The sequence below is a fragment of the uncultured Gordonia sp. genome (genome assembly GCF_937858515.1).
GTDB lineage: Bacteria > Actinomycetota > Actinomycetes > Mycobacteriales > Mycobacteriaceae > Gordonia.
The window spans coordinates 1-55757 of record NZ_CALLZT010000188.1; the positions used below are offsets into that span (position 1 = coordinate 1).

Genomic DNA, 55757 nt, shown 5'->3' on the forward strand with positions numbered 1-55757 from the left:
CCAACGCAGCACGGTGGGAAAGGTATTCGGGGTCGAGCACCCCGGACTCGTCGATGACCAGCTCGTCGAGCACACCCTGCCGGGCGATCGAGGCCGCCAACTCGGTCAGCTCACCGAGGTGGCGACGCGGATTGTGCGGGTGCGGGTCGAGGTCTACGACCGGCACCAGGCGGAACTCGGCGAACGCCGGTGCCGCGGTCAGGGTTCCAACAACAGAGGAAGACATACTCCATACCTCTCGAATTCGGGGATGGTGGTCAGCGAGGAAAAGGGGAGCGGCGGACAGGGCCACGACCATTCGGCCATTCGATCTGGACGCCTTCAGGTTTCGGGTTCGGCTCTTTGAGTGCCGAACAGGTCTTGGAATGACGGGTGAACAACAACTCGCCATCAGCTTTGGCGGCCACGAGTTCGTGGCCGGCGAGTCTCGTCGCCCGCAGCAACTCACCCGCCGGCGGATGATTCCGGTGCACGATCACATCCCCGGAATCATCCGGCGACTGATCGAGCCGAAACGGCTTGCCCGAGGCCGTATTCAGCCGCCACACGATCGGCGCATCACACCGCGGGCACCGCCGAGGCCCCGAACCGGGACCTCGACGGGCCGTCACAGCACACCCCCGACCACCGTGACCGTGACAATCGGCCGACCACCGAGGGGCCGGGCGATCACCTTCCCGGCGGCATCGACAATCACCCACGGCCGGTCATGCCACAACGACTCACACGCACGCTCCAACGCAGCACGGTGGGAAAGGTATTCGGGGTCGAGCACCCCGGACTCGTCGATCAGCGTCACCAACGGATCAGTCATTTCTTGCACCCGCACTTGCGGCACCGACGACGCCCACTCGGATCGACATAGGTGTTCGCCGCGTCATACACATGCCCCTTCGAACACTTTGTCTTCACCCGGCTGGGCGAGGTCGGATCACTGGCGCTCTCCGGCACCTGCCCGGCCACCACATTCGTCAGCAACCACGCCCGAGTGATCTTCGGCGCCGACTCCACCCACGCCCGGCACGCCCCCAACTCGGGGCACCGCCGACACAACCCGACGGCCGCCGCATGCCGATAAGCGAGATCCGCTGCCCGCTCACGCGGCCGGGCACCGTCGAACAACGATCCCCGGCCCCGGCACAACGCCCCCGGCAACTCCGGCACCTCGCCGAGCGCCCGCACGAGCGAGGCCTGCCCGCCCTTCACAGCACGCCCCGCAGCAGATCGACGACGCTCATGACCACTCCTCGCGGGCGATGCGATCAGCGACGCTGTCGCAGTCATCGACGAGGGTGCGCACGATCGCATCGACATCACCAGGCGCGATCGCGGTGACCTCGGTATCGATCTGGTTGCACTGCAAAGCCCCCTGACGGACCTGGTCGATGCTGATCGACACCGCCCGGCGGCCGGCGTCGCGGCCGATCAACCACGACGCATCCGCCTTCTCCGCCTGCGCGATGAGCCCGATCAACGTGCGACCCAACCGCTCAGCGACGACGCTCTGCTGATCGGCGGTGAGAGCGAGGAATGCGGTGCTCATGACCGGCCCCCGCCCTCGATGAGCCGGAACCCGCACACGATGCTGCGCGGGGGAACCTCGATCCGAGCGGGCCACGCCGTGCGCACCGGCACCTGCACCGGCCGATACTGATGCGGAGTCGCCCGGCCGGCGGCATGCGCACCGCCGGCCCACACGATCCCGGCACCGACGAGTACCACAAGCGTGGCGGCGGCGATCAACAGCCGCACCACGACCACCGGCCTCACCGCCGGTCCTCGCGACCGCCGAGCACATCGAGCGGGGTCGACGGGCGAGCCGGAGGCAGATCACGGAACCGGCCGCGGCGGATCACGTAATACGGGATCTCGTCGTCGGGGCCCACCCGGTCCGGGTCGACCACACCCGTGCACGCGCACAGAATGAGACCGAACACCCCGGCCACGATCAACACGCCGATCGCGACGAGAATGAGAACGTCCAACAGGGTGATCATCACGCAGACTTCCTTCTCTGGAGAACCTGATTCGAATTGAGAGGCTGAAGCTTCTGGGGCAGAGGCCGTTTCATCCGGTGATAGATGGCACGAACGGCGGCGACATCGTCGGGCAGGCCCGGGATTCGAGTGGCCGCGGCGGCCGCCCACACCCCACCGGCGAGCAGATGCTCAAACTCGTTGAGCCGCTCGGCGATCGGCGGCAAACCATCCCAGTCGTCGACGCTCATGACCGACCATCCTCGGCGAAATTGATGTCCAAGCCGGTGTGCTCAGGGCCCTTGGCGAGGATCGCGTCCCCCGGCCGCGCAACCACATCCACCACCTCGAACACCTGGATCGGAGCACCACACCCACACCGGCCACGCTGACCGACATACCGCAACGACGCCGGCACCACCTCACCCGAAGCACGCCGCACCGCAACACCCTCCGGCCACACCAGACCGGGAGGCTCCACCACCGGCCGCCGATCCCGCCACCACCGCAGCAGCATCCGGATCGCGGGCCACACAACGAACTTCCACACGAGCACCGCGACAACCATCCCCGCAACGAAACTGACGACCTCGCTCACGCCGGCCTCCGATCCGGCGACGTGCGATGGGCGCGCATGAACGCATCCGCATCCACCCGAGCGATCCGATACGTGCCCCGCGGCACCGTCACCTGCGTGGCACGCAACACGCGCGCCGCACACCACCTCGACACGGTCTGCGGATGCGGCCCGGTACCGGTGCCCTCGCCCTCCCAACCCATGTAGCGGGCGCACTCACGCACACTCATCCACTGCGCGTCGGCCATCACAACACCTCCCGCCACGCCGCACCGGCGTCGAGAAGGAACTCGCTGGCCGCCGAACGAGGCTCGCTCCCCGGCAACACGTCGCCCGGCACCGGCCACGACGACGCGATCGACCCACCACACGCGGCGGCGAGCGCGAGCATCGCATGCACCTGCGCCTGCGCGACAAACATCTTCGCCATCTCCGGATCACCGATACCGCCGGAACGGCGCACCAGATCCTCGGCCTCGCGGTAGTGCCGCGGCCCGTTCACGCGACCACCATCAACTCGTCGACGCCGAACCAGAGGTCTTCGTCGAACCCGAACTTGGCACTGCCGACCCGGTACCGCACCTGCGCCATCAGCGTGGGGGAGTCGGCCTGGTACTCCAGGATCTCGTCGACGACGCGCCCCGTCGACGTACGCAGCCGTATCGGCGGCCTTCGATTGCTATCGTCACTCATTGGAACTGTTGACCTTTCAGTTTCACGGGCCGTCCGGTGTGCCAGCACCGGGCGGCCATCTCATTTCCGGGATTCGAGCCCGAGACCTACTTGATTCCGGCGATCACGCCAGTGCCGGGCCAACACCCGGCCGGAGACCCACCTCGCGCCTTCACGATGTCCAGGCACTTGGACACCAGGACGTTCGGGTCATTGCTCACCGACGCCGACAGCACACGGTTCGCTTCGGCTTCCTTCTCCGCGGTCAGCTTGCGCTGCTCAGCGATACGCGTGTTCGCGACCTCGGAATTGAACGCATTCACCTTGTTCTGGGTGTCCTCGTCGAACCGGATCAGCGGCAACAACACGCGCACCACCTCGATCTGCCCACCGATCCGGTCCCGCAGCACCTCGGACACCCGACGAGCCAGGTCGTCGTTCTGCGACGCATTCAGCCCATCGCGCAAACCAGCCAGCGGGTTGTACTCGGCGAGCACATCATTCAGAGCGGACTGGAACTGCTTGAGCACCAGATGATCCCGGGTCTTCTCGAACGACCGATAGTCCAGATACAGCTTGGTCGCCGCGGCCTGACGAATCCGCCACTGCACCGAGTTCTCCACCACAGCCATCGAGTTGTTCCCCAACCGCACCCGAGCACCCGACGAATCCTTCACGGTGATCGAATCGGTCTGAATCGCACCATCCATCTCACGCACCCGCGCCAGCGGCGACTTCCAGTGAAACCCATTCGACAACGCCCCAGTCGGCTTACCGAACTGAGTCGTCACACCCACATTCCGAGGCGACACAATCGTCGACGACGCCCACCCCAACACCACCAACGGAACCAGCCACACCGACACCAACGCAGCACATTTCACACGCCACGGACTTGCAACGGCAGGTGAGGCGGCGAACACCACCAACGACACCAACACAGCGAGCACCGTCAACACGATGAACGCGATAAACACACCAGGCACAACCACTGTCCTTTCCTCAGTCAATTTCTTCGGGCCGCCGAGAATCGACGGGCCCGAACACGATCGATGTTTTCGGCGGCAACACCGCCACATGGACCTGATCACCAGGCACCACAGACACATCCGCGATCTCGAACTGCTGCATGCCGTCGGCATCTGTTCCGGTGAACCGCAACTGCGCCGGAATCCGCTGACCCGAGGCCTTGACCACGGCCACGCCTTCCGGCCACCGAACCTTCACCTCGGCGATCACCGCGACACCTCGCGGCGAGTCAGGTCGCCGGGGAGACACGCGTCATCCCCGACGACCGACGTCTCTTCTTCGGCCGGCACCCCACCGAGCGCGCCGATTAACTGCCGGCGCTGGTCGTCGTCGAGGACGAACGGCGCCCACACACCGGCGGTGTTGATGACGGTGAGCTGGGTGGCTTGCTCGCGGCGCACGACGACGAGCTCGGCGCCATCGGTGCGATGGCAATGCGACACCAACTCCAGATCCCCAGCCAAGCGCTCGTCGACCTCGTCCCGCGGCATCACGACCGACTCCCTTGCGACGGGAGGACGTAGCAACCGACCGCCGTCGGCCGCTCGTCCCACACCATCCGCAGATCGCCGCGCCACACCTCACACTTGAGCGGCACACCCACCCGGCGAGACGCCAACCGCATGTAACCGGTGAAAGATGTTGTGTACGTGCGACACTGCCAACCGGTACCGCCGAGAGGTCCGTCGATCCGGGACGCACCACCGGTCGGCGAGCCGAAGTTCTGCGACACGACCTCGCCACCAGGGGCACAAGCGATCTGCCGATACACCGCAGCCGCATCCGAGGCCGGCGCAGGCACGACCAGCACCCCGGCGGCCACCAACAGGGCAGCGGCACCAACTGCCGCCCGCCCCCGACGGTCCGACAGCCCCGCATCAGCAGACGGGGACTGTCGGACCCGGCCCTTACGCTGCAACCACCGACGCGACAAGGAGTGGATCGCGTCGGCCACATAACGGGCGCCAACCCGTGCAACGTAAGGAGTCTCTTCATGAACGATGCCGTCGACCCGACCCGACAGATCTCGGCCGTCGTCTACACCGGTGTCCGATACCCGATCACCCACGACGTCGCCGAGTCCATCCTCGCCGTCATGGACGGGCTGCACCTGCCCACGTCGACGAAGCTGTTCGAGGTACCGACCACTGATGGACGCCAGGTCATCCTGAACCTGAGTCACAGCTTCCCGATTGCTTTTGAGATTGACCACCAACAGAATTCGGGCGACCAGTAGCTGCGACTCGATCAACAGATCAAGCTGATCGGATCGGGTCAGGTCGCTGGTCATATGGAACTCGGTCATCACGCACCCACCTTCGGCACAACCCCACCGAGCGCGACGATCAGCTCGGCCACCTGATCGGCCGTCAACACGATCTGCGCGGACACCGACCCACGCCCCGGCGACGAATGCACCTCGATGAACGTCCGGTCAACGCGAAGCACCTCCAGACGCGCACCCGCGGTCGGAGGCACGGTGCCGACGAGATCGATGGCCGTCACGACGACACCGCCTTCGCGCCGCGCGGACGGCCCGACAGCCCCGACGTGTCTTCGCAGTCACGATGCCCGTCGTTGGAGTAGTGGATGAGGGCTCCCGAGCATCCCCGAGGACACCCCGCGGCCATGAGGCCATGGCCGGACTGCGAACACACCTCAGCGACATCGTCGCGGTAATGGATCGGGAGTGCATCCGGCCTGAAGTAATCGGTATGGTTGGTCACGAAACCTTGCTCCTTACTTGGTTTCTGGCCCACCCGACGCGCACCGTCGAGGCGGGCAACTTCGTATTCGGCGACCTCGTCGCCATGACGGCCCGACAGCCCCGCAGGAGAAGGCGGGGACTGTCGGACCCGGCCCCTACGCTGTGACTGCCGGCGAGGAAGGGAGACACCCCGCCGACCACATGACGGGTATCCAGCCCGCACAACGTAGGGAGTTCTTGGATGGACGCTGCGCTCGCCATCGCACTGACCGCGCTGGTAGTCGCCTCAGCGACACTCTTCATCGCCTGGCAGCAGTTGCGCACAGCCCGCGAATCACGAGGCCGGTCACTGGATGTCGGATGCTGGCCACGCGGGCAGCACTTCGCCGATGGCGAGGTCACCCGCAGATTCGGGTACTCGGTCAGCGTGTCCGGGCCAGGGCAATTCGCCGACGTCACCGGACACATTGCCGACAACACCGGCAAGGTCCGGGAACGACTGTGGGAAAAGCTCCCTCGCCTGGACAACACCGACGAACCGCTAAGCGGTGAAGTCCGGTACACCGACGACGAAGCCCGCGACTTGTACTTCCTGGCCACCTGGATACTCCCGGAAGGCAACTCGGTGAGGTCCGGCGCCATCAGAATCCGCCTTCTTCCCGAGAAATGCGGATGCTGGTGTAGCCGTTTGCGGGGCCGAACCGCGGGCGGGGAGTACTTCCGGTGGCACCGTTGGACGGGGCGTTTTCGGAACTGGACGTACCAGTGCTGGCTGCGGTGGGGTCCAGACCGGACTCCCGAGAACGGTCTTGCCCTGCGCTGGTTCGCCCAGGGGAAGTGGAAGCCTCAGCGTCGCGATACGGCGAACGAGGTGACGATGCAGGGTTTCCCGCGGCGATAATCGTCTTGAATGCCACCAACGCGATCACCAACGCAATGACGCCGACTACGAGTTCGATACTCACGCCGGTCACCCTGCGATCTCTTCGACGGCGAGGGAGGTGGTGATGGCAGCGAGAGGGACGCCTAACGTGTCAGCGATGCGGCGGGCCATGGTGGGAGTGCACCGCTTCCGGCCAGCCTCGATATTCGACATGTGAGGGTGCGTGGTGCCCACGGCGACAGCGAACTTTCCGAGGGCCCAGCCGTCCTTCTCGCGAAGCGCTCGGATCGTCGCTCCAACCCGCACCGGATCGTCGTGCCGATTTGGTTCCGAAGTCATGCCTAGAGAGTAGGAAACGATTCGGAACATGCCAACCTAGAAACCGGAAACGGTGCCTATTTCATGCATAGTGCCTGGTAGGTCGGTCTTCCAGCGATGTGATTACGCGTTTGTGTTCCCGGGAATTAGGCCCAAAACCGGAACGCGGCGAGATGGATGTTTCTCCTCGTTTCAGGCAAGGTAACGGCATGAAATCGGAAGGTTTGGTGCGTCTTGGGCGTGCCGTGGTTGCTCAGCGGAAGCGCCTCGGATGGGCGACACGCGAGGCATTCGAAGACAACATCGACCTGACGTACCGGGTTCTTACCGACCTTGAGAACGGCAATCGCAAGCTCGGTGCCAAGGCGTATGGCCAGGTCGAACGTGCACTCCGGTGGGAGCCCGGGAGTATCGACGACATCCTCGCCGGCGGCGAACCGACCGTCAGCGCGGCCCGCCACCCACAGCTCGGCGGTATGACGATCGAGGAAGCGACCAATGCCGCTCGTGCTGCTGCTGTCGGTGCGGAAGTGATGGCCTCGCTCAGTCCGCAGCAACGTCAGCAGGTCGCGACCGAGGCCGAGACATGGAGCCTCGGGCGCGACAAGGAACCGCTCACCGGGCCGATCGTGTTCCTGGGCAGCGGCATGATGCAGTTCGACCCGATCATTGAGCTGGCAGTGCGCCTCGACCGTGTGCGTTCGGACATGCCCACGGGGTTGCCGCTTGAGGCCGCCGACAATATCGATGTCGCATCAGACCTCGCCGACCGAGCTGCTGCCGCCATGATCGGTAGCCGAACCTTGATCATGCAGATGAAACGCAAGTATCACGAGGTTCTCCAGGAACGCGATGCTGTTCGTGTCAAGGAGCTTCGGCGACAGCTTGTCGCCACTCGCACCGACCAAGGCCAACAACAGTCCCAGGACGGCCAGCAGCAGGAAAAAGTCACCGGCGAGGACGACGAGCAGGGGAGCGAGAACGAGTGACCATCCTGACTGTCGATGACGACGGATATCTGCCGGCCACCCCGCTACCGACCGTCGTGCAACTCGCAGATGTCTACGACTCGTTCGTCGACGGCGCCCCGAACAGACAGGCCCGCGACCGCATCTACCGAGCGCTGGCCATGCACCTGGACATGCTCACCGCGGAGTTCGGTCCGGCAAGGACCTGGATCGGGGGCGACTTCATCAGCAGATCGATGACCCCACCCGAACACGTCGAGGTCGTCTACATCTGCCGCACAGTCGCCGACTTCCTCCGCAACCTCAAGAAGGCCCGATTCGACCGCGTCCTGTCCTTGCGGTCAGTGATCGTCGGCCACCCGCGGCTGATCGGGGTCGAAGACCTCCACCCTGTCAGTGGTCTGGTCCATACTGACCAGATTCGGCCCGAGAAGCTCCCCTTCGAATACGAGAGGCTCGGTCACATACCCAACCTGGGCCGCGCAGTCGGATTCGTGGAGGTGCACCTATGAGCGTCGACCCTGACCGCTACCACCACCTGGCCCAGCTCCGCGACGAACTACTCACGAACCCCATCGATGACCCCGACCTCACGCCCGAGGACCGCGAACTCATCCAGGCATACGAACGATCCACGATCGTGGCCGGCTGGAAACAGATGACCGGCGAAGACCTCGGGTTCGCTGACACCCTGAGTGTCCACCTTCGCGGCAACATCAACGGCATCGACAGCTACACCTCCGGCACATTGCAACGCGCCGTCCACCAGGCCGCCGCCGGCATTGCCAAGTGGCAACGCAAACCAGCACGGGTGCTCTCGGATATCACCTCCGTCGACCGCGCCATGGCACCTCTACCACAGCCGACAGTGGTCGGGAACATGATCGTATTCCGGGTCCCGGCGGAACCGTCAATGCTCCCCGGATTCCAGGTGAGCACTGCCGCCGCACCGGCATTGCGTGAACTCGTCGACACACTGCCACGCGAAGCCACCGACCACGACTCACTCCAAGGCATCTTCGGTGCGCACCCACTGATCCGCCAGGCAGTACAAGCCATCAGCAAGGCTGCAGCAGTCGTGCCCGACGGCATAGCGCTGGAACTATCAGTCCCCGGTGAGGGCAACAACGTCCGGCGATCCGTGCTGACAAAGGCGACGGCCACCGAAATTGACGACTACCTCGCCACTCCCGAGATGTCGGCGAGAACCGAGACCGTGCACGGCTACCTCGACGGCTTCCGCGCGACGCGACGCGTCTTCTACCTCATCATCAACAAGGGCCAACCCGACGAACGAGAAATCGCCGGCGCCGTTTCCGGCGACCTGATCAACGAGGTACGAGACCTGACAGGCCACAACGTGACCGCTCGCGTCGTTGTCACAGTCCGCAAGCGTCGGAACGAGAAGAGGACGCGACCCTCATACGAGCTCAACTCGGTCGTTGCATCGAGCGCCAGAGGGGATCAGCCAACGCTGACCGACTAATCCGGGCTCGCGTGTACGAGATGAATCCGGTCGATGCACTCGTGCAGACCGAGTACGTCACCGCCGACGAGGCCTCATCCGCCGGCGTCCCGCACCTGCTGGAGAGTGCGACGAACCGGCAGATCCTCGACGAGATCATGCGCCGATCCGATCCCGAGGCGACCAAGCTGTTCCGGCCCGCCGGAGGCATCAGTCCGCAATGGGGCCAGTCTCAGGCGCAGTCCTCGGACGAGGGGTAGTTCTTGTCCGCCTGTGCATCACCCGGTTGCATACTGTCAATCAGATTGATAGAATGGAGTCAGAAAGGAGGTGCGCATGGACCCACCGAGTTGGACCGAGATCATCGGACTGCTCACCATCTCACTGGGATGGGCAGAGTTCTTCCGAAGAATCTCGGAGGACCGCAAGCGCCGGAAGCGGAAACGCAAGAAGCGCAAGTAGTCCGACAAGGGAGGACCCCGGTAGCTGATACCAACCGGGGGCCTCCCGCCCAGACTAGACCCCAACTCGGAAGGTCCACCGTCATGACCAGATCTGACATCACCAGCGTGACCGTGTTCGCCCTCGGCGCCGCGGCGCTGGCGCTCACCGATCAGCCGCCGCTCGCATGGGCGCTGCTGGGCGCCGCGGCGCTCGGCACGGCGATCGTGGCAGCCAGGGCTCATCGTGGCGCCTAGCCGCTACCTATCGGCGTCGGAGGTCGCCGAGCGGCTCGGAATCGACCGCTCGGCGATCAGCCGCTACAAGATGCCCGAACCCGACGCCCTGATCGGCAAGACCCGCGGCTGGCTCCCCGAGACCATCGACGAGTGGAACGCCAACCGGCCCGGCCCGGGCAACCGGTCCAACCACCCACGCACCACGAAAGGTGCACCATGACCAGGAACGACCTCATCGGCGTGATCGGCGCCGTGCTCGTACTCATCGCCGCCGTGCTGGCCGCCACCAACGGCGACCACATCATGGCCGCCCTATTCGCCGTCATCGGCGTCGTGCTGGCCGCGGTCTCGGTGGTCACGATCCGCCGGCACCGGGAGGACGACGAGCAGGCGAGCGAGGACGAGCAGGCGAGCGAGGACGAGTAGGCGAGCGAGGACGAGTAACCGGATCGAGGAACTCGAGCAGGTTGCTTGCATAAAAGCTTGCTCAAGGTCCGTTCGCACCTCGCATTGCCGATGGTAGTTCGTTCGGGTGACAAGGTTGTCACAGGTGAGAGAATCGGTGAACCAGTGAGAGGGAGGAAGATCGATGTCTGAAACACACACCACGTTCGTCGACGCCTGCCTCGCCGGCCGAGCCGACCGCGAGGACATCGATGACTGGGTCGACCGCTGGCACGACGGAGAAGGCCCTGACCTCTCGCTGTACGAGTTCCTCGGATTCACACCACACGAAACTCGCCTGTGGCTGAAGGACTCACGCACTCTGGGCGCGATCATCTCCGGCAGGCGGAGCCTGCACCTGGTCTACACCGACTACGGCCCCGACTACGCCATGTCCCTCAGGTCGCCTCAGATCCCCGGCCTCGTAGGCGGCCGCCGGACCGCGACCGAACTCCTGCGTGACACCGACGCGATCCTCGGATTCGCCGGAGCCACCCGCCGCATGCACGACCCGGGTGTGCACGTGCACGAGCAACACGCCATGACCGACCCCAACGGCAACGAGTACCTCATCCGGTGGGCGGTGTTCCGCGACGACAGCGACAGCCGCGAAGCGACTGCATCGCGAGTAGCGGGATCGGTCGCGGACGGCTACCCCGAAGACATCCGCCTACGGCAACCCCAGCTCATCACCGGCGAACGACTCCTGATCGCCGTGGAACCATCCGACACGGTGGAATGGATCGCTGACCAATTTGGCCCGGGTGGCTGCGCGGTGCTGTGCCACGCCGAAGGCGACATGGTGTGGTCGATACCGTTAGCCGACGGCGCACTCGTCGGAGGCAACACACTCGACCGCCTCGGACTCAGCCGCGGATCGACGTTCACACAGATGAAGGATGCGGTCCTGTCCGCCGAAGTCGCCGACCTTCATGACATCGAGCAGCGAGCTGGAACCGAACTCCGATTCGAGCGGGGGATGGCCCGCGCCTGACCTGGCCGAGCCGCAGTGAGGTAGACACCGACGAGGACCCCCGGCGAATAAGGCGCTGGGGGTCCTCGCTTGACGTCCGGCCTACACCGGTCAGGTGACCGGTTCAGTCGGCGACCGCCAGTATTCCACCGATCAGTCCGACCTGACGGCGCCAGCTGGCGCGTGCAGCACCCTCGTTGAAAGTAGCTTGCACTTTTCAATAAAGCGGCTACACTTATTTGGGTGCGGATCACGATCAGGCCAAGTGCACTCGCGCACGGCATCACCGAAACCGAAATCCGCGCCATCATCGAATACCCCGAGCATCGCGCACGCGTCGCCGCCCGCAGACCTGACGCAAACCTCACCGTCACCGTCGGCGCATACGACATCAACGAGCCCTACATCGAGATCATCTACGACACCCAGCCTGGTGAATACGTCGTATTCCACGCCATGATGCTGCGCTCCAGCACCATCGCAGCCACCCAACTCGACGGACATATCAACCCCGGACGAATCACCAAACGGCAGCGCCCACAACAGGGAGGACCCAAGAAATGACCACACACCGTCCCACCGACGCCGACTACGACGCTATGGCCGCCGACTACGCTGCCAACCCGCTACGCGCCGACGAAGTCATCGGCCCCATCGAACACACCGGCGCCATCCTGCGCATGGGGCGACCAGCCAAGGACTCCGGAGCCGGGAAGACCCCCAGCACGACCGTCCGACTGCCCGCCGATATCAAAGTCGGCGTCGATGCGCGTGCCGCTGCGGAGAACGTCAAGTCCGCCGAGATCATTCGACGTGCTGTCGTCGAATACCTCGAACGACCCCCGGCCCAACGCCCGGGCAGTCGCCGCCGGGCCGACCCGCCCACCCGGCGCCGCGGTGGTGCGCATGAAGCAGGACGAGTTGCTCCGTTCCACCGCCGCCCCCCGCCCCGACCAATCCCCGCAGCCCGACGACGACGGCCAACAACACTCTCGGGCGCAGTCGTCGGACGAGGGGTAGTGCTCGGGTGTGACATTCCCTTGAAACTGTTTCACTCATATGTCACACTCTGGTCATGGAGCAGCTACATCAACTGGCCGATGACCTCCGCGAGACCTTCGACGAGCGCGGATACCGCATTGGTGTCGCCACTGGTCAGGATCCGTCGTTTCGGAACAGCAGACGGTCCCAAGCCAGTCTGACACGGGATCTTGCGCTCGACGCGATCCGGGAAGGCTGCGGCAGGCTGGGACTCCACTGTCGTTCGGGGTCGGGTGGATCACTAGAAGTCGTGACGCTCGTCGGTGACACCTATCGGCACCATCGCGTCCTGAAGGCGACCTTTGACAAGGCTTCGGAGGCGTACGTCATCGTGTGCCGTGGGGACAATGCACTACTTGCTGCCGACGACGCTTCGGTATATCCAGCCGAGTCATGGGTGTTTGCCTACACCATCGGCGACGACGGCATGCTCGACGAGATCTTCGTGGCCAAGGTGCAGGGCGTCACCGACGGCGCCATGCGCCAGTTGATCCTCGGCCCGGTCACCTTGCTGGGTAGCGCCGGAACGATGCCGCCGAGCGGTTTCCGTCCCGCCGACGAGGCCGACCTCGGCCTTGATGACGACGAGGAGAATGAGGGTGGTGTTGGCGGTGCTGTCTGAGATCGACGCACCACGCATCCAACAGCTCCGCATCGCCCGCGGGCTCACGCAGAAGGAATTGGCGGACACGCTCAATCTGCCGCAGGCGGCCATGTCCCGGATGCTCAGCGGCCACTCGGCACCTTCCGCTGAACTCCTCGGTCCGTTGGCCACCATGCTCGGCTGCGACGAGAAGCTCCTAGGCCGACCGGTCACCGAGCACCTCTACACACGTCCCTGGCTGCGCGCGTACGCCGATGCGCCGAAGAAGACCGTCGACCAGATCGTCAACGACACGTTGTTGGCGGTCGAGGCGTTCGAGGCACTGAACCTGAGGCGAATCCCGGAACGAGTGCCGACCTTCGCCGGCGATCCCCTTGACGACGACGCGATCGACGAGTTCGCAGCAGATGTGCGCGCCGCAGCCGAAGTCAACGCACCGCACGTCCCCAACGTGACCCGAGCGGCTGAGCGCCTGGGCTGCATTGTCCTGCCTATGGCAGGCGAACTCGGCAAGCATCTGGGAATGTCGATGTACGTGGACGGCACACCGGTGGTACGCGTCGCACGGCCGGCCGCGCACCTACCGGGAGACCGTCAGCGGTTCACCACAGCCCACGAGCTGGGCCACCTGTCGATGCACGCGGCGAGCCCGCCACCGGATACCGCGGCCGAGGCGAAGGATATTGAGCGGCAGGCACATCGATTCGCCAGCGCATTCCTACTGCCGGCCGAACCGTTCCTCGGCGACCTCGAAGCGATGGGCGGCCGCGTCACGCTGACCACATTGTCCAAGCTCAAAGCCAAGTGGGGAGTGGCAATCAAGGCGATGGTCGTCCGCCTGCGGCAACTGCACCGCATCGACGCCGACCAGGCGCGCAGCCTGTACAAGCAGATCTCCGCGCGCGGCTGGAACAAGAACGAGCCGGTCGAGGTGGTAAGCGAGGAAGCGGTATGGCTCTCGCAGGCAATGGCACGACGCTTCCCAGATCAGGATCCGCCTGCGCGAGCTGCTGAGCAAACAGGTTTGCGCCGAACCTTTTTCGACGATTGGGTCGATTGGTCGCCCGCGACCGAGGCGACGGTGATCACCTTTCCTGGGCGTTGACCCAGCTTGCAACTACGCAGATCCACGTGCACCGGCTACGGCGGTCGAAACCCTCATGTACCGGTACCCGGACGGCGCGACGCTCGCGATCTTCTACCCCGAACTACACGAGTTCCGATTCATGGAATGGGGCTCGGATTCGAACTGGTCATCAGAGCCTGTCGAAGGCAACATCGCCACCTCGGTCGGCATGGTGTACGACACACTGCGCAAGCTGTCGGCCGGGCTCTCGGTCCCCACAGGTGCCCGCTACCCGACGGCCGACGTCGAGCGTGAACTCACCTCCGTCTGAGTCACGTCGATGAGGTAGACACCGACGAGGACCCCCGGCGAATAAGGCGCTGGGGGTCCTCGCTTGACGTCCGGCCTACACCGGTCAGGTGACCGGTTCAGTCGGCGACCGCCAGTATTCCACCGATCAGTCCGACCTGACGGCCATGTCGGGTGGCTATTTGGATGAATAAATGGACGAACTGGATACTGAGTAGTGTATCAATACTGTTCATGGCACTTGTTTGCAGGTGTATTATCGGCACATGACCACGCCTGACCAGCGACCCTACCTGTCGTTCAGTTTCGATATGCGACACCTCTCGCCGACGGTATGGCTATCCCTCGGCGAGGCCATGAGCAAGTGCCAGCACCTGGCCGGCGTACCGCTCAAACCTCACCGCGCCGAGGACATGGCTGCGATCTACCTCGCGCGAGGAGTCCAGGCCACCACCGCCATCGAAGGCAACACCCTGTCGACCGAAGAAGTCGAGCAGATCGTCAAGAAGGGCAGCGCCGAGGTCGGGAAGTCACGCGAGTACCTGGAGCGCGAAGTGCAGAACGTGCTCACCGCGATACGGGATATCGACCTCGCGCTGCGGGCCGGTGAAACCCTCCCCATCACACGAGCCCGCCTCGAAGCACTGAACCACCAGATCCTCGACGGCATCCCCGACGAGCCAGAGGTCGTCCCCGGCCGCGTGCGCACACACAACGTGCGGGCTGGTAGGTACCGAGCCCCGCAGTGGCAGGACGTGCCCGAGTTGCTCGACCGGTTCGTCGCGTGGATCGACGAGCTCCGATCTGTAGTGAGTAGCGATGCCGACGATCGCGAGAAGTTCGTCAACGCCATCATTGCCGCCATCCTCGCCCACCTATACATAGCGTGGATACACCCCTTCGGAAACGGCAACGGCCGCCTGGCGCGGCTCATCGAGGTCCAGATCCTGTCCGAGTCCGGAGTGATTCCGATCGTCGCGACCAACCTGCTGTCGGACTTTTACAACAAGACCCGTGACGGCTACTACCGGGCCCTCGACGCAGCCCAGCACGATGTCGGTGCGTTCATCCGGTACGCGCTTGAAGGGTTCCTCGACGAACTCCGCGCCCAGATCGACGAGGTCAAGCAGGAGAACATTCAGATCCATTGGGAAAGCTACGTCTACGAGACGTTCCGGGGGCAGCCGTCCACAGAGACCCGCACCCGGCAGCGTGAACTTGCGCTCTCTATGCGGGATGGGGTGTGGTTCGGTGCGCGGCAGATCACCGAACTCACACCGCGCCTCGCGCGGCTGTATGCGCGAGTCGGGGAGCGTACCCCCACTCGTGACCTCAACGACCTCGTCAAGATGGGGCTGGTCGCTCGTGACGGCCGAAAATATCGCGTACGGCGAGACGTCATCCGCGCATTCATTCCGCCAACATGGGAAGCGCCGCATAGTCAAACCCTCGACGAGGCACTCGCCGACATCGCGCCGCCCGACATTCCGACGCTCTTCGATGAGGACACGATCTGACCTTGGCGCGCACCGACCCAGCCCGGAAACCCGACGACGACGCTCGAGCATCATGCTTGCAACCGTCGTTGTTTAGGGGGGCTTGACATTGCATGTCTAGGGGGCCTAAACTAGGCTCATGGTCAAGCCGATGCGATACAAGGACCTCACCAAACTGCTCCGCGACGCGGGCTTCACCTCCCGTCAAGGCAAAGGCGACCACGAGGTCTGGTCACTCGGCCGGTATCACGTATCCATCACCCAAACGCGCGACATCTCGCCCGGCCTCGTCCGCAAGGCACTGAAGATGATCGACGAATCCCAGACCAAGACACCACAAGCCGAAGCACCCCAGGCCGACGACCAGACACCGGAACAGGAGGGCAACGAATGAACATCACCGCCACCGCCCACAAGTGGGAACACGGCTGGGAACTGTGGATCGACGACGAAGCCGCAACTCAGGTCGCCACACTCGACAAAGCCGCCCAGCAGGTCCGCGACTACCTCGACACCGAAGACCCCGACACCGACCACAGCGACTGGACCATCACCATCGTCCCCGACATCGGCGACATCGGCGACGAGGTCACCGACGCCCGCGCCGCCACCGAAGCGGCCACCCGCGCCACGGTCGCCGCAGCCGCGAAGGCTCGCGCCGCCGCCCGGCACCTGCGTGAGGCCGGCTACTCAGTCACCGATTCGGCTGCCATCCTCGGCGTCTCACGCGGGCGCGTCTCCCAACTCGTCCGGTCCTGATCGGTGGGCCCCATGCTCGCGGGCAAGATCATCACCGGCGCCGGCATGATCGCCGCGGTCGCCATCGTCTTCTACCTCACGGACATGCCCGGCTGGGCGTACGCCTTCCCCGCGGCCGACACCAAGGCACGCCTCGACGAGCTCGCCGCGGCGAAGGGTATGGGCACCTCGAAGTACGTGCGCGCCATCATCGACCGGCACCTGGCCGATCTCGACGGCCACTGACATGGCCACCGTCACCTCCTACGACACCGCCCACGGCAAACGGTGGCGGGTCCGGTACGCACGCCCCGACGGCCGGCACACCGACAAACGCGGGTTCCCCACCAAAAAGGCCGCCGAAGGGTGGGCTGCGGAGAACACCGTCTCCATCAACACCGGATCCTGGGTCGACCCGAAATACGCGAAGCTCACCGTCGGCGCGCTCGGCGACGAATGGATGGCCCGCCAAACCCACCTCAAACGGTCCTCGCGCAAACCCGTCGACACCGCGTGGCGGCTGCGGGTCAAACCCCGCTGGGGACAGGTCGCGATCGGCGACATCCGGCCATCACAGGTACAGGCGTGGCTATCCGGGCTGACGAAGATCGCGAAGAAGGCCGACGCCACACCCGAGCCGCTCGGCGCGACAGGCGTCATCTACGCCCACCAGGTGCTGTCGGCGATCCTCGGTGACGCCGTGCGTGACCGGATGCTCGCCGCCAACCCGTGCGACGGCATGGACCTGCCCCGCAAGGGGCAGAAGCGGAAGGTGTACCTGACGCACGAGCAGCTGCACCGGTTCGCCGCCGAGGTCGCCGCCGGCACCGTCGACCCGGTCGCGCGATCGGTGCTCGTACTCACCCTCGGCTACACCGGCCTGCGGTGGGGCGAAGCGACCGGGCTGCGGGTGCGTGGCGTCAACGCACTACGCCGGCGCCTGGTTGTGCGCGACAACGCCGTCGAGGTCGACGGCGACATCCAGGTCGGCACGACCAAGGGTCACCGGATGCGCACGGTCCCGGTGCCGGCGTTCCTGATGAACCAGATCAGCGACCTCGTCGACGGCCGCGGTCCCGACGACCTTGTCTGGGCGCACCCCGACGGCGGATACCTGCCGCTGCCGCCGTACGAGCGAGGGTGGTGGCAGCAGGCCGTGATCCGGGCCGAGCTGCCGAGGATCACCCCGCACGATCTGCGGCACACCGCAGCATCGCTGTCGGTGTCGGCCGGTGCGAACGTGAAGGCGCTACAGCGGATGCTCGGGCACGTCTCGGCCGCGATGACCCTGGACACCTACAGCGACCTGTTCGACGACGACCTCGACTCGGTGGCTGATGCGCTCGACGCAGCAGTGGTCAAACTCGGCATCGCCCCGACTGGCTGAAACTCGATTGGGCACTGATTGGGCAAACCGCCCAAAATATACTGTTGACCTGCGGTTTGGTGCGGGTTTAAGTCCCCCCTCGCGCACTATTCGAACACCAGGGTCAACCCTTATTTCCAGCCAACGGGTCAGCACTCGTGTAACACAAGGGAGTACTTGATGGCCAAACTGAGGGCCTACCTGAAGGGCTCGACTGAATCTATCGAGTGGAACCTGCCGGTCGGCATTGATCTTGAGACGATCCCGTCTAAACTGCCGCCCGGCGCGCTCGATACGTGGACGATGGTTCCGACGGCGACCGGCTGGGTCCTGATTGACCCTGGTCAGTACGCGGCACTGGAACTTATCAAGTAGAAAACGTCGAAGCTGACCCCTGCCCGCGGCTCCAATCGAGCTGCGGGCAGAGGTGCGCGCGAGGTGGTGGTCACCGGCGCCGCCCGTGGTCGCACCTGGTGCACCTTCCCGCGCCGCAGATTTCGTCCCGCTGATCGGATATCGCGCAGCTCGATTCGCGGGACGGAGTTCTCGACGCGGGAACGGCAGCGGACAGTGATGTCTGATTTCCGCCGGTGAGGTTCGCCGGCGACGTGTCAGAGTGGAGCGATGCCCCCCGCCTCGATCCGCTCCGACGAGCGGATGACCTTCGATGAGCGCTATGGCGCGGTGAGGGCCCGGGACCGCAGGTTCGACGGCCAGTTCATCCTCGCGGTGCGCACCACCGGGATCTACTGCCGGCCGTCGTGTCCGGCGCGCACACCCAAACCGTCGAATGTGGTGTTCTTTCCGACGAGTGCGGCCGCGCATGAGGCCGGTTACCGAGCCTGCAAGCGGTGTCTGCCGGAGGCGGCGCCCGGCTCGCCGGAATGGGATCTGCGGCGCGACACCGTCGGCCGGGCGATGCGGCTCATCGCCGACGGCGTCGTCGAACGGGATGGGGTGGGCGCGCTCGCGGCGCGGCTGGGGTACTCACCGCGCCATCTGACGCGGCTGCTCACAACGGAATTGGGGGCCGGTCCACTGGCGCTGGCACGTTCGCAGCGTGCACACACCGCACGAATGTTGTTGACCGGCACGGACCTTCCGGTTTCCGACGTCGCATTCTCTGCCGGCTTCGGGAGTATCCGGCAATGCAACGACACCATCCGCGAGGTCTTCGCGATGACGCCGACACAGCTGCGTGCGCAAAGCCGTACGGCAGCAACCGCTTCCGGTGCGATCGACCTGGTACTGCCGGTGCGTGAACCGTTCGACGTACAGGGGGTGCTCGGCTGGATGGCGCAGCGGTGTGTCCCGGGAATGGAATGCGCCACCGCCACGACCTTCGCACGCAACCTCCAATTGCCCGGCGGCGCGGCATGGTTCGAGGTCCGCCACGATGAGACGGGCCGGATCCGGTTGCGCGCACGTGTTTCCGGGCTGGCCGATCTCGGACGACTCATCGCGCGGGTGCGCCGATTGCTCGACCTCGACGCCGATCCGATCGCCGTCGATTCCGCACTGTCGGGCCACCGTGAGCTGGCACCTCTGGTGGCGAGGACCCCCGGAATGCGGGTGCCGGGCGCCGCGGACCCGCACGAGATGCTGATCCGGGCGATGGTCGGCCAGCAGATCACGGTGGCCGCCGCCCGCACCGCACTGACCCGGCTGGTCCATGAACTCGGCACCACCGTCGAGGCACCTGACGGCGAACCGCACCTGCTGTTCCCGACGATGCCGGCCATCGCCGAACACGGCCACGAGGTGCTGCGCGGACCGGCCGCACGACTACGCGCGATCACCGATGCCGCGGCCGCACTCGCCGACGGCACCCTGACACTCACCTGCGCCGACGACGGCGCCGAGCAGCGTGCCGCGCTGCTGGCCAGGCCCGGGATCGGGCCGTGGACGGCCGACTACGTGCGGATGCGGGTCCTCGGTGACCCCGACGTGCTGTTGCCCGGTGACAGCGCGGTCCGCGCCGGGGCTGCCATGGCAGGACTGCCCGCCGACCCTCGCGACCTCACCGCCTGGGCAGCGCGAGTCGCCCCGTGGCGCAGCTACCTCACCGCACATCTGTGGCGGGCGAACACCAGTGAGAAGGAGATCAATGACTGACAGCAGGCAAGGGACGGTACAGACCGTCGACACCCCGGACGGGCCGTTCACACTGGTCGTCGATGACCAGGGGCGGGTGCTGGGCTCGGGCTGGACCACCGACCGGCAGGCGGTACTCGACCGTATCCACCGGGACATTCGGCCGGTGGAGATCGCGGAGGGAACGACGCGGGCCGCCGACGATGTGGCTGCGTACTACGCAGGCGACCTGGCCGTGATCATGTCCACCCCGGTCGCGCAGCAAGGCACCGATATGCAGTTGCGCGGCTGGTCGGCGTTGCGGCGGATACCGCCGGGGCAGCCGTTGAGTTACACCGATTTCGCGGCGCTCGTCGGAAGCCCGGGAGCGGTGCGGCCGGCGGCGTCGATCTGCGCCCGGAACGCGCCCGCCCTGTTCGTTCCCTGCCATCGCGTGCTGCGTGGCGACGGCAGCCTGGGCGGATTCGCGTGGGGAACGCATGTGAAGGATTCTCTGCTGCGCCGTGAACGCAACACTCACTGATGATGTTGAATGTTCACAGCACCATGTGCAGAAACAGTGAACCGGGTCGGGGGGAGGGCGGGCAACAGTGGCACCGCGCAAACTCCGCCCCGGCCTTCGGCTCGACGAACTGACCCGCATCGACGATCCCGACGACCCGGATGCTCCCGAAACCTATTGGGGCAGGGCGTGGATGCATGTCAAGAAGCATGATTCCGACAATCCGTATCTGATCGCGAACGAGTTGATCTGTTGCCGGCTCGCCGCGGCGGTCGGGCTGCCGGTGCTTCCCGGGGAGGTGGCCCGCGACCAGGACGGTGCGACGTATTGGGCTGTTCCGGGTGTCGGCTCGGAAGGCGGAATCCCGGTACCACCGGTGAGCGCACACGATATCGCGCTGGCACAGATGCAGGTCGTGGCGGGGATGATCGTCTTCGACTCCTGGGTCAACAACACCCGCCGCCGCGCCGACAACGTCGTCTATGACGAACGCCTGGGTGTGTGGCTGGTCGACCACGAATACTCGCTCGCGCAGCCGCACGGCCGGGCGTTCACCGAGAAACCCGACGACGAGGCGCTGGCCCCGCTCGGATGGCACGAGTTCGCCGACGAGGCCATCGACAAGGATCTGCTCCGATTCTGGGAACAGCGTGTGCGAACCCTGTCGGCACACGTCATCGGCCGCCCGCTGCTTGAAGCCAATCAGCGCGGCCTGATCACGCAGAAACAACAGTCGTGGCTCGCCAAGTATCTGCTGGCCCGACGCGACCGGATCGTGAGCCTGGTGCCGTCGGTCAACGCGCCGCCCGAACCCGAGTTCACGCGCCCGGTCCTGCGGCTCGTACCTGACACCCTGTTCTAGGGCGCAGGCTCCTATCGATCCGGCGACAGTGCTAGCCTCCGGGGTTAGGGTTACCTAACTAATGGGAGGGGTGTGTGGTGATAGTTGAAGCAACGGGTCTGAGAAAGACGTTCGCATCACGCAAAGCGCCGGTGGAGGCGTTACGCGGTATCGACCTGAGCGTCGACGAAGGCGAGATCGTGGGTCTCCTGGGTCCCAACGGGGCAGGTAAGACCACAACGATCCACGTGCTGACGACGCTGCTGCGCCCGGATGCGGGACAGGTTCGCATCGCAGGGATCGACGTGCTGGCCGATCCGGCCGCGGTGCGTCCGCTGATCGGTCTCACCGGCCAGTTCGCCGCCCTCGACGAACAACTGACCGCGCGCGAGAACCTGGTGCTGTTCGGGCGGCTGTTCAAACTGGGCACGGCCCGCGCCAAAGAACGCGCGACACAGTTGCTCGACCAGTTCGACCTGGCCGACGCCGCCGACCGGCGTACTGTCACCTTCTCCGGCGGTATGCGCCGCAGGCTCGATCTGGCGGCGTCGATGATCGGTGATCCGAAGGTGCTCTTTCTCGACGAGCCGACCACAGGTCTTGACCCGCGCAGCCGAAACACGTTGTGGGAGATAGTGCAACGCCTGCGCGACGACGGCATGACAATCATCCTGACCACCCAGTACCTGGCCGAGGCCGACGAACTGGCCGACCGCATCGTGGTGATCGACCACGGTGCAGTGATCGCCGAAGGCACGCCGGGCAAACTCAAGGAACTGGTCGGCGGATCGGTGTGCGAGATCAGCGTCAGCGGCGCCGACCACGCACGGGTGGTGCGGGCGCTGGAATCCCGGTGGACGGTCACACACACGCCGGACACGGTGAGCGTGCCCGCGGACGGACCGGCAACTCTGTTCGACGTCGTACGGATCCTGGATGGGCATTCGGTCATCCCTGACGACGTCGGATTGCGTCACCCCACCCTCGACGACGTGTTCCTCGCCCTGACGGGAGATGTCGCCGGAGACGGAGAGCCGGATAGGGACGATGCGGAGTCTCGGCGATGACGGCGACCACCAGCGGCACACGCCGCGGCGATGAGCCGGCGACTCCGCGGCCCTCGCTGGTCATCGACTCCCTGGCACTGGGCGGACGACACCTGCGGATGATGTCGCGTCGACCTGCGTCGATCATCGGTGCACTCGTGCTGCCGGTGATCTTCGCGGTGCTATTCCTGACCGTATTCGGGCGCGTCATGGACCGCGCAGGAATCGACTACGCCCAGTTCATGGTTCCCGCGATCGTCCTGCAGGCGATATTCTTCTCCGGAATGTCCATCTCGATCTGGGCGGCCGAGGATGCGGCATCGGGAATGATCGGCAGACTACGGTCGATGCCGATCTCGCGGATGTCACCCGCGTTGGGGCTGCTGATCGGTGAGGCGATCCGCACAATCGCCGGTTCACTCGTGCTGATCGCCGTGGGCTATATCGCGGGATTCCGGTTCGAGACGGGAATCGTCGGGTTTCTCGGATTCCTCGGAATCGTAGTCTGTGCGTCGTTGTCGATCTGTCTGCCGTACCTCGTACTCGGCTTTGCCGTGGGCAAGATGGAGCCCGTTCAGGCGATCGGCAATCTTGTCTATTTTCCGCTACTGCTGGTGTCGACGCTTTTCGTTCCCGCACAGGCATATCCGGAGTGGATGCGGCCGATCGTCGAGAACCAGCCGATCTCCAGAATCGGTGAGGCGCTGCGGGCGGCGTCGACAGTTGGAATCGAGCACACCCCATCGACGGTGTTGATAGCGCTGGCCTGGTGCGCCGGCCTGATCGCGGTGTTCGCCGCACTCGTTCCCCGGGTATTCGGAAAGGCGGGCTGACGACATGACCACGGATGTACGGGTGATGACGCGACGCGGGCTCACCCTGATGGTGCGGTCGCCGATGACCGTGGCGATGGCCGCGATCATGCCGATCATTCTGCTGACGTTGATGTCGGTATCGTTCGGGAAAATGGTGCTGCCCGGTGCGGGCGTCGCCGAGTACGTGCAGTACGCGGCCCCGGTATTCACCGTCATGGGAGTGACCTTCGGGGCACTGTCCACGGCTATCGCCACCCAGCAGGACAGGACTTCGGGGTTCGACGACAGGCTCCGCGTTTCGCCGATCTCGCCGGTCGCCCCATTCGCCGGGCGGATCCTTGCCGACGCGGCCCGCAACGTCGGGGCGGTCGCGGTGGTCAGTGCCGTTGCGGTGGCGATGGGTCTTCGCTGGCACAACGGTGTCGGGGGAGCGGTGCTCTACTTCGTGTTGCCGGTGATCTTTGGCTTCGGTATCGCCTGGATGATGGTGGCGATCGCCACCTACGTCGATTCCGCGGAAACGGCGGTATCGGCCACCAACGCGTTGCTCTTGCTGTTGACATTTCTGTCGACGGGTTTCGTCAAGCTGCACGACCTGCCCGGCTGGGCCCAGCCGATCGCCGCTGCCAACCCGATATCGTATGTGGCGCAGGCGATGCGTGGCGCTGCGTCAGGCGGTGACTACTCGGGTGAGGTTGTCGCCACGATCGCCTGGGCCATTGGACTGACGCTCGTGTGCGGCCTTCTCGCCGTCCGCGGTTACAGTCGGCGAGTATAGCCGATTCCGAACGGAAGAAGCCCCGGAATACCTTTCGGTCATTCCGGGGCTTCTGATTCAGCTTTGGAAGATCAGGGGTGAACCCACGGCGGCAGGGCGTCGTCGGGGTCGGCCTTCTTCTCCGGTGCGGTGGTCTTCGGGGTGGCGGTTGCGGTGGGCGTGGACTCGCCCGCATCCGAAGCCGGGGCGAGCTTCTTGGTGGTGGTTGCGCTCGCCTTCCTGGTGGTTCCGGTGCGCTCGGCGGCGGCCTTCTCCTTGTTCTCGGCGATGTTCTCGGCGGCCTCGTCCTTGCGCTTGTGCGCCTCGGCGCCCAGGCCCGAACCGGTGGTGTCGTCGTCGGTGAAGCACATCGAACGGACCACATTGTGGTAGGTGGTGATGCCGTAGGTCAGCGGTAGCGTGAGGACCGTCGAGATCATTCGCACCGGGTTGAACTCGTTGACTCCCGGAATGAGCTGGACGGGTGCGAGCGCGGGGATTCCGGCGTACTGCCCGATGGTGCGGAACAGCCACACCGACAGTGCATAGGTGTAATAGACGCCGGTGATCGACTTGGTGACTGTCAGTTTCGACAGCGGGATCTGATGAAGCAGGTTCTTACCCTCACCGGCATTGCCGGCCAGACCCAGGATCACATCGAGGGGTGCGCCACCGAGGAACGGGATGAAGCCGCCGAGGCTGGATACGGCCCGCTGACCGCCGTCGAAGTCGTCCTTGTCCCTCGGGATCAGGTTGGCCGGAACGTATGTCGAACGCAGGACACCCATGATCTGGCGGCCCTGGGCGGCGACACGATTGCGTGCTGCGGCGTTGGGTGCGGCCTCCTTGGCCTGGCGGATGGTGCGTTCGGTGATCTCACCCAGTGTGTTGGCCCCGACAGGCTTGCAGGTGTTCTTGTCGGCGAGAGCTAGCTGGTTCGCTGTGCTCTTGATGATCGCGGGGATCGGGATGTTATACCGGATGTGTTCGTGGGCCTTGCCCGCATTCTCCTTCTGCTCCTCGGTGACGCGCGCGACGCACTGGTTGAGCAACGCGGTGGCGGTCTGGGAGTAGAGGATGGTCAGGGCTGACTGCCCGCCTGCGAAGAAGATGCCGACGAGGGTGTTGTAGTTCAGGAACGACCCCAGGATGCCGGTGATCTGGGCCGGCAGCGGCAGATATGCGGCAGGGCTCGAATTCTGGTTGATGTCCGTGAACTCGGGAGCCATGCCCAGCGCGAAATTGATCGGGGCAAGAATACCGGTGAAGAAGTACAGCCACGCCGTCTCCACGGCCTGGGACAGAGTGATGTTGGCGACCGGGATGGCTTCGTTCTGCTTGCCGTCCCGGATCTTGAGCAGCTGATTGACGATGTAGGTCGAATGCGGCGACTTGTACTTGTCCGCCGGGTCCTGCGTGTCGGCGCCGAGGGCGCGCGGATCATCGCTCAGCGACAGCGTCGAGACGGTGACGTTCCTGAGGCTGCGCTGCAGCCCCTTCTGGTGCTGCTTGACGGCAGCCTGGGCGGCCGGCGGGAGCGACGGGAGCAGCGACTCGTAGATGGAGTCGAAGACCACGCTGAGGGTGGTGAACTCGCTGCTGACGCAGGTGGTGTCCTCGTTCCGGGTCTCGGCGCTCTGACGCAGCATCGGCCGCTGCTGTTTGGCGATGCGTGCCTGCCGCTGTTCGTAGGTCTCCGTGCGTGGGTTGTAGCGCTGGGGCCTCTTCTTGGCGTACGGCGAGACCAGCGGCGCTGCAGAGGCCGACGGGGCGGGGGTGATACCCGCGTTGTTGGTGACAGTGTTGCTCGTGGCGGGTGAATCACTGATGGGTGCGGCGGCACCGTTGGCGGTCGCCGTTGCCGCTGCCAGGCTCGCGAGCGTGACGACGGCCGTCGTCCGCACCACGTTGCGCTTGGTTCTACCAGTGTTCACGACACGCGCTGACTGCACAGTTGCGCCCTACGCTTTCCATCGATTTGCCCTGACCCCGAGGACCCGGGGCGCCTATTTCAAATCGGACGTTAGCATACCCTGAGTAAATCCCAAGACTGCCCGATAAAGTGGCATAGGTAACACTTACATCAGGTGTTGCTCATGGTGAACGAAGTTGCCGATGATGTCTGTTACGTCCGAATCTGCACCCTGCGCGATCGGTACCCGTGACCGTTGGCCGCCGGCACCGCGTCCGATACTGATTGTCATGCACCCACTGCACGATATCGCCCTCATCGACGCCCTCGGCGCGGACCTGCGTTCGGCCGGCTACACCGGACCCGGGGTGGCCGCGTTCCTGGGTGAGGACGCCGAGGAAGCCCTGGGCCGGGGGATCTGGTGGCCCGCCCTCCACGCCACGAAGCAGGCCGGTCCGTCGCGATTGGGCACACTCGTCCGATTACTGCTGCTCGCGTGTGACGAATCCGTGCGCGAGGTCGCCGAGGCGCTGCCGGGCTGCCTCATCGATGACCTCGTCGCCAATGAGGTGATCACCGTCGACGGCCTGACCGCCCGCGCCGCGCTCGACATCCGCCCGCACGCCGACGACAACCGCGACTACCTCGTCGTCTCCGATCTCGACGCCGCCACCCGTACCGGGCCGGTGCTTCGCGACCACGTGCTCGGAATCGGCGGTGCGTCGATGTCGTTGGCCCGGGCGGTCATTCGTGAACCTGTCGCCAGCGCACTGGATCTGGGCACGGGCTGCGGAATCCAGGCACTGCACATGGACTCGCACTGTGAGCGCATCGTCGCCACCGACACCAATCCGCGGGCCCTCGCACTGGCCGCGGCCACCGCCCGGCTCTGCGGCATGTCGTGGGATCTGCGCGCCGGCAGCCTGTTCGAGCCGGTGGCGGGCGAGCGGTTCGACCTGATCGTCTCCAATCCGCCGTTCGTGGTGGGTTCGGGCGGACAGGACTACATCTACCGGGACTCCGGTATGGCAGGCGACCGCGTGTGCGAACGGCTCATCGGTGAGGTCGCCGACCACCTCAACCCCGGCGGCACCGCGCAGATCCTCGCCAATTGGATTGTCCGCGAAGGCGAACCGTGGGATACCCGGGTGCGGGGCTGGCTGGCCCGCACCGGCCTGGACGCCTGGGTGGTCCAACGTGAGCTCGCCGACCCCATCAGCTATGTCTCGCTGTGGCTTTCGGACGCCGGTGAGAACCCGGGCGACCTCATGCGCCGGGGTGCGGACTGGCTCGACTGGTTCCGCCGCGAACAGATCGCGGGAATCGGCATGGGGCTCATCACTCTTCGCGCGCACCGTGCGGGCGAGACACGTGAACCCGACCAGGTCGTCGAGGAGATCACCGCCGCCGGTGAGGAGGTCACCGGTTACGAGGCCAAAGCCTTTCTGGACCGCCGTGCCTATCTGCGTGACACCTCCGACGAACACCTGCTGGCCGCGCGGCTGTCGACCGCGCCGGTCATCTTCGAACAGCAGTCGTTGCCCGGGGACGACGGCTGGCAGCAGGTAGGGGCGTCGGTGCGGCGCCCCGGCGGACCGGCCGCGGTCCTGGGCGTCGACGAGGTGTCGGCGGCGCTGCTCGCAGGATGTCGCGGCGTGGTACCGCTCGGCACCCTCATCGAGTTGCTCGCGGGATTCCACGGTGTCGACACCGATGCGCTCGCCGAGGCCGCCCTGCCCGTCATCCGCGAGGCCATCGGCAGGGGCATCCTCTACGAGGCGAGGTAGCCGTTCAGGCGAATGTCTTGTCCAGCGCCTGGCGGAGGTCGGCGGCCAGGTCGTCGGCTTCCTCCAGGCCGACCGAGAAGCGTAGGTGGCCGTATTCGCGGAAGCCCTGGGGGTAGGCGGCGACCCGTGGGCCGTCCGTGCCGACGTGCACGATCAGCGACTCGTCGTGGCCGAGTGACACGGCCGAGGTGATCACCGTCAGATGGGAGACGAAGCGGTTCTGTGTCGCCGGATCGCCGCGCAACGCGAAGGCCATCATGGCGCCGAACCCTCGTCCGCCCAATTGCCTTGCGGCAAGACCGTGTTGGGGGTGGGACTCCAGTCCCGGATAGGCGACGAAGGCGATCCGCTCATCGGCGGCCAGCAGCCGCGCCAGCGTCATCGCGGTGGCCTGATGCTGAGCCAGGCGCAGCGGCAACGTGATCGACCCGCGGCAGATCAGCCATGCGTTGAACGGTGAGATCACCCCGCCCACATCGACCATCGCCTCGGCCTTGACCCTGCCGACCAACGCGGCCGCGCCGATCACCGCGCCGCCCATCGCATCGCCGTGCCCGTTGATGTACTTGGTCAGTGAATGGATCACCAGATCGGCACCGTCTGCCAGCGGCCGGTACAGCGGTGGCGGGGTGAACGTCGAGTCGATCACCAGCAGTGCGCCCGCGTCGTGGGCGATGCGGGCCAGCGCCGCCACATCGGCGACCTTGGTGGTGGGATTGGCGATGACCTCGGCGGTGATCATCCGGGTGGCCGGCCGGATCGCGGCCCGCACCGCGTCGAGATCGGTGACGTCGACGAACGTCGCCTCGATCCCGTACTTGCGGGGCAGCAGCTGTGTCCAGAGCTTCCACGTGGCCTCGTAGGTGGTGTCGGAGACCACTATGTGGTCGCCGGTCGCGAGAAAGGTGAAGTACACCGCGTGCAGCGCGGCGACGCCCGACGCCAGCGCCAGTGCGTCTTCACCGCGCTCCATCAGGGCCAGTTTGCGTTGCAGCGCAACCTGATTGGCGCCGGTGTTGCGCGTGTAGATGAGGTGATCGGGGTCGGACCAGTCGAGCTTCTCCGGCTCCGGCGGCAGATGGTACGAGTTGGCCATCGTGATCGGGGTCCGGATCGACGGCCCGGCGGTGTCGTTGCCGCCGTGGACACTGAGGGTCATATCGCCGAATCCGCTGTCCCCGTGCTGCGCGCTCATGGCGTCGACGCTACGACATCGGTAACAACCGGGACGGTTCAGGTAGGAACGCACCAAGCCCTCCGAACCTCGAGAGGTCCGGAGGGCTTGGTGGCTGTGGGATCTACGTGTACAGGTCGGCGATGGCCTTCTTATAGGAGTCGTGGATCACGTTGCGCTTGAGCTTGAGCGTGGGCGTCAGTTCACCGGTCTCGATGGTGAAGTCGGTGTCGAGCACCGCGAACTTCTTGATCGCCTCGGCCTTGGACACGGTCTTGTTGGCCGCGTCGACCGCCTCCTGGAGCTCGGCGAGGATGTCGGCATTGGTGGCCAGCGTGCTCAGCGGGGTGTCGGCCGGAAGGTCGTGGCGTTCGAGCCACCCGGGGACGACCTCCTGATCGAGGGTGATCAGAGCCGCGATGAACGGCTTCTTGTCGCCCACCACCAGGCACTGGCTCACCAGCGGATGCGCCCGGATGGTGTCCTCGAGCTGGGCGGGGGAGACGTTCTTGCCACCGGCGGTGACGATGATCTCCTTCTTGCGGCCGGTGATGTACAGGAAGCCGTCGTCGAGCTTGCCGATGTCACCGGTGTAGAACCAGCCGTCCTGGATCGAGTCGGCGGTGGCCTTCTCGTTCTGCCAGTAGCCACCGAACACCATCGGGCCCTTGAGCAGGATCTCGCCGTCGTCGGCGATGGCCACCTCAGAGCCCGGTACCGGCCGGCCCACCGAACCGATGCGCTGGTCGTCGGCACTGTTGGCCAGGATGCCGGCGCTGGTCTCGGTGAGGCCGTACGCCTCGTACACCGGGATGCCGACGCCGCGGAAGAAGTGGCCCAGGCGATCGCCGAGCGGTGCGCCGCCGGACACCGCGCCGATGCAGTTGCCGCCCAGTGCAGCGCGGAGTTTGCCGTAGACGAGCTTGTCGAACACGGCGTGCTTGCTCTTGAGCACGAATCCCGGGCCGCCGGCGTCAAGGGCCTTGCTGTACTCGACGGCCGTGGCCGACGCCTTCTCGAAGATGCCGCCCTTGCCGCCGTCGTAGGCCTTCTGCTTGGCCGAGTTGTAGACCTTCTCGAACACACGCGGCACCGACAGCACGTAGTGCGGCTTGTACTTGTCGAGATGGGCGACCAGGTTGGGGATATCGCTGGTGTGTCCGAGGACCACCTTGTTCTCGATGCAGCCGACCTCGATGGCGCGGGCGAAGACGTGCGCCAGCGGCAGGAACAGCAGCGTCGTGTTGCCCTCGACGAGACCCGGGCCCACCGCGCTCGTGCATGCGGCGCTCTCGGCCAGCAGGTTGGCGTGGGTGAGCGCGACACCCTTGGGCCGGCCGGTGGTGCCGGAGGTGTAGATCAGGGTTGCCGCGTCCGATGCCACGGTGTTGGCGTGGCGGGTGTCGAGTTCGGCGTTGTCGACGGCGGCGCCCCGCTCGGTGAGCGTCGCGATGGCACCCTCGTCGATGACCAGGGTTTCGGTGAGGGCCGGAGCGGCCGCGATCACTTCCTGATGCTGTGAGCGGTGCTTGGGTAGCTCGACGATCAGCAGCCGCGTCGCCGAATCCTCCAGGATCCACTGGACCTGATCGGGTGAGGAAGTGTCGTAGATGGCGACGGTGACGCCGCCCGCACGCCAGATGGCGTAGTCGATGACGGTCCACTCGTAACGGGTGGAGGACAGCAGCGCCACCCGGTCGCCCGGGTTGATGCCGGAGGCGACGATGCCCTTGGCCACGGCGTCCACCTCGTCGGCGAAGGTTTTGGCGCTCACGTCGACCCAGGTGTCGCCGGACAGTTTGCGCAGCAGCGTCGCATTCGGGGTTTTCGCGCGGTGGCGCAGCACCGCGTCCACGGTCGTGGCCTTCGCGTCGACCGTGAAGTTCGACGGGGTGGAGTACTGATCCATAATTCTCCTTGTTTGCGGCCGCGCAGATGCACGGCCAAACGGGGTACGGCCAAACGGGCATTTCAGGCACAGCTGGGCGCGCATGCCGCTCTGCATCCGCGTTGAATGGCACAGAGCCTAGCAGCAGGCCGGTGACACCCATCACATGAGTTCGGGCAATCGCGGCCCTTCGATTCTTCTGGACCGTCCGCGGCGCACTAGAGTAATAGCGATGAACGAGACTGGCCAGCGATGACACCCACATCCGAATCCGAATCGACGTCCGCAGAGACGTCCACCGAGCGATCGACCGACCACGCCGACGAGACCGGCTCCACCGGTTTCGGTGGTCTGGGTATCGATGATCGTGTGCTCGAGGCCATCTCCGATGTGGGCTACGAGTCGCCGTCGCCGATCCAGGCGGCAACCATCCCGATCCTCATGTCCGGCCGCGACGTGGTGGGTCTGGCGCAGACCGGTACCGGCAAGACCGCGGCCTTCGCCATTCCGATCCTGTCGCGTCTTGACGCCTCCGCCCGCAAGCCGCAGGCGTTGATCCTCGCGCCGACACGTGAGCTCGCCCTGCAGGTGGCCGAGGCGTTCGGCAAATATTCGGCGCATCTGCCCAAGGTGAAGGTGCTGCCGATCTACGGCGGGCAGAGTTACGTCGTTCAGCTCAACGGTCTCAAGCGCGGTGCGCAGGTCATCGTCGGCACCCCCGGACGTGTAATCGACCATCTCGATCGCGGCACCCTCGACATCTCCGAGCTCGAGTTCCTCGTGCTCGACGAGGCCGACGAGATGCTCACGATGGGCTTTGCCGAGGACGTCGAACGCATCCTCGCCGACACCCCGGACTCCAAGCAGGTCGCGCTGTTCTCGGCGACCATGCCGCGGGCCATCGCCAGGCTGGCGCAGCAGTATCTCAAGGATCCGAAGGAGATCACGGTCAAGGCCAAGACCGCGACCGCCTCGAACATTACGCAGCGCTATCTGCAGGTCTCACACCAGCGCAAACTCGACGCCCTGACCCGATTCCTCGAGGTCGAGCAATTCGACGCGATGATCGTGTTCGTACGGACGAAACAGGCCACCGAGGAATTGGCCGAGAAGCTACGCTCGCGCGGATTCTCGGCGGTCGCGATCAACGGCGACCTGGCGCAGGCACAGCGCGAGCGGACCATCAACCAGCTCAAGAACGGCACCATCGACATCCTGGTGGCCACCGACGTGGCGGCCCGCGGTCTCGACGTCGACCGGATATCGCACGTGGTCAACTTCGACATCCCGCACGACACCGAGTCGTATGTGCACCGGATCGGCCGTACCGGTCGTGCCGGGCGCTCGGGCAATGCGTTGCTGTTCGTCTCGCCGCGGGAACGGCACCTGCTGCGGGCCATCGAGAAGGCCACCCGGTCCACGCTCACCGAGATCGGGCTGCCCAGCGTCGAGGATGTCAATGCCCAGCGCGTGGCCAAGTTCGCCGAGTCGATCACCGAGAACCTCGGCTCCGACCATCTCGACATGTTCCGCAAGCTGATCGAGGACTACGCGCGCGACAACGATGTGACGATGGCCGACATCGCGGCCGCGCTGGCGCTCGAAACCCGTGACGGCGGTTTCCTCATGGCGCCGGATCCGCCGCAACGTGAGCGCGGCGAACGCGGGGAGCGGGGCGAGCGGCCCGAGCGCCGCGAACGCGCACCCCGGCGACCCGGGGCCAATTTCGCCACTTACCGGATCGCGGTCGGCCGTGTCCATCGTGTGTCTCCCGGCGCGATCGTCGGGGCCATCGCCAACGAGGGCGGCCTCACCCGGGGTGATTTTGGTAACATTTCCATCCGCGACGACTTCAGTCTCGTCGAGCTTCCCGACGATCTCGACGCGGAAACGCTGGCCGCTTTGCGGCACACCCGGATCGGTAAGAACCCCATCGATATTCGGCGCGACCAGGGTCCCCCGAGGGCCCGGGGCGGGGCCAAACGCGCAGGCCAAGGTGCCCGAGGGTACAGCCGCGAGGGTGGCAGGCGCGGCGACTCGTGGGGCAAGCGGGGCAACCCGAAGGTGGCCGGCCGCCCGCGGGGGTGATCCGGGCAGTGGGGGATCTCACATTCGACCATTGGTTCAGTGAGCGGAAACTTGCTTGTCACGCTTGGTAAATCGGCGCGTAGCATTTCTTCTCGGTAACGGTTTGCAACGGAGCGCCGAACTACCGGGAAGAGTCGGCAGCGGCGCCGGCGCCACGCGAGCAGACGAAACAAGAAGCGGGTGAGGTCACCAGTGTCAGTGGTGAATGCGATTTCAGCCAAAGAAGCAGTCGAACACAGTCAACACGGTGACGCGGTCATCGTTGACGCGCGTCCTCAGGTGATGCGGCATCAGGGCAGCGTGCCCGGCGCGGTCGTCGTCGAGCCGTCCGATGTCAAGGCAGTGTTCAACCACACACCGTCGGGCCGGTTTCCGGTGATCCCCGATCACGACCGCGAGATCGCGGTGGTGTCGGTGCGTTCACAGGCGCCGGTGATCGCCGAGCAGATCGCCGACATGGGTTACACCAACGTGCATTACATCGACGGCGGCTACCGGGCGCTGTCGAATGTGACCGGCGAAGGGCACTGACATAGCCGGACGCCACCGGCGTCCGAACGAGAAACGAGGCGTGAGCCGACATTCCTGTCGGCTCACGCCTCGTTTCGTATTCGACGCCGGGCGATCGTGGCGACTATTCTCCGAGCGCGTCGAGTAGGGCGGGCAGGCCCACTGCCGCCGAAGTGCGAACGGACCGGGTGACATACGGGCTCAATGCAGACTCATCGATGTTGAACTCGATCACAGGAGTTCCGGCCGCAAGTGCCCGCTCGGGCAATTCCGCTGCGGGATAGACGATTCCACTGGTTCCGATGACCAGGACGAGGTCGCTGCCGCTGATTGCGTGTTCGGCGCGCTGCCACGCGCCGCGCGGCAGCGCCTCGCCGAACCAGACGACTCCAGGGCGCACCGGCGACTGGCATTCGCGACACGACGGCGGGTCGATGCGGGGTGGCTCGGTGTACGAGGTGATGTCGAAGCCGTCGGGCAGCCGGGTACCCGTTCCGTGATAGGGCGCCGAGCATCCCGAGCAGCGTGGTTCGAACAGGCTGCCGTGCAGGTGGCTGATCACGTTGCTGCCCGCGCGTTCGTGGAGGTCATCGACGTTCTGCGTCACCACCATGACGGTGCGGTGATCGGCGAGTGCGGTGATCGCGCGATGGCCTGGGTTGGGTTGGGCATCACCGACGAGCTTCATCCGCCACAGGTACCAGCCCCACACGAGCGCGGGGTCGTTGTCCCAGGCGTCGACAGTTGCCAGCGCCGCGGGGTCGTAGCGTTCCCACAGTCCCGTCTGGGCGTCCCGGAAAGTAGGGACACCACTTTCGGCGGACATCCCTGCGCCGGAGAACACGGTGATCGAATGGGCTTGGCGGACAAGGTCGACGACGTCACCGGGCAGGGTGACGGGGGTGGTTGGCATGTCGAGAAGAGTACGGGGCGCCTACGACAGGAGCTAACCATTTCCGCCCGCCGAGCAGCTCAGTGAACAGGCTCACATAACGATTTCATAACGGTATTGGGCGCGACTGATGGGCAGGGTGTCGTTCGGGGTTTGTGCAGGTGGCGGGGCTGATTGCGGCCGGAGCCCGTTCCGTACATCGGCAGATGGAAAGTTACCCGTGGGGATACCCGTCGGTATACCCGCGGGTCGCCCCAAAACATGAGGAATCCCTCACTTTCGTGTGTCATGATGAGTGCCACGTTCCTCGGTGATGCATCGTGACCGATTCAGGGTCGGTTGTGAAAAGCGTTGCAGCACTGAAGTGTTCGTTGTTTCCGGCCGCGCGCAGGACGATCTCGCGCTGCCGTGTACAGCCACCCCGCGACGAAGCCACGAGGCGATGACGCGTGCCCGAACGTCCGATCACCCCGAATGTCCGATCACCCCGAACGTCTGATCACACAGCCCCGAATGAGGAGAACCCGTGACCGTCGATCACATCCGCACCGGCCAGCTGGGAACCGCCAGTGGTTCCCGACCCTCCGGCACACTGACGGACCGGATCGCCGCCGGTGAACCGTATGCGATCAGTTTCGGTGGACAGGGTGCGCCGTGGCTGCCCACGCTCGCCGAACTGGTCGTCGACGCCGACCTCGAGTACCGGATCGGCAAGTACGTCGACGCCGCCGAACGGTTGATCGCACCCGTGGCCGGCAAGTTGGCGATCGCCCGGCCCGACGGCTTCCACCCGCTCACCTGGGTCCGTGCACACGACGCCGGCGATGAGGTACCCACCGACATCGCGCTTGCGGATGCGACTCTGTCGGTTCCCGGTGTTCTGCTTGCGCAACTCGCCGCCATCGACGCGCTCGCCAAACAGGGTCTCGACACCACCGCCATCCCGCCGACATCGGTGGTCGGGCACTCTCAGGGGGTGCTGGCCACCGAGGCGATCGCCAACGACGGTGCCGGAGTGGGCGCGGGTGTGCTGCTGGCCCTGGCACAGTTGATCGGCGCGGCGGGGACCATCGTCGCCCGCCGGCGCGGACTGGCCGCCACCTCCGACGGCACTCCGATGATGGCGATCGGCAACGCCACCCCCGAACGTGTCGACGCGATCCTCGCCGACTATCGCGCGGGCCTCGGGGACCGTGATCTGGGAACCGAGCCGGTTGTCGCCATCCGTAACGGCCGCACCGCCGTCATCGTCGCCGGCGCACCGCGCCATCTCAAAGCCCTGCGGGCACGCTGCGAGCAGATCGCCGCCGCCGAGGCCGACCGGCGCAAGCGCAAGCTCACCGGCGGCGCGCCGTTCACGCCCAAGTTCGACGACCTCGCCGTCTCGCTGGCGTTCCATCACCCGTCGCTGGCCGAGGCCGTCGAGATGGTGGCGCAGTGGGCCGACGACTGCGGTATCGACCGCGCGATGGCCGGTCGCCTGGCCGCCGACGTTCTGGTCAACCACGTGGACTGGGTGTCGATCATCGACGAGGTGGTCGCGGGCGGCTCTCGCTGGATCCTGGATTTCGGTCCCTCGGACTTGGCGACGCGCCTGACGTCGGGTCTGGTCCGTGGCCGGGGCGTCGGCCTGGTCCCGGCCGCGCTGCGTGTGGGGCAGCGAAACCTGTTCAGCCCCGGTGGAATTCCCGAGGTGGCGGCGCCCTGGTCGCAGTTCGATCCGATCCTGGTGGAACTGCCCGACGGCCGTACCGTGGTGGAGACCGCATTCACCCGGCTGACCGGACGTTCACCGATGCTGCTCGCCGGTATGACACCCACGACCGTCGACCCCGCGATCGTCGCCGCAGCCGCCAACGCCGGACACTGGGCCGAGCTCGCCGGCGGTGGTCAGGTCACCGAGGAGATCTTCGCCCACAACATCGCCACCCTCACCGATCTGCTGGAGCCGGGTCGCGAGGCGCAGTTCAACGCCCTGTTCCTCGACCCGTACCTGTGGAAGCTGCAGCTCGGCGGCAAGCGCATCGTGCAGAAGGCACGCGCCCAGGGCGCACCGCTCGACGGTGTGATCGTGTCCGCCGGCATCCCCGAACTCGACGACGCCGTCGCGCTCGTCGACGAGTTCGTCGAGGCGGGTCTGCGGTATGTCGCGTTCAAGCCGGGCACCGTCGAGCAGATCCGCGCCGTCGTGCGGATCGCCGCCGAGGTCCCGAATCATCCGATCATTGTGCAGATCGAGGGTGGCCGCGCCGGCGGGCACCATTCGTGGGAGGACCTCGACGACCTGCTGCTGGCCACCTACGGCGAGTTGCGCGCCCGCCCGAACGTGGTGATCTGCGTCGGCGGTGGCATCGGCACACCCGAGCGGGCCGCCGAATACCTGACCGGCGTGTGGTCGGAGAACCTGGGCTATCCCAAGATGCCGCTCGACGGCATCCTCATCGGCACCGCCGCGATGGCCACCAAGGAGGCCACCACCGCCCCCGAGGTCAAGCAACTGCTCGTCGACACCGTCGGCTGCGACGAATGGATCGGCGCCGGACACGCCACCGCGGGCATGGCCTCCGGGCGCAGCCAGCTCGGCGCCGACATCCACGAGGTCGACAACGCCGCGTCCCGCTGCGGACGCCTGCTCGACGACGTCGCCGGCGATGCCGATGCCGTCGCCGACCGTCGCGAGGAGATCATCGAGGCTCTCTCGCACACGGCCAAGCCCTACTTCGGCGATGTCGCCGGGATGACCTACCGCGAGTGGCTCGAGCGCTACGCCACCCTCGCCGTGGGGGACGGCCGCTCCGACCAGCTGCCGTGGGCCGACATCACCTGGCAGACCCGGTTCGCCGACATGCTCCAGCGCACCGAGGCCCGGATGGCTCCCGCCGACCGCGGCGAGGTACCCACCATGTTCGGCGCGGTGTCGAGCACCGACGACCCACATGCCGCGCTCGATGTACTGATCAGCGTGTACCCGGCCGCCGAGGCCGACATCCTGCACCCGGCCGACGTCGCCTTCTTCTTCGAGCTGTGCCGCACCCCCGGCAAGCCCGTCAACTTCGTGCCCGTCATCGACAAGGACGTGCGCCGCTGGTGGCGTAGCGATTCGCTGTGGCAGGCCCACGACGCCCGCTACTCGGCCGACGAGGTGTGCATCATCCCCGGCCCCGTCGCCGTCGCGGGTATCACCCGCGTCGACGAGCCCGTCGGGGAACTGCTCGACCGATTTGAGGCTCAGGTGACCGCCGAGCTGGCCGCGGCCGGTGGCCAGCCGATCCCGGTCGACGGCCGCAAGCGTGCTGGGGTCATCTCCGGCGAGGGCGCCGTCGCCGCGATCCTGGAGGCCGACGACGTCGAGTGGGCCGGACGTATCGTGCCCAACCCGGCCACCGTGATCGGCGATCGTGGCCGCTGGGTGGTCGTCGACCCCGACCGTGCTGAACACGCACCTACCGGGGCCGTCCTGGAACGCGCGGGAAGTGGCCGCTTCGATCTCGTCGTGCCCGTCTCCGGCACCACCATCCGCATCCCGCTGCATGCCACCGAGGCGATCACCGACGGTGGCAACCCGCTGATCGGCGCCGACGACGCGTCGTCGGCGATGACCGCGATCCTGACCGTCGCCGCCGGTGGCAGCCTGGCCGATGTCGAGGCGGGCGTGAGCACCACGACTTTCGCCTGGAACCCGGACTCGGTCGCCGACCATGCCGCGGTCACCGGCTACACCCTGCCTGCGAATCTCACCCCCACCACCCCGATCCAGCCGTTCGGTTTCGCCGTGCCCGACACCCTCGTCGGCGCGTGCTGGCCGTCGGTGTTCAGTGTGATCGGTGCGGCCCGCACCGACGCCGGTGAGCCGGTGGTCGAAGGGCTGCTCGACCTGGTGCACCTCGACCATGCGATCGAGCTCACCGGCCAGATCCCCACCACCGCTGCCGATCTGGTGGTGACGGCGGCCCTCGGCGGCGTGTACGACGCCGAGGTCGGTCGCGTCATCGAGGTGAGCGTCGACATCACCGACGGCGGTGCGCCTGTCGCGCACCTGGCTGAACGCTTCGCGGTCCGTGGCCGTCTGGGCTCAGCCGAACTCGCCGATCCGGTCCGCGCCGGCGGTGCCGCCGACACCGAACAGCAGGCCACCCGCAAGCTGCTGCGTCAGGCCACCATCACCGCGCCCGGTCACATGGGCGGATTCGCTGCGGTCTCCGGCGACCGCAACCCCATCCACACCGACGCCATCGCGGCCCGGCTCGCCGGGCTCGGCGACCCGATCGTGCACGGCATGTGGCTCTCGGCCGCCGCGCAGCAGGTGGTCACCGCCACCGACGTCAAGAACCCGGTCCCGTCGCCGCGGCCGCTGCTCGGCTGGACTGCCCGCTACCTGGGCATGGTCCGCACCGGCGACAGCATCGCCATCCGCGTCGACCGCGTCGGCCTCGATGCCGGCCGGGAGGTCGTCGAGGTCAGTGCCAAGGTGGGCGACAACCTGGTGATGAGCGCGACCGGTCTGCTCGCCGCACCGCGCACCGTGTACGCCTTCCCCGGCCAGGGCATCCAGTCCAAGGGGATGGGTCTGGACGCCCGATCCCGGTCCAAGGCCGCACGCGAGGTGTGGGACCGCGCCGACAAGCACACCCGCGCCGCGCTGGGCTTCTCGATCCTGGCCGTCGTCCGCGACAACCCGACCACGCTCGTGGCCGGTGGCACCACCTACAACCATCCCGACGGCGTGCTGTACCTGACGCAGTTCACCCAGGTTGCGATGGCCACGCTCGGTGTCGCACAGATCGCCGAACTCAAGGAATCCGGCGGCTTCGTCGGCGGTGCCATCACCTGCGGCCATTCGGTCGGCGAGTACAATGCCCTCGCCGCCTGCGCCGGAGTGCTCCCGCTCGAAGCGGTACTGGAGGTGGTGTTCCAGCGTGGTGAGGCGATGCACCATTTGGTTCCGCGAGACGACAAGGGCCGTAGCGACTACCGCATGGCCGCCATCCGTCCCAGCCAATTCGGTCTCGCCGATGCCGAGGTGACCGCATTCGTGGACGATATGTCCGCGCAGACCGGTGAATTCCTTGAGGTGGTCAACCTCAACCTGCTCGGCTCGCAGTACGCGATCGCCGGCACCGTGCGGGGCCTGGAAAGTCTCGAAGCCGAAATCGACCGCCGTCGTGCGGAATTCGGTGGCAAGCGGTCGTTCATTCTGGTGCCCGGCATCGATGTGCCGTTCCATTCGACGGTGTTGCGTGCCGGCGTGCCGGAATTCCGTACCAAGCTCGACGATCTGCTGCCCGCCCACATCGATCCGGAAATCCTTGTCGGGCACTACATCCCGAATCTGGTGCCGCGGTTGTTCTCCCTCGAGCGAGTGTTCATCGAGGAGATCGCCGATCTGGTGCCGTCCGTACCCCTCGATGACGTCCTCGCCGACTGGGACAGCTGGGCCGACCGACCGGGTGAACTGGTGCGCGTCGTGCTCATCGAACTCCTCGCGTGGCAGTTCGCCAGTCCGGTCCGCTGGATCGAGACCCAGGAACTGCTCTTCGCCCCGCGTGAGCGTGACGGTCTAGGCACCCAGCGGTTCGTCGAGATCGGTGTGAAGAGTGCACCCACCCTCGCCGGCCTGGCCAATAACACGCTCAAGCTCGATGACTACGCGTCGGCGACCGCCGAGGTGCTCAACCTCGAACGTGACACCTCCGTTATCCTGGCGCAGGACGCCGGCGTCGAACCCGAAGAGGACGAGCCCGTCGAGGCGGTTGCCGAAAGTGCGCCGCAGGCAACCGAATCCGCTGCCGTCCCCGTGGCTGCCCCGGCCCCGGCCGCGGTGTCGAGCGGCCCACGGCCCGAAGACATCTCGTTCGGTCCCGCCGACGCGGTCAAGGCCGTCATCGCGATGTGGACCAAGATGGGCGTCGACCAGATCGGCGCCGCCGACACCATCGAGGCGCTGTGCGACGGCGTGTCCTCACGACGCAATCAGCTGCTCCTGGACATCGGCGGCGAACTGGGCCTGGGCGCCATCGACGGTGCCGCTGAAGCCGACATGGTGGCGCTGTCGTCGACGGTGCAGACCCTTGCCCGCGGTTACCGGCCGCTCGGTCCCGTGCTCACCGACGCCGTTGCCGAACAGATCCGCAAGGTGATGGGGCCGCTGGGTAAGCGTCAGTCCTACATCACAGACCGGGTGGAGAAGGTGTGGCAGCTCGGCCCCGGCTGGGGACTGCACACCGTCGTCGCCCTGGCGATGGGCACCCGCGAAGGTGCCAGCGTCCGCGGCGGTGACCTCGGTGCCCTGCTCGACGGCGCACTGGCCAACGCCGACGCGCTCGACGCGCTGATCGACCGTGCCGTCACCGCCGTCGGAGCCGACAAGGGCATCGCCGTGAGCAAACCCGCCTCCGAATCCGGTGGCGGCGGCACGGTCGACGCCGCGGCGCTCGGCGAGTTCGCCGAACAGATCACCGGCCGCTCCGGTGTGCTGGCGGCCGCCGCACAGACGGTGCTGGTCAAGCTGGGCCTGACGGACACCGAGGGCACGCCGGCGGTCGAGGAGAACCCGGACGCGGCCATCGCCGCGCTGGTGAGCGCCGAACTCGGCTCCGACTGGGCGCGCACCGTCGCACCGGCCTTCGATGAGCAGAAGGTGGTCCTGGTCGACGACCGCTGGGCCACCAGCCGCGAGGACCTGGTGCGGTTGTGGCTCACCGACGCCGCCGACCTCGACACCGACATCGCCGGCCGGTTCGCCGGCGCCGGTGAGGTCGTCGCCGAACACGCCGCCTGGTGGCAGCAGAAGGCGCAGGCGGCCGGCAACGAGCCGCTCGCGCAGGTGTACGCACAGATCGCCGAGGCCGCCCGCGAGCAGGCCGACGGTGAGTACGCCGACCAGATCGCCGTCGTCACCGGCGCCAGCAAGGGTTCGATCGCTGCGGCCGTCGTCGGCGGGCTGCTGGCCGGTGGTGCCACGGTCGTGGCCACCACGTCCCGGCTGGACTCCGACCGGCTCGGCTTCTACAAGGAGCTGTACCGCACCCACGCCCGCTGCGGCGCGGCCCTGTGGGTGGCACCGGCCAACATGGCCTCCTACACCGACGTCGACCACCTGGTGTCGTGGATCGGTTCGGAGCAGACCGAAAACCTCGGCAGCACAACCGCTGTCGTCAAACCGACACTCAAGCCGACGATGCTGTTCCCGTTCGCCGCGCCGCGCGTGGCCGGTGACCTCACCGACGCAGGCGCCCGCGCCGAGCTGGAGATGAAGGTGCTGCTGTGGTCGGTTGAGCGGCTGATCGCCGGCCTGTCCGACATCCACGCCGACCACGATCTCGCGGCCCGGCTGCACGTGGTGCTGCCCGGCTCTCCCAACCGCGGCATGTTCGGCGGTGACGGCGCCTACGGCGAGGCCAAGGCCGCGCTCGACGCGGTGGTGGCGCGCTGGAACGTCGAGGACTCCTGGAAGCGCCGGACCACCCTGGCCCACGCCCTCATCGGGTGGGTCCGCGGCACCGGTCTGATGGGTCACAACGATCCGCTGGTGGATGCCGTCGAAGAGGCCGGTGTGCGTACCTGGAGCACCGCAGAGATGGCCGCCAACCTGCTCAGTGTGTGCACCCCGGAACAGCGGGCGCAGGCCGCCGAGGCCCCTGTGGTCGCCGACTTCACCGGCGGTCTCGACCCGGACGCCATCGACCTCAAGGCGCTGGCCGCCGCGGCACAGGAAGAGGCCGCCGCCGAGCCTGTCGCCGAAGTGGCCGAAGCCGAGACCGACACCGTCGCGGCCCTGCCCGCCCCGGCCCGGGCCCGTGCGTCGATGCGTCCGGAGTGGGCGCCGATCGACGCCACGCCCGAGGACCTCGTGGTGATCGTCGGTGCCGGCGAAGTCGGCCCATACGGATCGGCGCGCACCCGCTTCGAGATGGAGGTCGACGAAAAGCTCTCGGCCGCAGGTGTTCTCGAACTGGCCTGGAACACCGGACTGATCCACTGGGACACCGCACCCAAACCCGGCTGGTATGACACCGCTTCCGGTGATCCGGTGCCGGAGTCGGAGATCGCCGACCGCTATCACGACGAGGTCGTCGAACGCTGTGGCATCCGCCGCTACGCCGACGACGGCGCGATGGTGGACAACACCTCGCCGCTGCTCACCTCTGTGTTCCTCGACGAGGACCTCACCTTCTCGGTCGGTTCGGAGGCCGAGGCACGCGCCTTCGCCGCCACCGCCCCCGACAAGACCCGCGTCACCTTCGACGCCGAGTCCGGCGAATGGCAGGTCACCCGCCTGGCCGGCACCGAGATCCGGGTGCCGCGACAGTTCGAGCTCAGCCGCAGCGTCGGTGGCCAGATCCCGACGGGTTTCGACCCGACCCGCTGGGGCGTGACCCCCGACATGGTCGAATCCATCGACCGGGTCGCGCTGTGGAACCTCGTCGCCACCGTCGACGCATTCCTGTCGTCGGGCTTCACGCCCGCCGAACTGATGCGGTGGGTGCACCCGGGCCTGGTGGCCAACACCCAGGGCACCGGCATGGGCGGTATGACCTCGATGCGGGAGTTGTACATCAACACCCTGCTCGGTGAGGCCAAGGCCAACGACATCCTGCAAGAGGCACTGCCGAATATCGTTGCCGCACATGTGGTGCAGTCCTACATCGGCAGCTACGGCGCGATGATCCACCCGGTCGCCGCGTGTGCCACCGCCGCAGTGTCGGTGGAGGAAGGTGTCGACAAGATCCGGCTCGGCAAGGCACTGTTCGCCGTCGCCGGCGGTTTCGACGACCTCGGCATCGAGGGGATCGTCGGGTTCGGTGACATGTCGGCCACCGCCGAATCGGCCAAGATGGCCGCACGCGGCATCGACGAACGTCGCTACTCCCGCGCCAACGACCGGCGCCGCGGCGGGTTCGTCGAATCGCAGGGCGGCGGAACGATTCTGCTGGCCCGCGGCGACGTGGCCGCGCAGATGGGACTGCCGGTCCTCGGTGTGGTGGCGTGGGCGCAGAGCTTCGGCGACGGCGTGCACACCTCCATCCCGGCACCAGGACTCGGCGCGCTCGGCGCGGCCCGCGGCGGGCTCACCTCGCCGCTGGCCGGTGCGCTGGCCACCCTCGGGGTAAGCGCCGACGAGGTGGCGGTGATCTCCAAACACGACACCTCCACCCGCGCAAACGATCCCAACGAGTCCGAACTGCACGAACGGCTCGCCTCGGCGATCGGCCGCAGCGAGGGCGCACCGCTGTTCGTGGTGTCGCAGAAGTCGTTGACCGGTCACGCCAAGGGCGGCGCGGCGGCCTTCCAGCTGATCGGGCTGTGCCAGGTGCTGCGTGACGGGGTGATCCCGCCCAACCGCAGCCTCGACTGCGTCGACGAGAAGATGGCCGACTACCCGCACCTGGTGTGGGCGCGCGACACCCTGCACCTCGGTGAGCGTTTCCCGCTCAAGGCAGGTCTGCTCACCAGCCTCGGCTTCGGTCACGTGTCCGGGCTCGTCGCGGTGGTCCATCCGGAAGCCTTTGTGGCGACACTGGATCCGGCCGTCGCCGACGACTACCGCGAGCGGGCCGCCGAGCGTGAGCGCCTGGGCAACCAGCGTCTGCTGGAAGCGATGTGCGGTGGCGAAGCCGCCTACACGCGCCCGTCGGGCCGTCGTTTCGACGCCGACCACGACGAGCACGACGCCGAATCCGCACTGCTGCTCGATGATTCGGCACGCCTGGGTGCATCGGGCGAGTACGGCGTAGGGTCGGTGCGATGAGCGTATTGGGCGTGGGGATCGACATCGTGTCGGTCCCCGGCTTCAAGGAGCAACTCGCGCAGGCCGGCACCACCTTCGGTGACCGCTTCACCACACGGGAGCGTCGTGATGCCGGCGTCGGAACCGGCGATGACGCATTGCATCTCGCCGCCCGGTGGGCCGCCAAGGAGGCGGTGATCAAGGCGTGGTCGGTGAGCCGCTACGGCCGCAAACCGCTGCTGCCGGTGATCCGGCACAGCGACATCGAGGTGGTCACCGACAACTGGGGCCGCCCCGCCATCCGGCTCGGCGGTGAGATCGCGGACCTGTTGCGCGACACCGTCGTCCACGTCTCACTCACCCACGACGGCGACACCGCCGCCGCCGTCGCCATCCTGGAGGATGCGCCGTCGCAAGGCTGACCGGTCAGCTACCTTCTGCGACGGACTCTTCCAGCAGCAGGTAGCCGGCCAGCATCCGTTTGAGTTCGGCGACGATCTCCTCGTGCTGCGTCACATCCTGCACCGACAGGCTCAGCAGCGAGTAGGTGGTGTGCACCAGCACCTGCGACATCATCTCGCGACGGCCCCGCTGCGACGGCGTGAGCGGTGCCAGTGCGCGGGCCACGAGCTCGGCGAGCAGACGTTCGTTCTGGGTGGCGGTCAGTCGCGTCGACGGCGTCGACTGCACCGCCAGCCACACCGCGCGGCGCGACGGATCGTTACGCCACAGTGCGGCGAGGTGATCTAGAAACTTCTCCAGCAGATGCGGCCATTCGAGCGAGGGCACCCCGCCGGCGAACGCGGCCAGCTCCTCACGGACGGCGACCGTGTCCTGCCGGTCGAGCTCGCAGACGATTACGTACTTGTTGGCGAAGTACTGATACAGCGTGCCGATCGGTACCTCGGCGCGGACGGCGATCTCCTCGCATGTCAGCGACTCGACGCCGACCTCGATCAGCAGTTCGCGGGCGGCGCCGAGCATCGCCTGAAACTTGCGTTTGCTGCGTTCCTGGGTGGGGCGTTTGCGGGGAACGAGCAGCTCGGTGTCCGGCATTCCGCTACGGGTCAGACCGACAGATCGCGCCGCAGTTTGGCGACGTGACCGGTGGCACGCACGTTGTACTGGGCGACCTCGACGGTGCCCTTCTCATCGATGAGGAATGTCGAGCGGATCACACCGTTGACTACCTTGCCGTACATCTTCTTCTCGCCGAATGCACCCCACTCGGTGAGGACCTTCTTCTCGGGGTCGCTGAGCAGCGGGAACGTCAGCTCGTCACGTTCAACGAACTTGGCGAGCTTGGCCGGTTTGTCGGGGGAGATGCCGATCACCGCGATACCGGCGTCGTTCAGCTCGGCGAGATTGTCGCGGAAGTCGCACGCCTGCTTCGTGCAGCCCGGGGTCATCGCGGCGGGGTAGAAGTAGATGATCACCTTGCGTCCGGCATAGTCGGACAACGAGACCGGGTTCTCCCCAGCGTCGAGAAGGGTGAAGGCGGGCGCCCTGTCACCGGGCGCCAACCGCGTCGTTTCAGCCATACAGGCAGGCTAGTGCATGCGCCGCGCGACACGTGCGAGCATACGATCGGGCCGTGTCCGGCGCGTAGCTCATCGCGAGGCGACCGATACCGTAGTCTGCAATGTGACCTGATCAGTGCACCGTGACCGGTGACCGTGACCAGTGACTATGACCGATGACTGCACTAGCGGCGCCTGGAGGATGACGTGGCCGATACCGAACGCATTGAGCAAGAGATCGCGGCGGCTCGCGAGGACCTGGCCAAGACCCTCGACGCCCTCGCGGTGCGCGCCAACCCGCAGCGCCTTGCCGACGACGCCAAGTCCCGGGTGATCGCCGCCCTCAACTCCCCGGCCGTCAAGTACACCCTCATCGGCGCCGGCGTCGTGGTCACCGTCGTGGTCGTGAAGAAGGTCGTCACCTAGCTTCAGAATGGGTGAAACCGCAGGTCAGCGATACGATTTCACTTTTTCGCAAGCCTCCATGTAAGGTTTCATCTCGCAAGGCCGAGCGCCATTAGCTCAATTGGCAGAGCAGCTGACTCTTAATCAGCGGGTTCGGGGTTCGAGTCCCTGATGGCGCACCGAGGATAGCCCCTCACCTGGACAAACAGGTGAGGGGCTATCTCGTTGGCGGGGTCGACCCACGGCTTACCCACTGAAAACGATTCGCCGCACCCTACGGAAAACGATCTCGTGACGCGTCGCGTCGGGGCCCATCAGTCGGGGTTGACGTCGATGTGGGTGGTGCCGCCGTAAGTCGTGCCACCTTTGCCGGAGACTCCGCCGGCATTGGCCACGCCGAGGTGGATCAGGTCGCTGTCATCGACGTCACCAGACCAGACGATCGTCATGGTGCTCCGGGCGGCGTTGTACGCCCACGACGGTGGTCGGAACCCCGAAAGATGGAGCCCCGTGGAGTGATGGACTTCGGATCAGTTCATGTAGATGATCAACGAGGCGTGGCGAACGTTAGCTGATTGCTGCGGGAGCAGCAATCGAGGTGGCGGCTGCGCGCTCTTTGGCGGCGATGACCGCGCGTAGTTCGTCCATGGAGACGTCGGAGACGTCACGTCGGGTCACTTGCCATTCGTCGTGTTGTTCGATGACCACAGCGGTGGCCAGCCGCAGGAACGCTGCCGGGTTGGGGAAGATTTCGACGACGTCGGCGCCCTCTGCTAAATATGCGGATGATCCGAGGCTCATGGCATCTGTAGATCTGTCAGGCGGTCCGCGACAGCCACAGGCCGCGAATCTACTTCTGGCCCGCTTCCTGCTGATACGCGAGATCAGCGACACCCGCACTTGGAAGCCATCCGATTCGGACGCCCGGAGCTAACCGAACGCGCATCAGGGCTGCGCCGCCCCGGAGCTCGGGCACCGTGAATTCATTCTCTGCGACCTCGCGGTTGAGTGATCCGGCCATAAACCGACCGACAGCACTTCTGTCACCGGCAACGTCCTCCAACTCATCAGCATTCACTCCGAAGGTTGCGTGCGTGGACCTCACCCCACGCCACATGACGAACTCGGATTGAAGCTCGTGCGACACTGCCGAGAGTAGTGCGTCAGCAACATCGATCGCTTCGTCCGTAACCGAGTCGGGGTCGACAAGCGCGCGTTGCACTTGGGCATAGAACCGGTCCATTCCCTGCCAGCGGTTGAACGCACCACCGGCACGCCGTCGAGGACCGCACCGTGCTAGACCGGGTCGCCGTCGTCGAATGACATGGATGGAAGGTTGGCGGCCGAAGTCTCGTACAATTGAGCAGGTATCGGCATCCGGCGGGGTGGCGATGATTTTTTCGGCATAAGCACTGGTCATGGGAGTGAGCGGTCCTGTGGTGCCGGTGGTGGCGGAGTGAGAAGGTTGGAGTTGCAGATGAGCTTCGGGCGTTCCGGGACGACGGGTTCCGGTACAGTGCGGCGTTCGGGCGTGGTGTTGGTCACGATGATCACCGCGCTCGTCATGGTGTCGGCGGGTTGCTCGGACGATCCCAAGTACACGGACAAGGTGACCAGTTCGAGCCTTTTCGACGACATGCTCAAACCGGGCATCGAGGTGACCGAGGGCGCCAAGGCCAAGACGGTGGCCGATCAGTCGATCGGTATCTCGCCCGTCAGCCCGATCAGCGTCAAAGCCACCGAAGGCTCGGTCACCAAGGTACGCATCGACAAGGCCGACGGCTCACCCGTCAAAGGCAAAGTCGTCAACGGTGTGTGGACCATCAGCGAGCCGCTCGGCTACAGCAAGACCTACACCCTCAAGGCGGATGCTGTCGGCGTCGGCGGCACCAGCAGCAAGAGTGTCTCATTCACGACGAGCGCCCCCGATCTGCTCACGCAGGCGTACCTGACTCCGAGCCGCGGCGAGGAGGTGGGTGTCGCCCAGCCCGTCGCCGTCAAGTTCGACGAGGTCATCCCCAACCGCAAGGTCGCGCAGCGGTCCATCCACATCACCACCACTCCCCGTGTTGAGGGGGCCTTCTACTGGATCTCCGGTTCCGAGGTGCGTTGGCGCCCCAAGAACTACTGGAAGCCGGGTACCAAGGTGTCGGTCAAGGTCAACACCTACGGAGTCAACCTCGGTGACGGACTGTTCGGCCAGGAGAACGTAAGTACCAACTTCACCATCGGCCGCGAAATGCTCATCACCGCCGACGACAACACCAAGATGGTGACGTTCCGCAAGAACGGTGAGGTCATCAAGGAGATGCCGACGTCGATGGGCAAGCCCGGCGCCTATACCGACAACGGCATCTACATCGTCGCCGACAAACACGACCACATCGTGATGGACTCGTCGACCTATGGTGTTCCGGTCAGCTCCGCCGACGGCTACCGCACTCCGGTCGACTTCGCGACACGCATGTCCTATAGCGGCATCTTCTTCCACTCGGCACCCTGGTCGGTGTGGGCACAGGGCAACACCAACACCAGCCACGGTTGCCTCAACCTGAGCCCCGACAACGCCAAGTGGGTCATGGACAACACCTATCGTGGCGACCCGGTGGAGGTGCGCAACACCGCCGGCGGAACACTGCCCGGCACGGACGGTCTCGGCGACTGGAACATCCCGTGGAGCACGTGGTCCAAGGGCAACGCCTGACAGTCATCAGTACCGTTACGCGGTGGATCGGAGCCGACCACCGGCCGCTGATCCACCGCGTACGCGTTTCAGCGGACGACGAAGGTGCGGGTCGTGCCGGTGAACGGGGTCAGCTTTCCGGATGCGGCGCGCCAGTCGCCGTGATAGCGGATCCGGTAGCGGCCGGCGGCGTCGTCGGGGATCGTCCACTCGACGGTGATCACGGAAGTGTCGGTGCTGCCGCCCGGACGTGCCCAGCGCAGCGTCGTCGACCAGTCGTTGTCGTCGGCGACGGTGACCCATTCCGGACCGTCGGCGCGTTGCACGTCGAGGTAGGTGCCGCCGGTGTGGAAGTCGTTGTTCGGGTGGGCTCCGACGAACCGCACCGTCACCGTCCGGCCGGTCCGGTAGGCGGCACGGGGTGGGGTCAATACGTCGCCGAAGCGGTGGCCGGCGACCGGACGATCGGACGGAACGGGCGGCAGCAGGTCCGGCTGGAATCCTGACTTGTCGAGCGGCGCCGGGCCGCGGCCCAGATCACGTCCTGAGCGCAGCGCCGAACCCAACGCATCGAATTCCTGCAGGTAGGCGGGCAACGTGTAGCGACCGTACATCGTTTCACCGCCCTCGTACTGCTGGGCGTCGTACTCCTCGGGAGTGGTCACGTACTGCGTGTAGGCATTGGAATAGCCCTGAATCAGAACGTCGTCGACGGCCACCCGCATCGCGTCGGCGACGACCTTTCGCAGGCGTAACCCGGCCACGATCGTCATCTCGGCGGGCACCGCCACCAGCACGAGCTGACCGATCCGCATGATCTGCAGCGGGACCACATGAGGAACCCACGGCGATGGTGGCAACAGGCCAAGGGGAACCAGAATCAGCTTGGGGGACTGCATGTCTCGGATCCACGGTGCGATGGAGGGTTCGCTCGTCGCGCCGAACCGGTGAACAAGCGGATTCTTCGCGCCCTCCTGAAGGAACGCCAACTGGGAACGTGTGTTGTCCTCGGTGCTCGTGGCCGCAGCGGAAGCCCCGAACATCGCCGGAGTCGTCGCCGCGGGGCGACCGTCGGGGGTGAAATCTCCGCTCACACGTACCGCCGACATGTCGACGTAGCGGATCACCGCGTCGACGCCCCCACGGCCCATCGGTGTGGACCGTGAGTACGCGGCACGACCGGCGTCGTACTGGCGTCGGCCGATGATCTCGCAGTTGCGGGTGTGATCGTCGGTGGGACCCGACGGGCGCATCTTGATCAGGTTCAGGTTCGGCGTCATGTCACCGGCGTTGGTCTGCGGAAACGAGGCGATCACCCCGGGCTGGTCCTGTTCCCACAGGTAGCTCGCGTAGCCCTTGTTGTCGGCGGAGATCAGCCTGTTGGCGTCGGTCAGCGATGTGCCGTGGGTGGGAAACCACGTGATGGCGCCGATGTCGTTGCCGCCCTGCCGCAGCCGCAGCACCGTGACCTGCGGGTCGATCGCGTTCGGGAAATGGGCCCGGTCGGCCTTGGGATTCAGGTCGAACGCGCCACGTGAGCGGTTGCGGCTGGCGTTGTGCAGTTCGCCGCGGCCGATGCTGACGGTGCCAGGTGCGAGGTTGTCGTGGGCGGCCACGATCGCCCGGAACAAGCCGTCTACCTCGGCTTCGTAGGAGTTCTTCTTGAAACCGAACGCGGCGATGGAATATGCAAAATCCCAGGCGGTACCGCCGCACGAGTTGTGGTTGTGGGTGGCATTGAGGTTCACATTGCGCTCGGCGTACAGCCCCCCGAAACGTTTGCGCAGCCGGGGCATCAGACCCATGTGATGGGACTGGAAGATACAGGCGATATCGGCGTTGACGAAGACCACCCGCTCGCCCGTCGACGCATCGACGATCACGTAGGCGCGGGCCCAGCAGCGCTGCCGTAGTCCCTGTGTCACCTGCTCGGTGTCGGAGTAGCCCATCATTCCCTGGCCGGCGATCGCGCCGGTCATGTCCGCGCGTCCGCAGCCGACCAGGTAGCCGTCGGAGGTGGCGGCGGCCGGGGCCGGACCCAGAGCGGAGAACGTGCCGGCGGCGACGGCGCCGGCTGCGGTCCCCGCGATGACCGTCCTGCGGCTCACATCCATGGTGTGCGGTCCTTTCGTACACGGCGATTTGCCGTGAGGGTGATGCTCGGCCGGATTACCGACCTAGAGTGCGGCGAGCACTTCTCCGGCGGCACGCTTCCCGGACCGTACCGCGCCGTCCATATAGCCAGTCCAGTAGTCCGAGGTTTCCGTTCCGGCCCAGTGGATCGGCCCCACGCTCGCGCGCAGCGCTGCACCGTATCGGGTGAGGGTCCGCGGTGAGCTGACCGCGACCGGGCCACCCCGCGACCACGGTTCGAGGTCCCATTTGAACACGCCGTAGTCCAGCGGATCGCGGGCGTCGGGGCCGAAGTAGTCGGCGAAGTTCGCCACGCATTCACGCGCCAGCTGCGACATCGGAGCGTGATCGAGCCGTCGCATCGCGTCGGCGGAGATGAAACCCATCAGGATGTGGTGTCCCTCGGTGTGGCTCTCGAAAGTGACGTCGATGGGCCGGCCGTTGCCGAACACCTGTCCCGACATGCCCTTCTCCCGCCAGAACGGACGCTTGTACACGGCGGAGAACTTGGCGACGGACCCCATTCGGTAGCCCCTCTGCAATTCACGACGGGCTGCCGGCAGCCCGGGACGGAAGTCGATCTGGTCGCAGATGGCGGGCGACATCGCGACGACCACCTTGTGCCCGGTGAAGGTGCCCGCGTCCGAGTGCACGACGGCGTGGCCGGCGGTGGTGTCGATCGAGCGCACCGCGGCGTTGTAGACGATCCGCTCGTCCAGTGCAGCGGCCATCATGATCGGGATGCGCGCGGCGCCACCTACCAGCATCCGTTCCTGGGCGCCGCCGTCGGTGCTCAGCAGCCGCACCAGGGTGCCGGGGTTGTTCTCATCGCCGGAGGACGCGATGTAGTTGAGGTAGTACAGCGCCGACACCTCGTCCGGGCGGACCGACAGCGCCGCCGACATCGCGATCGAGGTCATGTTGCGTGCCATGTCGGACCGGGCGAATCGGTTGACGTACTGGGCCCAGGTGATCGAGTCCAGGTACTGGGCGTCCGGATGTTTCCACGGTTGGCCCACAGGAAACCCGGCGAGTGAGTCGGCGGTCGCGCGCAGCAGTGCCGGACCGGCCTCGGCGAGCGCCGGATGCAGCGGCAGCGGCACGTCGGCCGGCATCCGGAGAGCTGTTCCGCTGTGCCAGAACAGGCTGTCGCCGCGGTTGTAGGTGCGGATTGTGTCGATGCCGTGCTCGCGGGTGAGCGCGGCGATGTGGTTCTGGGTGGGTCCGATGAACTCTGCGCCCGCGTCGACCGTGGCGCCGAGTCCGGGAGTGGAGATGTTGTGGACACGGCCACCGGGCCGGGACCGGGCCTCCAGCACGACGACCGACGCGCCCGACCTGCGTAGGGTCGTCGCGGCGGCCAGCCCCGACAGTCCACCGCCGACAACGACGGCGTCGTAGGTGCGCGCGGTGGGCGAGGCCCCGGCCCGAGGGCCGGCGACTGTGCTCAGTCCTGCCGCCACACCTGTCGCCGCGAGCGTGCTACCGAGAAACCTTCGCCGCGACATCCCGCGTGCCCGCGCATCACTGTCCACCGCAGCCCCCATCGCGTTCGTTCACTCGTCCGCACACGATATCGGGACCGAACCGACCTGTCCGGCCGAATCTCACTGATAGTCGAGTCCCACAGCGGGCCGGTTGACCGGGCGGGCTCTACCATTGGCGACCGATGAGCAGACGTGTTTCCGATTCCGATCGATGTCCCTGTGGCTCCGGCGATGTGTTCGGCGAGTGCTGCGGTCCGCTGCTGGCCGGTTCCCGACGGGCGGGCACAGCGGAGGCGCTGATGCGGTCCCGGTTCGCCGCGTTCGCCGTCGGAAATGCCGGCTACCTGCTGGACAGTTGGCATCCGACGACCAGACCGCAGGTCCTGGACCTCGACGACACGCTCGACTGGTACCGTCTCGACGTCCATTCGGCCGGTGGGGGAACGCCGTTCGAGAGGACAGGTGAAGTGATGTTCACCGCGCACTATCGTGTCGACGGTGAACGTGCGAAGCTGCGCGAACACAGTCGTTTCGAGCGGGTCGACGGAGAATGGAAGTACCTCGACGCGCTCTGATCGACGGAAACGACAGCGGCTCGGCAACGGCGTTGCGGTTGTTACGGAGACAGGTTCGTCGCTGGGCTAGGCTGTGCGGTGCATCACAAACTCTGGGAGGTCAGGCGTTGGCGTCAATAGTGCTGGCGGACGTACGTACCGCGTGCGAGCGGCAAGTGGTGGCCGAATGGGCCGCGGCGAACCACCCCGATGCGCAGTTGCGCACGCTCGCCGAGGTCGATTTCGCCGCCACCGACGAAACCACCGAGCTGATTCCGGCACGCGTCGTGTGGTTGCCGCCGGTACGCAAGGGAGAACGCCGGGTGTCGGTGGCCGACGTCCTGGTGCTGTCCAATCCACGTAAGCCGCCCGCCTTCAGGCAGGAGTCGATCCGGAGGAAGTTCCCGGACCGGGTGCGTGTTGTTCAGGGGGCCGCGGCGAGCGTCGAGGATCTGCGGGTCCGCTATCAGCAGCAAACGGCCGAAGGGGAATCGTTCGATGCCTTCGTCGGGGTGCAGGCGTCGCTGGCGGCTGAGCGTGCCGAGCGGCAGGTGGTGGGTGATCGCTACAAGGTGCCGCGTCTGGTGGCCGAGCAGATAGGTTCGTCGGCCCGATTCCAGGCCAACGCGGCCAAACTCGCCGCCGAGCTGGGCCGTCCGGCCGCGGCGGTGGTCCGCGAGGCCACCGACAAGATGGGCACCTTCGTCGCCACCCAGAGCAGATTGATGGACGACGTGCTGTCCTCGATCCTCGGCCAGTTGCACGAACGTACCTGGACCGTGTCGGCGGACCTGGACACGATGGGCCACCTGCGCACGCTGAACAAGACCCACGGACTGGTGTTCCTGCCCTCACACCGCTCTTACGTCGATCCGTTCGTCCTGGCAGAGGTTCTACGCCGCTACGACTTCCCGCCCAACCTGGTTCTCGGTGGCGACAATTTGCAGCTGTGGCCGTTGTCGTCGATCGCGCGACGGGCGGGCACCATTTTTATCCGCCGCAAGTTCGGCTCCGACCCGGTGTACAAGTTCGCGATGCGCTCGTACCTGTCGTTCATCGTCGAGAAGCGGTTCAACCTCGTCTGGTACATCGAAGGCGGCCGCAGCCGCACCGGTAAGCTCCGCCCGCCCAAGCTCGGCCTGCTCTCGTACGTCGCCGACGCCGTCGCCCACGTCGACGATGCCGACGTGATGGTGGTACCCACCTCGATCGTCTACGACCAGTTGCACGAGATCGGCGCGATGGCCGCCGAAGCCGCCGGCGCCAAGAAGCGGCCCGAGGACCTGGGCTGGCTGCTGCGTTACGCCAAGCAGCAGCGTGAGTATCTCGGCAATGCGCGAGTGCGCTTCGGCGAGCCGTTCTCGTTGCGTCAGGCACTGGCCGACGCGGGGGAGGGCAAGGCACAGCTGGAAAAGGTCGCTTTCCGGGTGATGGACGAGATCAATTCCGCCACACCGATTTCCGCGACATCGCTGGCCGGTTTCGCGATCCTCGGTGCCGAGGACCGGGCGTACACGGCTGCCGAGATCGAGAAGATCCTCGCGCCGCTGCTGTCCTATATCGACCGCCGTGGCCTGCCCGGGCCCGACCCGAGCACGTGTCGCGGTCTCGGACTACTCAGCACCCTCGGCGAACTCACCGACGCCGGGGTGCTCACCCGCTTCGACGGCGGTACCGATCAGGTGTGGTCGATCACCCCCAACAATCATCCGATCGCCGCGTACTACCGCAACGGTGCGATCCACCACTTCGTCGACCGCGCGATCATCGAACTCGGGTTGCTTGCGGCCGACGACGGAATGTTCGATCTGGAGCGGGATGCGTTCCTGACGGCAGGGCAGGCCGAGGCGCTCCGGATCCGTGACCTGCTCAAGTTCGAGTTCTTCTTCCCGCCCAAGGATGAGTTCCTGCACCGCCTCGGTGCCGAACTCGACCTCATCGCCGCCGACTGGCGGACCGAACCGCCGACCGCCGAGCGTATCCATAAGACTCTGCTCGGGCACGCCGGCGAACTGTTCGCCCGGCGGACCCTGCAACCGTTCTTCGATGCCCAGCTCGTCGTGGCCAAACTGCTCGTGGCGGCGGGCGACAGTTCGGTCGACAAGGAGACGGTGCTCATCGAAAGTCTCGGGCTCGGGCGGCAGCTGGTGCTGCAAGGTGTTGTGCGGAGCAAGGATTCGGTGTCGAGAGAACTCTACGACGCGGCCTACCAGCTCGCCGAGAATCGAGGCCTGATCAGCCCCTCCGATACCGAGGATGTCGCCGAACGCAGGAAAGCGTGGCTGGCCGAGGTGGAGGGTATGAGACAGCGACTGGCGCGGATCGCCCAGATCGAGGCGGAGCAGGCGCGCCGCGCGGCCCGGACGGCGGCCGGCGAATGACCACGATCGCCGACCGCATCCGCGAGATCCGGGAGGCGCCCACCGGTAAGCAGGTAGCGGCGTTCTTCGACTACGACGGCACCCTCATCGAGGGGTTCTCAGCGGTGGCGATCGCCCGCGCGCGGGTCCGCAGCCTCGAATTCGGCCTGGGGGAGGCACTGGACTTCCTGCTGATCGGCCTGCGTGGCGTCGAGTCGGAGCAGGACTACGCCGAGGTACTGCGTGCCACCAAACCGACCTTCGCCGGC

64 protein-coding genes, 1 tRNA gene and 2 pseudogenes (1 of these 67 running past the window's edge) are annotated in these 55757 nt (G+C 66.2%); 40 read left to right on the top strand and 27 right to left on the bottom strand.

The genetic code is table 11. From position 1 onward, the window contains the following. A partial coding sequence (locus Q0627_RS18045) for a ParB N-terminal domain-containing protein (RefSeq protein ID WP_298811794.1) occupies positions 1-226 on the bottom strand: 226 nt, incomplete at its 3' end. Positions 227-607: 381 nt separating this feature from the next. Further along, positions 608-814, bottom strand: coding sequence for a hypothetical protein (locus tag Q0627_RS18050; protein WP_298811796.1), 207 nt, complete (start codon positions 812-814; stop codon positions 608-610). Between the two features lie 51 nt (positions 815-865). On the opposite strand from Q0627_RS18050, the gene Q0627_RS18055 reads away from it, so the two are divergent. Next, positions 866-1078, top strand: a complete 213-nt coding sequence (locus Q0627_RS18055) for a hypothetical protein (protein WP_291020192.1) — start codon at positions 866-868, stop codon at positions 1076-1078. Between the two features lie 156 nt (positions 1079-1234). Here Q0627_RS18055 and Q0627_RS18060 read toward each other — a convergent pair whose 3' ends face one another. The 11 genes from Q0627_RS18060 to Q0627_RS18110 all read right to left on the bottom strand — a co-directional run bounded on the left by Q0627_RS18060 (position 1235) and on the right by Q0627_RS18110 (position 4745). After that, the gene (locus Q0627_RS18060) at positions 1235-1543 is read right to left on the bottom strand and encodes a hypothetical protein (RefSeq protein WP_291020195.1); all 309 of its coding nucleotides are present in this window, start codon (positions 1541-1543) and stop codon (positions 1235-1237) included. Next, entirely contained in the window at positions 1540-1770 is a 231-nt protein-coding gene (locus Q0627_RS18065; RefSeq protein WP_291020198.1) for a hypothetical protein, read from the bottom strand. Before Q0627_RS18065 ends, Q0627_RS18060 begins: the two co-directional genes overlap by 4 nt. Beyond that, positions 1767-1997: a hypothetical protein gene (locus tag Q0627_RS18070; RefSeq protein ID WP_291020201.1), complete on the bottom strand. Its 231-nt coding sequence runs from the start codon at positions 1995-1997 to the stop codon at positions 1767-1769. The genes Q0627_RS18065 and Q0627_RS18070 overlap by 4 nt, the downstream gene beginning before the upstream one ends. Then, the gene (locus tag Q0627_RS18075) at positions 1997-2227 is read right to left on the bottom strand and encodes a hypothetical protein (RefSeq protein ID WP_291020204.1); all 231 of its coding nucleotides are present in this window, start codon (positions 2225-2227) and stop codon (positions 1997-1999) included. The genes Q0627_RS18070 and Q0627_RS18075 overlap by 1 nt, the downstream gene beginning before the upstream one ends. Further along, positions 2224-2574 carry a hypothetical protein gene (locus Q0627_RS18080; protein WP_291020206.1) on the bottom strand — a complete coding sequence of 117 codons (351 nt, stop codon included), beginning with the start codon at positions 2572-2574 and terminating at the stop codon, positions 2224-2226. Before Q0627_RS18080 ends, Q0627_RS18075 begins: the two co-directional genes overlap by 4 nt. Then, positions 2571-2801, bottom strand: coding sequence for a hypothetical protein (locus Q0627_RS18085; RefSeq protein ID WP_291020209.1), 231 nt, complete (start codon positions 2799-2801; stop codon positions 2571-2573). Before Q0627_RS18085 ends, Q0627_RS18080 begins: the two co-directional genes overlap by 4 nt. Continuing rightward, entirely contained in the window at positions 2801-3055 is a 255-nt protein-coding gene (locus tag Q0627_RS18090; protein ID WP_291020212.1) for a hypothetical protein, read from the bottom strand. Before Q0627_RS18090 ends, Q0627_RS18085 begins: the two co-directional genes overlap by 1 nt. Further along, positions 3052-3246, bottom strand: a complete 195-nt coding sequence (locus Q0627_RS18095) for a hypothetical protein (RefSeq protein WP_291020215.1) — start codon at positions 3244-3246, stop codon at positions 3052-3054. The genes Q0627_RS18090 and Q0627_RS18095 overlap by 4 nt, the downstream gene beginning before the upstream one ends. 86 nt (positions 3247-3332) lie before the next feature. Then, positions 3333-4211: an SPFH domain-containing protein gene (locus Q0627_RS18100; RefSeq protein WP_291020218.1), complete on the bottom strand. Its 879-nt coding sequence runs from the start codon at positions 4209-4211 to the stop codon at positions 3333-3335. Between the two features lie 16 nt (positions 4212-4227). Beyond that, entirely contained in the window at positions 4228-4464 is a 237-nt protein-coding gene (locus Q0627_RS18105; RefSeq protein ID WP_291020221.1) for a hypothetical protein, read from the bottom strand. Then, positions 4461-4745 carry a hypothetical protein gene (locus tag Q0627_RS18110; RefSeq protein WP_291020222.1) on the bottom strand — a complete coding sequence of 95 codons (285 nt, stop codon included), beginning with the start codon at positions 4743-4745 and terminating at the stop codon, positions 4461-4463. The genes Q0627_RS18105 and Q0627_RS18110 overlap by 4 nt, the downstream gene beginning before the upstream one ends. Positions 4746-5248: 503 nt before the next feature. On the opposite strand from Q0627_RS18110, the gene Q0627_RS18115 reads away from it, so the two are divergent. After that, on the top strand, positions 5249-5491 hold the full coding sequence (locus Q0627_RS18115) for a hypothetical protein (protein ID WP_291020224.1): 243 nt from the start codon (positions 5249-5251) through the stop codon (positions 5489-5491). 68 nt (positions 5492-5559) lie between these two features. Here the strand turns inward: Q0627_RS18115 and Q0627_RS18120 are convergent, their stop codons facing one another. Both Q0627_RS18120 and Q0627_RS18125 read right to left on the bottom strand, forming a co-directional pair. After that, positions 5560-5760 (bottom strand): hypothetical protein, encoded by a 201-nt coding sequence (locus Q0627_RS18120; protein WP_291020226.1) that lies wholly within the window; start codon positions 5758-5760, stop codon positions 5560-5562. Beyond that, positions 5757-5981 carry a hypothetical protein gene (locus Q0627_RS18125; protein WP_291020228.1) on the bottom strand — a complete coding sequence of 75 codons (225 nt, stop codon included), beginning with the start codon at positions 5979-5981 and terminating at the stop codon, positions 5757-5759. The genes Q0627_RS18120 and Q0627_RS18125 overlap by 4 nt, the downstream gene beginning before the upstream one ends. A 222-nt stretch (positions 5982-6203) precedes the next feature. On the opposite strand from Q0627_RS18125, the gene Q0627_RS18130 reads away from it, so the two are divergent. Continuing rightward, complete coding sequence (locus tag Q0627_RS18130) at positions 6204-6863, top strand: hypothetical protein (RefSeq protein ID WP_291020231.1); 660 nt, start codon at positions 6204-6206, stop codon at positions 6861-6863. Between the two features lie 69 nt (positions 6864-6932). Here Q0627_RS18130 and Q0627_RS18135 read toward each other — a convergent pair whose 3' ends face one another. Then, positions 6933-7214, bottom strand: coding sequence for a helix-turn-helix transcriptional regulator (locus Q0627_RS18135; RefSeq protein ID WP_333716401.1), 282 nt, complete (start codon positions 7212-7214; stop codon positions 6933-6935). A gap of 122 nt (positions 7215-7336) precedes the next feature. Between Q0627_RS18135 and Q0627_RS18140 the strand changes: the two genes are divergently transcribed. The 26 genes and pseudogenes from Q0627_RS18140 to Q0627_RS18265 all read left to right on the top strand — a co-directional run bounded on the left by Q0627_RS18140 (position 7337) and on the right by Q0627_RS18265 (position 24389). After that, a complete protein-coding gene (locus tag Q0627_RS18140) occupies positions 7337-8152 on the top strand; it encodes a hypothetical protein (RefSeq protein ID WP_291020236.1) in 816 nt (271 codons plus the stop codon). Further along, positions 8149-8643, top strand: coding sequence for a DUF6932 family protein (locus Q0627_RS18145; RefSeq protein ID WP_291020239.1), 495 nt, complete (start codon positions 8149-8151; stop codon positions 8641-8643). Before Q0627_RS18140 ends, Q0627_RS18145 begins: the two co-directional genes overlap by 4 nt. Further along, complete coding sequence (locus tag Q0627_RS18150; protein ID WP_291020242.1) at positions 8640-9617, top strand: hypothetical protein; 978 nt, start codon at positions 8640-8642, stop codon at positions 9615-9617. The genes Q0627_RS18145 and Q0627_RS18150 overlap by 4 nt, the downstream gene beginning before the upstream one ends. A gap of 20 nt (positions 9618-9637) precedes the next feature. Next, positions 9638-9856 carry a hypothetical protein gene (locus Q0627_RS18155; protein WP_291020244.1) on the top strand — a complete coding sequence of 73 codons (219 nt, stop codon included), beginning with the start codon at positions 9638-9640 and terminating at the stop codon, positions 9854-9856. Between the two features lie 76 nt (positions 9857-9932). Further along, complete coding sequence (locus Q0627_RS18160) at positions 9933-10058, top strand: hypothetical protein (RefSeq protein WP_291020246.1); 126 nt, start codon at positions 9933-9935, stop codon at positions 10056-10058. Positions 10059-10141: 83 nt separating this feature from the next. Next, positions 10142-10294, top strand: a complete 153-nt coding sequence (locus tag Q0627_RS18165; protein WP_291020249.1) for a hypothetical protein — start codon at positions 10142-10144, stop codon at positions 10292-10294. Continuing rightward, positions 10284-10496, top strand: a complete 213-nt coding sequence (locus tag Q0627_RS18170; protein WP_324383781.1) for an XRE family transcriptional regulator — start codon at positions 10284-10286, stop codon at positions 10494-10496. The genes Q0627_RS18165 and Q0627_RS18170 overlap by 11 nt, the downstream gene beginning before the upstream one ends. Further along, positions 10493-10702 (top strand): hypothetical protein, encoded by a 210-nt coding sequence (locus Q0627_RS18175; protein WP_291020253.1) that lies wholly within the window; start codon positions 10493-10495, stop codon positions 10700-10702. The genes Q0627_RS18170 and Q0627_RS18175 overlap by 4 nt, the downstream gene beginning before the upstream one ends. A gap of 163 nt (positions 10703-10865) precedes the next feature. Continuing rightward, positions 10866-11714, top strand: coding sequence for a hypothetical protein (locus Q0627_RS18180; RefSeq protein ID WP_291020256.1), 849 nt, complete (start codon positions 10866-10868; stop codon positions 11712-11714). Positions 11715-11936: 222 nt separating this feature from the next. Continuing rightward, positions 11937-12257 carry a hypothetical protein gene (locus Q0627_RS18185; protein WP_291020177.1) on the top strand — a complete coding sequence of 107 codons (321 nt, stop codon included), beginning with the start codon at positions 11937-11939 and terminating at the stop codon, positions 12255-12257. A 116-nt stretch (positions 12258-12373) separates the two neighbouring features. Then, positions 12374-12478 (top strand): annotated as a pseudogene (locus Q0627_RS22555) (hypothetical protein); the annotation flags it as partial. 290 nt (positions 12479-12768) lie between these two features. After that, on the top strand, positions 12769-13356 hold the full coding sequence (locus Q0627_RS18195) for a hypothetical protein (RefSeq protein ID WP_291020183.1): 588 nt from the start codon (positions 12769-12771) through the stop codon (positions 13354-13356). After that, the gene (locus Q0627_RS18200; RefSeq protein ID WP_291020186.1) at positions 13346-14443 is read left to right on the top strand and encodes an XRE family transcriptional regulator; all 1098 of its coding nucleotides are present in this window, start codon (positions 13346-13348) and stop codon (positions 14441-14443) included. Before Q0627_RS18195 ends, Q0627_RS18200 begins: the two co-directional genes overlap by 11 nt. Positions 14444-14498: 55 nt before the next feature. After that, positions 14499-14735 carry a hypothetical protein gene (locus Q0627_RS18205; RefSeq protein WP_291020189.1) on the top strand — a complete coding sequence of 79 codons (237 nt, stop codon included), beginning with the start codon at positions 14499-14501 and terminating at the stop codon, positions 14733-14735. 244 nt (positions 14736-14979) lie between these two features. Continuing rightward, positions 14980-16230 carry a Fic family protein gene (locus Q0627_RS18210; RefSeq protein ID WP_291017516.1) on the top strand — a complete coding sequence of 417 codons (1251 nt, stop codon included), beginning with the start codon at positions 14980-14982 and terminating at the stop codon, positions 16228-16230. Between the two features lie 118 nt (positions 16231-16348). Continuing rightward, complete coding sequence (locus Q0627_RS18215) at positions 16349-16603, top strand: type II toxin-antitoxin system HicA family toxin (RefSeq protein ID WP_291017514.1); 255 nt, start codon at positions 16349-16351, stop codon at positions 16601-16603. After that, positions 16600-16968 (top strand): antitoxin HicB, encoded by a 369-nt coding sequence (locus Q0627_RS18220; RefSeq protein ID WP_291017511.1) that lies wholly within the window; start codon positions 16600-16602, stop codon positions 16966-16968. Before Q0627_RS18215 ends, Q0627_RS18220 begins: the two co-directional genes overlap by 4 nt. A 12-nt stretch (positions 16969-16980) precedes the next feature. Beyond that, positions 16981-17193 carry a hypothetical protein gene (locus tag Q0627_RS18225; RefSeq protein ID WP_298811814.1) on the top strand — a complete coding sequence of 71 codons (213 nt, stop codon included), beginning with the start codon at positions 16981-16983 and terminating at the stop codon, positions 17191-17193. Between the two features lies 1 nt (position 17194). Next, a complete protein-coding gene (locus tag Q0627_RS18230) occupies positions 17195-18334 on the top strand; it encodes a site-specific integrase (protein ID WP_291017505.1) in 1140 nt (379 codons plus the stop codon). A gap of 159 nt (positions 18335-18493) precedes the next feature. Next, positions 18494-18688, top strand: a complete 195-nt coding sequence (locus Q0627_RS18235; RefSeq protein ID WP_291017502.1) for a hypothetical protein — start codon at positions 18494-18496, stop codon at positions 18686-18688. 249 nt (positions 18689-18937) lie between these two features. Next, on the top strand, positions 18938-20428 hold the full coding sequence (locus Q0627_RS18240) for an AlkA N-terminal domain-containing protein (RefSeq protein WP_298811816.1): 1491 nt from the start codon (positions 18938-18940) through the stop codon (positions 20426-20428). Then, complete coding sequence (locus Q0627_RS18245; RefSeq protein WP_291017498.1) at positions 20421-20930, top strand: methylated-DNA--[protein]-cysteine S-methyltransferase; 510 nt, start codon at positions 20421-20423, stop codon at positions 20928-20930. The genes Q0627_RS18240 and Q0627_RS18245 overlap by 8 nt, the downstream gene beginning before the upstream one ends. Positions 20931-20997: 67 nt before the next feature. Further along, entirely contained in the window at positions 20998-21771 is a 774-nt protein-coding gene (locus Q0627_RS18250) for a hypothetical protein (RefSeq protein WP_291017494.1), read from the top strand. 74 nt (positions 21772-21845) lie between these two features. Continuing rightward, positions 21846-22817 (top strand): ATP-binding cassette domain-containing protein, encoded by a 972-nt coding sequence (locus tag Q0627_RS18255; protein WP_324383494.1) that lies wholly within the window; start codon positions 21846-21848, stop codon positions 22815-22817. Further along, complete coding sequence (locus Q0627_RS18260; RefSeq protein WP_291017492.1) at positions 22814-23629, top strand: ABC transporter permease; 816 nt, start codon at positions 22814-22816, stop codon at positions 23627-23629. Before Q0627_RS18255 ends, Q0627_RS18260 begins: the two co-directional genes overlap by 4 nt. A gap of 4 nt (positions 23630-23633) precedes the next feature. Next, entirely contained in the window at positions 23634-24389 is a 756-nt protein-coding gene (locus tag Q0627_RS18265) for an ABC transporter permease (protein WP_291017490.1), read from the top strand. Between the two features lie 71 nt (positions 24390-24460). Here the strand turns inward: Q0627_RS18265 and Q0627_RS18270 are convergent, their stop codons facing one another. Next, entirely contained in the window at positions 24461-26302 is a 1842-nt protein-coding gene (locus Q0627_RS18270) for a hypothetical protein (protein WP_291017488.1), read from the bottom strand. A 268-nt stretch (positions 26303-26570) separates the two neighbouring features. On the opposite strand from Q0627_RS18270, the gene Q0627_RS18275 reads away from it, so the two are divergent. Further along, the gene (locus Q0627_RS18275) at positions 26571-28067 is read left to right on the top strand and encodes a methyltransferase (protein WP_291017486.1); all 1497 of its coding nucleotides are present in this window, start codon (positions 26571-26573) and stop codon (positions 28065-28067) included. Positions 28068-28071: 4 nt separating this feature from the next. Here the strand turns inward: Q0627_RS18275 and Q0627_RS18280 are convergent, their stop codons facing one another. Together Q0627_RS18280 and Q0627_RS18285 are read right to left on the bottom strand one after the other, a co-directional pair. Further along, positions 28072-29262, bottom strand: a complete 1191-nt coding sequence (locus Q0627_RS18280) for a PLP-dependent aspartate aminotransferase family protein (protein ID WP_291017484.1) — start codon at positions 29260-29262, stop codon at positions 28072-28074. Positions 29263-29365: 103 nt separating this feature from the next. Beyond that, on the bottom strand, positions 29366-31150 hold the full coding sequence (locus Q0627_RS18285; protein WP_298811822.1) for a long-chain fatty acid--CoA ligase: 1785 nt from the start codon (positions 31148-31150) through the stop codon (positions 29366-29368). Positions 31151-31381: 231 nt separating this feature from the next. Between Q0627_RS18285 and Q0627_RS18290 the strand changes: the two genes are divergently transcribed. Both Q0627_RS18290 and Q0627_RS18295 read left to right on the top strand, forming a co-directional pair. Then, positions 31382-33217 carry a DEAD/DEAH box helicase gene (locus tag Q0627_RS18290; protein ID WP_291017479.1) on the top strand — a complete coding sequence of 612 codons (1836 nt, stop codon included), beginning with the start codon at positions 31382-31384 and terminating at the stop codon, positions 33215-33217. Positions 33218-33409: 192 nt separating this feature from the next. Continuing rightward, positions 33410-33748: a rhodanese-like domain-containing protein gene (locus Q0627_RS18295; protein ID WP_291017476.1), complete on the top strand. Its 339-nt coding sequence runs from the start codon at positions 33410-33412 to the stop codon at positions 33746-33748. Positions 33749-33851: 103 nt separating this feature from the next. Here Q0627_RS18295 and Q0627_RS18300 read toward each other — a convergent pair whose 3' ends face one another. Beyond that, positions 33852-34640 (bottom strand): NAD-dependent deacylase, encoded by a 789-nt coding sequence (locus tag Q0627_RS18300; RefSeq protein ID WP_291017473.1) that lies wholly within the window; start codon positions 34638-34640, stop codon positions 33852-33854. A gap of 505 nt (positions 34641-35145) precedes the next feature. Between Q0627_RS18300 and Q0627_RS18305 the strand changes: the two genes are divergently transcribed. Beyond that, a complete protein-coding gene (locus tag Q0627_RS18305) occupies positions 35146-44367 on the top strand; it encodes a type I polyketide synthase (protein ID WP_298811825.1) in 9222 nt (3073 codons plus the stop codon). Beyond that, positions 44364-44768, top strand: coding sequence for a holo-ACP synthase (locus tag Q0627_RS18310; protein ID WP_291016551.1), 405 nt, complete (start codon positions 44364-44366; stop codon positions 44766-44768). Before Q0627_RS18305 ends, Q0627_RS18310 begins: the two co-directional genes overlap by 4 nt. 4 nt (positions 44769-44772) lie before the next feature. On the opposite strand, the gene Q0627_RS18315 is transcribed toward Q0627_RS18310, so the two are convergent. Both Q0627_RS18315 and bcp read right to left on the bottom strand, forming a co-directional pair. Beyond that, the gene (locus tag Q0627_RS18315) at positions 44773-45402 is read right to left on the bottom strand and encodes a TetR/AcrR family transcriptional regulator (protein WP_298811827.1); all 630 of its coding nucleotides are present in this window, start codon (positions 45400-45402) and stop codon (positions 44773-44775) included. 11 nt (positions 45403-45413) lie between these two features. Next, on the bottom strand, positions 45414-45887 hold the full coding sequence (gene bcp, locus Q0627_RS18320; RefSeq protein ID WP_298811829.1) for a thioredoxin-dependent thiol peroxidase: 474 nt from the start codon (positions 45885-45887) through the stop codon (positions 45414-45416). A gap of 186 nt (positions 45888-46073) precedes the next feature. Between bcp and Q0627_RS18325 the strand changes: the two genes are divergently transcribed. Then, positions 46074-46292: a DUF3618 domain-containing protein gene (locus Q0627_RS18325; RefSeq protein WP_291020451.1), complete on the top strand. Its 219-nt coding sequence runs from the start codon at positions 46074-46076 to the stop codon at positions 46290-46292. Between the two features lie 85 nt (positions 46293-46377). Further along, positions 46378-46450: transfer RNA gene (locus tag Q0627_RS18330), tRNA-Lys, on the top strand. Between the two features lie 135 nt (positions 46451-46585). Here Q0627_RS18330 and Q0627_RS18335 read toward each other — a convergent pair. The 3 genes and pseudogenes from Q0627_RS18335 to Q0627_RS18345 all read right to left on the bottom strand — a co-directional run bounded on the left by Q0627_RS18335 (position 46586) and on the right by Q0627_RS18345 (position 47691). Next, entirely contained in the window at positions 46586-46720 is a 135-nt protein-coding gene (locus tag Q0627_RS18335; RefSeq protein WP_291020453.1) for a hypothetical protein, read from the bottom strand. Between the two features lie 118 nt (positions 46721-46838). After that, positions 46839-47036: pseudogene (locus tag Q0627_RS18340) on the bottom strand (transposase); the annotation flags it as partial. A gap of 85 nt (positions 47037-47121) precedes the next feature. Next, complete coding sequence (locus Q0627_RS18345) at positions 47122-47691, bottom strand: hypothetical protein (protein WP_291020455.1); 570 nt, start codon at positions 47689-47691, stop codon at positions 47122-47124. A gap of 57 nt (positions 47692-47748) precedes the next feature. On the opposite strand from Q0627_RS18345, the gene Q0627_RS18350 reads away from it, so the two are divergent. Further along, complete coding sequence (locus Q0627_RS18350; protein ID WP_291020457.1) at positions 47749-48975, top strand: Ig-like domain-containing protein; 1227 nt, start codon at positions 47749-47751, stop codon at positions 48973-48975. Between the two features lie 68 nt (positions 48976-49043). On the opposite strand, the gene Q0627_RS18355 is transcribed toward Q0627_RS18350, so the two are convergent. Beyond that, positions 49044-51068 (bottom strand): neutral/alkaline ceramidase, encoded by a 2025-nt coding sequence (locus Q0627_RS18355; protein WP_298811833.1) that lies wholly within the window; start codon positions 51066-51068, stop codon positions 49044-49046. A gap of 63 nt (positions 51069-51131) precedes the next feature. Continuing rightward, positions 51132-52595 (bottom strand): FAD-dependent oxidoreductase, encoded by a 1464-nt coding sequence (locus Q0627_RS18360; RefSeq protein ID WP_298811836.1) that lies wholly within the window; start codon positions 52593-52595, stop codon positions 51132-51134. A 161-nt stretch (positions 52596-52756) separates the two neighbouring features. Between Q0627_RS18360 and Q0627_RS18365 the strand changes: the two genes are divergently transcribed. From Q0627_RS18365 to Q0627_RS18375, 3 genes are all read left to right on the top strand, one after another. After that, positions 52757-53149, top strand: coding sequence for a YchJ family protein (locus Q0627_RS18365; RefSeq protein ID WP_291020463.1), 393 nt, complete (start codon positions 52757-52759; stop codon positions 53147-53149). A 107-nt stretch (positions 53150-53256) separates the two neighbouring features. Further along, a complete protein-coding gene (locus tag Q0627_RS18370; RefSeq protein ID WP_291020465.1) occupies positions 53257-55509 on the top strand; it encodes a glycerol-3-phosphate 1-O-acyltransferase in 2253 nt (750 codons plus the stop codon). Further along, on the top strand, positions 55506-55757 hold the start of the coding sequence (locus Q0627_RS18375; protein WP_291020467.1) for an HAD-IB family hydrolase. Its footprint extends 1236 nt past the window's final position; the window shows 252 of its 1488 coding nt (coding positions 1-252); it begins with the start codon at positions 55506-55508; its stop codon lies beyond the right edge, outside the window. Before Q0627_RS18370 ends, Q0627_RS18375 begins: the two co-directional genes overlap by 4 nt.

Excerpts from the sequence above, each read along its gene's own strand:
- Q0627_RS18160 (WP_291020246.1), top strand. The coding sequence starts at position 9,933 with ATGGACCCACCGAGTTGGACCGAGATCATCGGACTGCTCACCATCTCA.
- Q0627_RS18085 (WP_291020209.1), bottom strand. The coding sequence starts at position 2,801 with ATGGCCGACGCGCAGTGGATGAGTGTGCGTGAGTGCGCCCGCTACATG.
- Q0627_RS18210 (WP_291017516.1), top strand. The coding sequence starts at position 14,980 with ATGACCACGCCTGACCAGCGACCCTACCTGTCGTTCAGTTTCGATATG.
- Q0627_RS18110 (WP_291020222.1), bottom strand. The coding sequence starts at position 4,745 with ATGCCGCGGGACGAGGTCGACGAGCGCTTGGCTGGGGATCTGGAGTTG.
- Q0627_RS18135 (WP_333716401.1), bottom strand. The coding sequence starts at position 7,214 with ATGTTCCGAATCGTTTCCTACTCTCTAGGCATGACTTCGGAACCAAAT.
- Q0627_RS18060 (WP_291020195.1), bottom strand. The coding sequence starts at position 1,543 with ATGAGCACCGCATTCCTCGCTCTCACCGCCGATCAGCAGAGCGTCGTC.
- Q0627_RS18130 (WP_291020231.1), top strand. The coding sequence starts at position 6,204 with ATGGACGCTGCGCTCGCCATCGCACTGACCGCGCTGGTAGTCGCCTCA.
- Q0627_RS18140 (WP_291020236.1), top strand. The coding sequence starts at position 7,337 with ATGGATGTTTCTCCTCGTTTCAGGCAAGGTAACGGCATGAAATCGGAA.
- Q0627_RS18220 (WP_291017511.1), top strand. The coding sequence starts at position 16,600 with ATGAACATCACCGCCACCGCCCACAAGTGGGAACACGGCTGGGAACTG.
- Q0627_RS18075 (WP_291020204.1), bottom strand. The coding sequence starts at position 2,227 with ATGAGCGTCGACGACTGGGATGGTTTGCCGCCGATCGCCGAGCGGCTC.
- Q0627_RS18070 (WP_291020201.1), bottom strand. The coding sequence starts at position 1,997 with ATGATCACCCTGTTGGACGTTCTCATTCTCGTCGCGATCGGCGTGTTG.
- Q0627_RS18095 (WP_291020215.1), bottom strand. The coding sequence starts at position 3,246 with ATGAGTGACGATAGCAATCGAAGGCCGCCGATACGGCTGCGTACGTCG.
- Q0627_RS18165 (WP_291020249.1), top strand. The coding sequence starts at position 10,142 with ATGACCAGATCTGACATCACCAGCGTGACCGTGTTCGCCCTCGGCGCC.
- Q0627_RS18205 (WP_291020189.1), top strand. The coding sequence starts at position 14,499 with ATGTACCGGTACCCGGACGGCGCGACGCTCGCGATCTTCTACCCCGAA.
- Q0627_RS18280 (WP_291017484.1), bottom strand. The coding sequence starts at position 29,262 with ATGAGCGCGCAGCACGGGGACAGCGGATTCGGCGATATGACCCTCAGT.
- Q0627_RS18350 (WP_291020457.1), top strand. The coding sequence starts at position 47,749 with ATGAGCTTCGGGCGTTCCGGGACGACGGGTTCCGGTACAGTGCGGCGT.
- Q0627_RS18175 (WP_291020253.1), top strand. The coding sequence starts at position 10,493 with ATGACCAGGAACGACCTCATCGGCGTGATCGGCGCCGTGCTCGTACTC.
- Q0627_RS18195 (WP_291020183.1), top strand. The coding sequence starts at position 12,769 with ATGGAGCAGCTACATCAACTGGCCGATGACCTCCGCGAGACCTTCGAC.
- Q0627_RS18225 (WP_298811814.1), top strand. The coding sequence starts at position 16,981 with ATGCTCGCGGGCAAGATCATCACCGGCGCCGGCATGATCGCCGCGGTC.
- Q0627_RS18355 (WP_298811833.1), bottom strand. The coding sequence starts at position 51,068 with ATGGATGTGAGCCGCAGGACGGTCATCGCGGGGACCGCAGCCGGCGCC.
- Q0627_RS18290 (WP_291017479.1), top strand. The coding sequence starts at position 31,382 with ATGACACCCACATCCGAATCCGAATCGACGTCCGCAGAGACGTCCACC.
- Q0627_RS18265 (WP_291017490.1), top strand. The coding sequence starts at position 23,634 with ATGACCACGGATGTACGGGTGATGACGCGACGCGGGCTCACCCTGATG.
- Q0627_RS18155 (WP_291020244.1), top strand. The coding sequence starts at position 9,638 with ATGAATCCGGTCGATGCACTCGTGCAGACCGAGTACGTCACCGCCGAC.
- Q0627_RS18245 (WP_291017498.1), top strand. The coding sequence starts at position 20,421 with ATGACTGACAGCAGGCAAGGGACGGTACAGACCGTCGACACCCCGGAC.
- Q0627_RS18285 (WP_298811822.1), bottom strand. The coding sequence starts at position 31,150 with ATGGATCAGTACTCCACCCCGTCGAACTTCACGGTCGACGCGAAGGCC.
- Q0627_RS18050 (WP_298811796.1), bottom strand. The coding sequence starts at position 814 with ATGACTGATCCGTTGGTGACGCTGATCGACGAGTCCGGGGTGCTCGAC.
- Q0627_RS18345 (WP_291020455.1), bottom strand. The coding sequence starts at position 47,691 with ATGACCAGTGCTTATGCCGAAAAAATCATCGCCACCCCGCCGGATGCC.
- Q0627_RS18275 (WP_291017486.1), top strand. The coding sequence starts at position 26,571 with ATGCACCCACTGCACGATATCGCCCTCATCGACGCCCTCGGCGCGGAC.
- Q0627_RS18360 (WP_298811836.1), bottom strand. The coding sequence starts at position 52,595 with ATGTCGCGGCGAAGGTTTCTCGGTAGCACGCTCGCGGCGACAGGTGTG.
- Q0627_RS18315 (WP_298811827.1), bottom strand. The coding sequence starts at position 45,402 with ATGCCGGACACCGAGCTGCTCGTTCCCCGCAAACGCCCCACCCAGGAA.
- Q0627_RS18240 (WP_298811816.1), top strand. The coding sequence starts at position 18,938 with ATGCCCCCCGCCTCGATCCGCTCCGACGAGCGGATGACCTTCGATGAG.
- Q0627_RS18230 (WP_291017505.1), top strand. The coding sequence starts at position 17,195 with ATGGCCACCGTCACCTCCTACGACACCGCCCACGGCAAACGGTGGCGG.
- Q0627_RS18115 (WP_291020224.1), top strand. The coding sequence starts at position 5,249 with ATGAACGATGCCGTCGACCCGACCCGACAGATCTCGGCCGTCGTCTAC.
- Q0627_RS18365 (WP_291020463.1), top strand. The coding sequence starts at position 52,757 with ATGAGCAGACGTGTTTCCGATTCCGATCGATGTCCCTGTGGCTCCGGC.
- Q0627_RS18260 (WP_291017492.1), top strand. The coding sequence starts at position 22,814 with ATGACGGCGACCACCAGCGGCACACGCCGCGGCGATGAGCCGGCGACT.
- Q0627_RS18215 (WP_291017514.1), top strand. The coding sequence starts at position 16,349 with ATGGTCAAGCCGATGCGATACAAGGACCTCACCAAACTGCTCCGCGAC.
- Q0627_RS18300 (WP_291017473.1), bottom strand. The coding sequence starts at position 34,640 with ATGCCAACCACCCCCGTCACCCTGCCCGGTGACGTCGTCGACCTTGTC.
- Q0627_RS18335 (WP_291020453.1), bottom strand. The coding sequence starts at position 46,720 with ATGACGATCGTCTGGTCTGGTGACGTCGATGACAGCGACCTGATCCAC.
- Q0627_RS18150 (WP_291020242.1), top strand. The coding sequence starts at position 8,640 with ATGAGCGTCGACCCTGACCGCTACCACCACCTGGCCCAGCTCCGCGAC.
- Q0627_RS18180 (WP_291020256.1), top strand. The coding sequence starts at position 10,866 with ATGTCTGAAACACACACCACGTTCGTCGACGCCTGCCTCGCCGGCCGA.
- bcp (WP_298811829.1), bottom strand. The coding sequence starts at position 45,887 with ATGGCTGAAACGACGCGGTTGGCGCCCGGTGACAGGGCGCCCGCCTTC.
- Q0627_RS18235 (WP_291017502.1), top strand. The coding sequence starts at position 18,494 with ATGGCCAAACTGAGGGCCTACCTGAAGGGCTCGACTGAATCTATCGAG.
- Q0627_RS18310 (WP_291016551.1), top strand. The coding sequence starts at position 44,364 with ATGAGCGTATTGGGCGTGGGGATCGACATCGTGTCGGTCCCCGGCTTC.